A 56,357-nucleotide genomic window follows, 5' to 3' on the forward strand; every position below is an offset into this window, starting at 1 on the left:
CGCGGCCGGGGCGCACCACCCCACGATCAGTGCCCGCCGACAGCGAGTTCGTAGTCGCCGATCAGGTCGCCGAGCAGGGTTCCGGCCATCAGGTCACTGGTGACATGACCGGCCATGTAGAGGCGGGAGTAGAGGACCTGGGACCGCATCCACTCGTAGTCCCCGGCCCGGTGCGGGCAGAGGGCGCTGAGGATGGTGACGGCCGCGGCCGAACGCGCCGCGTGCCGGGAGGGGTAGGAGTACGGGCCCCTGGCGCCGGGCGTGATGTGCTTGTCCGGGCGCAGGGTCGGGTCCAGGACGTACGGGGCCGGCTGCTCGTCCTTGGCCGCCAGTTGGTCACTGATCGTCTTGGCCAGCGTCAGGGCCGCCTTGAGCTCGGCCTTCTCCGCGGTGCCCCGCGCGGCGGGGACGAGTTCGGTCTGGTCGTGGAGGTAGAGCTTCCAGATGTCCTTCTTGCCGTTGAGCTCCAGCCAGGCGGCCGCCTTCCTCCCCGCGGCCGTACGGGCCCTGGCGAGGGCCTGGACCTGGTGGAGTTCGGCGGTGCGCTGCTTCGCCGTGGGCGGCGCGGGGACCTGCCGGGCGGCCCAGGCGGCGAACGCCCTGTCGTCGCGGGTGGTGCCGTGTGCCTTCTTCCACCGGGCGAAGAGGGCGTCGGCCTTCTGGCGCTGCGCGTCGGCCGACTTCCCGATCGGCGCGATCGCGGTGTCGGTGAAGAGCGCCGGGGGCGGGCTCTGCTTGATGCGGTCGGTCGCCGAGAGTTTCAGCCCGGGGAAGCCGATGGCGGCCAGCTGCGGCCGCAGCAGACCGAAGGAGGCGGCGGCCACGGCGATCAGCGCGATGACGGCGTACGGCCATTTGATGCCGCGCAGGACGTTCATGCGGCGGGTGTCCTTTCCAGGAGCGGGGCGGGCCTCGCCTCGGAGGTGAAGTGGGTGCGGGCGAGCCGGCGGACGTCGTTGTCGGGCAGGCCGGGGGTGAGCAGGGACCGGCCGACGATGTACTTGCTCAGGGAGACCGGCCGGGCGCCCAGGCGCAGCAGGAGCCGGTCGGCGGGGGCGGGCCGGGCGGCGCCCTTGGTCTCCACGAGGACGTGCCCCGGGTCGAGGGCGGCGGTGCGGTCGCCGTGCCGGCAGGTGAGGCCGCCGTCGAGGGTGACGCGGGTGCCGTGGTCCAGGTCGGCGAGGGCCGCGCGGACATAGTGGATCTCCGCGGCGGGGGACAGCGCCGCGGTGGTGACCGGGATGTCCGCCTCGCGCAGCACCCGGTCCACGAACTCGGCGGCGCGGGCGTCCAGTCGGCCGTAGTGCTCGGCAGGGGCACGCAGGGCGTGCTTGACGGTGGCCCCGCGGCCGTCCTTCGTCTTCACCTCCACCCGGCACAGCCCGTCCTCCGCGTACAGGCGGGTGCGGACCTTCCAGCGCCGGCGGCGGCGCTGGACATGGGCCCGCCAGGCGCCGAGCTGCTCGGTGTCGAAGTAGGTGCTGAGGTAGCCGGTCGTACGACGGCCGGCCAGGTCGAGGACGTGGTGGCTGTCGGCGAGCCGGGCGACGAGGTCGCGGGCGCGGTCGAGGGGGAGCAGGTACTTGCGGTCGGTGCGGTGCTGGAGCGCGGCCGCCGCGTCGACCTCGGCGAGCGTGGCACCGCGCAGCGCGGTGAGGCCGAGGCCGGCCGCGAGCGAGGAGGTCATACGACGGTCACCTGCTCGCGCGACCCGGCGTCCGGCGCGGGGCCGGGTTCGCCCGGCAGGACGTCCTGGGCGGCGGCGGTCTCGCCCGGTACCGCGGCGTAGCGGGCGGAGACCCGGGTGGTCTCGCGCACGTAGTCGACCTCGTCGACCTCGACCGACAGCGGCGCCTGTCCGAAGCGGAACGCGACGTCGTGGGCGATCAGGGAGGGGTCGTCGTAGATCCGGTCCAGGGTCAGCTTCACCGTGTGGGTCGGCGGCGGGTAGGCGCGGGGGTCGTCCACCAGCAGGACCGCCAGCAGCACCACCGCGTCCAGCGCGATCACCAGCCAGCTGTCGCGCTGCGGGAGTCCGGTGCACAGGGCGACGACCAGGGACACGAAGGTGTAGGCGACGTCGCGCAGGGTGAAGGCGGCGCTGCGCAGCCGGACCAGGGAGAGGATGCCGAACAGCCCGAAGCCGACCCCGGCGGGGAACTTGCCCGCGCTGATCGTGCTCATCGCCGCGAACAGGCCGACGTTCAGCGCGACCAGGACCAGTGGCATCGCCGGGGCGCTGGGGCGGCGCCGGTAGAGCAGGCCGACCAGGACCATCAGGGCGACGACATCGAGGCCGCCGCGCGTGAGGAGGTCCGTGGGGGCGATGTGTGTGGTGATGCCCTTGGCGGCGAGCACCAGTGCGTCCATGACTGTCCCTTCCGTCCCGGCACGTCGGACGGCGGACCGGTCGCGGTCCGCGGAGCGCCGCGACGTGAAGGACGGTAGGGATGTCACATGAACACACCATGAAGCCTCACCGGCGCCCGAGGCCCGGGGTGCGGGCGGTTAGCCTGGCCGGCATGCACTACCTGGTCGTCGACGACGAGACCCGCCTCACCGACCTCGTCGTCCGCTACCTCACCGAGTCCGGACACACCGCCGAGGGCCGTTACGACGGCCCATCCGGCCTGGCCGCCGCCCGTGACCCCCGGCTGGACGCGGTCCTGCTGGACGTGATGCTGCCCGGGATGGACGGGCTCGAGGTGTGCCGGACCCTGCGCGGCGAGGGCGTCGACGTGCCCGTCGTCCTCCTCACCGCGCGGGGCGCGATCAACGAGCGGGTCGCCGGTCTCGACGCCGGCGCAGACGACTACGTGGTCAAGCCGTTCGCCCTGGAGGAGCTGCTGGCGCGGCTGCGGGCGATCTCCCGGCGCCGCCCCGACTGCTCCGGCCGCCTGAAGGTCGGCGACCTGGTCCTCGACCCCGAGCAGCAGCGGGCCTGGCGGGCGGACACCCAACTCGACCTGTCCCGGCGCGAGTTCGACGTGCTGCGGGTGCTGATGGAGAACGCCGGGTGCGTGGTGACCCGGCTGCAGCTGCTCGACGAGATCTGGGACGGCGAGACAGACCTGCGCAGCAACGCCATCGACGTGCACGTCTCCAAGGTGCGCGCGAAGGTCGACCGGGCCTTCGGCCGTACGACGATCACGACCCTGCGCGGGCGCGGCTACCGCCTGGAGACCGCCCCGTGACCCCGCCCGGCCGGCTGCGTGCCCGGTTCGGCCGGCTGCCCGTCGTCACCCGGCTCGTGCTGGCCGTCGCCGTCACCATGTCGCTCGTGCTGACCGGGACGGCCGGGCTGGTCTACTGGCGGGTGCAGAGCGCCCTCGACCGCCAGCTCCACGACGACCTGGCCACCTACCGGCACAGCCTCGACCGGGCCGTCCGCGCCGGCACCGTGCTGCCCCCGGGCCCCAGCGGCAGCCTCTGCCAGGTCCTCGACACCCGCGGCCGGGTCCTCGCCCCCAGTGCCGCGGTGGGCCATCGGTCGCTGCTCACTCCCGCCGAACTCGAGGTCGCCGTACGCGGACACGCGGTACGCCGCGACGTCGGCTCCCTGCTGCCGATCACCCCGGACACGCTACGCCTGCGGGCCGAGCGGGTCCGGGCCTCCGGCGGAGCGACCCGTGTCGTCGTCGCAGCCGTCCGCCGCGGCCATCGCGACGAGGCCCTGCGGGAACTCCTCGCCCAGCTCGCGCTCGCCTCCGGACTGACCCTGATCGCCGCCTCGTACGTCGGCTACCGCACCGCACGCGCCGCCCTGCGCCCCGTCGAGCGCTACCGCACCGCGGCCGCCGCCCTCGCCGACGGAGAGCCGAACCTGCGCCTGGACGTGCCCGCCGACCGCGACGACGAGATCACCCGGCTCGGACACACCCTCAACCGCATGCTCGACCGCCTGGAGGCGTCCGCCGTCCGCGAGCGCCGCTTCGTCGCGGACGCCAGCCACGAGCTGCGCACCCCGCTGTCCCTGCTGCGGGCCGAGGTCGACGTCGCACTGCACCGCCCCCGCTCCGCCGAGGAACTCAACCAGACCCTGCGCTCCGTGGACGCGGAGGTCCAGCGCCTGATCGACCTCTCCAACGCCCTGCTGGACCTGGAGGAACTCGGCAGCACCGGCCACATCACGCGGGCGCCGGTAGGACTGGCCGACCTGGTCGACAACGCCGTGGCCCCGCATCTGCGCACCGCCGGACGGGCCGGGCGGGGCCTGACGGCCGACGCGGCGGACACCAGCGTCGACGTCGACGCCCGCTGGCTGGTGCCCGCCATCGGCAACCTGGTCGACAACGCACTGCGGCACGGCAAAGGGGCCGTCGCGGTCACGGCCGTCGTCCACGAGGGCCGGCTGCGGCTGTCCGTCACCGACGAGGGGCCGGGCTTCCCGCCCGGGTTCCTGCCCCGCGCCTTCGACCGCTTCGCCCGCGCGGAGGCCAGTCGCACGAGCGAGGGCTCGGGTCTGGGGCTCGCGTTCGTGCAGGCGGTGGCCGTGGCTCACGGGGGTACGGTCCGGGCGGAGAACTCGGGGGGCGGGGCGACGGTCACCGTCGACGTGCCGTGCTGAGGAGCGGGCAGCCCGCCCGGCACCGGCAGGGCCGCTCCGGTGTGCGGCGGCAGCCGGCTACAGGCCCACGTCCCGGTTGCGGATGTCCTCCAGGGACTCGCGGCGGACCAGGAGGCGGGCGAGGCCGTCGCGTACGGCGACCACGGGCGGGCGGCCGACCAGGTTGTAGCCGGAGGCCATGGACAGGTGATAGGCACCGGCCACCGGTACGGCGAGCAGGTCACCGGGACGGGTGTCGGCGGGCAGTTCGACGTCGGCGGCCAGGACGTCCCCCGCCTCGCAGTGCCGGCCCACCACGGTGACCCGGGCGCGCTCCGCCGAGCCGGGGCGGCCGATCAGGCGCGGTGCGTACCGGACGCCGTACAGGGCCGGCCGCGGGTTGTCGCCCATGCCGCCGTCGACCGCCACGAAGGCGTGGCCGCCCGTGTGCTCCACGGACAGCACGCGGTACAGCGCGATCCCGGCGGGGCCCGCGATCGCCCGGCCGGGCTCGATGATCAGGCGCGGGACGGGAAGTCCGGCCGTGGCGCAGGAGTCGGCGAGTTCGGTGCGGACCTTGCGGGCCAGTGCGGTGAGGTCGAGAGCCGCCTCGCCGGGGCGGTAGGCGATGCCGTGGCCGCCGCCGAGGTCGAGTTCGGGCAGGACCAGGCCGTGCTGCTCGTACAGACGGGCCATCAGCCCGACCATGCGGCGTACGGCGACGAGGTACGGCTTGACACTGGTGATCTGCGAGCCCAGGTGGCAGTGCAGGCCGGTGAGTTCGAGCTGTGGCTGGTCGAGTATGCGGGCGATGGCGTGCTGGGCGTGGCCGTCGGCGATGGACAGGCCGAACTTCTGGTCGTCGGTGCCGGTGCGGATCTTCTCGTGGCCGCCCGCGCTGATCCCGGGCACGACACGGACCATGACCCTCTGGTGGCCGTCCGGCCCGACGGCGGCGGCGAGCCGCGCGATCTCGGCGGGGCTGTCGATGACGACCCGGCCCACGCCGAGGCGCAGGGCGGTGTCCAGGTCGTGCGGGGACTTGGCGTTGCCGTGCAGCACGATCCGCTCGGGCGGAAAGCCGGTCGTGACGGCGAGTTCGAGCTCACCGGCGGAGCAGACGTCCAGGCCGAGGCCCTCCTCGGCCGTCCAGTGGGCCATGGCCCGGCACAGGAACGCCTTCGCCGCGTACAGGACTTCGGCGTCCGGGAAGGCGTCCCGGTAGGTACGGCAGCGGTCGCGGACCTCGGCCTCGTCCAGGACGTAGACGGGGGTGCCGAAGCGGCCGGCGACCTCGGCGAGCGGTACACCGCCCACGGTGAGGTCGCCGCGGACCGGTTCGGCGGTGGAGGCGGGCCACACCAACAGGTCGGCGGCGGTGGCGGGTTCGTGGACCGTGGTCATCGTCGTCCTCCCCTCTCAGACTGCGAGAACGGTTGCCGGGGCGGACACCGGCCCGGGAGCGGGCGCGGTGAACCGGGGGTCCACCGTGAGGTGGGCGACGCCCAGCGGGGCGGTCAGGGCGCGCAGGGCCGGCTCGGCGAGGCGGATCCAGGCCTGGTCGGCGCCGAGGGTGGCGGCCAGCCGCCGCGCGGAGGTGAAGCCGACGGCCGTACGGTCGCCGAGCGGTGTGCGGAAGAGCCGGGCCGCACACCCGGCGGGACCCGGCCGGACCGGGACGTACAGGGGTCCGGCCGGGAACGGATCGGAGGGCTCGGGGTCTTCGCCGTAGCGGAGTTCTGCCATGGGTGCCTCCCGGAAGGCGGTGAGCGAGGTTCTGGAAGCCCCGGACGCGGGGAGGCGGACCGGGGCGCGGTGTCGACGGTATGCCCGGTGCCGGGGGTCCCGGGACGAGCCCTGACGTGACGCTGACGGCGATCCGGCGGGCCTTGACGGCATGCTGACGCCGCAGGTGAACGAGCGGGGAAGGGCCGTCAGAAGGGTGTCAGGAACAGGCGTACGCCCTGTTCGAGGGCTCCGGCGCGAGGTGTGATGGAGGGGATTTCCAAGGAGGAGCCGATGTCCGAGTACCGCCCGCCTTCGGCCGCCCGGGTCGTGGTGGGAGTCAGCGGCTCACTGGGCGGAGCGACCGCCCTGGGCCGGGCCGCGTACGAGGCCAGGAGCCGGGGAGCCGAGCTCTGGCCGGTGCTGGCGTGGGAGCCGCCGGAGGGGGACGCCCTCGCCCGCGGGTTCCCGTCCTCGACCCCCATGGCCGAGGAGTGGGAACGGCTGGCCTGCGAGCGGCTCGTCACAGCCCTGCGCGAGGTGTTCGGCAGCACGGACACCGGGCTGCCCGGGCAGGCGCTCGTCGTGCGGGGCGCCCCCGGACCGGCGCTGGTGCGGACCGCCGGCCGGCACGACGACCTGCTCGTCGTCGGCGCCGGACAGCGGGGCCGGCTGCGCCGGGCACTGTGGCCGTCGGTCAGCCGCCACTGCCTCGCCCACGCCACGTGTCCCGTCCTCGCGGTCCCGCCGTCACCGCTGCAGGCGGAACTGGCGGCGGTGCATCGGCGCAACGTCTGGGGGCTGCGGCCGGCTGTGCCGACATGCGGCTCCGCCGCGTGGGCGCGACCAGCGCACCCGCAGCCGAACGAACACGGCAAGCCCCCCCGAACCTGAGGTCAGGACATGGCCGCAGGCAGGCGATCCGGCGCCGTCGGCACGGCGAGCACCATGGTGAGGCCCCCACCCGGCGTGTCCTCGGCGGCCAGCGCCCCGCCGACCGCCTCCGCGAAGCCCCGGGCGACGGCGAGGCCGAGCCCGACGCCGACCCCGCGCGGAGCGTCCCCGTACCGCTGGAAGGGTTCGAAGATGCGGTCCTTGGCCTCGTCCGGAACGCCCGGCCCGCGGTCCACGACCCGCACCTCGACCCGGTCGGCGAGGGCGCTCGCGGAGACCAGGACCCGCTCCCTCGGCGGGCTGTACTTGACGGCGTTCTCCACGACGTTCGCGACCGCCCGCTCCAGCAGGCCCCGGTCGACGTACACCATCGGCAGCGACTCGGGGATGTCCAGTTCCACGCTGTCCTCGGGCACCCCGCCGAGCGCCATGGGCACGACCTCGTCGAGGTCGGTCTCGCGGATGATGGGCACCACCGTGCCGGTCTGCAGGCGGGACATGTCGAGCAGGTTGCCGACCAGGTGGTCGAGCCTGTCCGCGCCCTCCTCGATGGCCTGCAGCAGTTCCGCCCGGTCCTGCGCGGACCACTCGACGTCGTCCGACCTGAGCGAGGTCACCGCGGCCTTGATGCCGGCCAGCGGGGTGCGCAGGTCGTGGCTCACGGCGGCCAGCAGGGCGGTGCGGATGCGGTTGCCCTCGGCCAGTTCCTTCGCCCGGTCGGCCTCGCTCTGCAGCCGCTGCCGGTCCAGCACGACGGCGGCCTGCGCGGCGAACGCGGCCAGCACCCGGCGGTCGGCGGCGGGCAGCACCCGGCCGCGCAGGGACAGCGCCATGTGGTCGCCGACGGGGACGTCGACGTCCGCGTCCTCCGGGATCTCGGCCGGCCTCGGTCCCACGCTGCCGGCGCAGGTCCAGGGAGCGGTCTCGCCGGTGCGCTCCAGCAGGGCCACCGACTCCATGCCGAAGGTCTCGCGGACGCGTTCCAGCAGCGCTTCCAGAGTGGTCTCGCCGCGCAGGACGTTGCCCGCGAGGAAGGAGAGGATCTCCGACTCGGCGCGCAGCCGGGCGGCCTGGTGGGTGCGCCGGGCGGCGAGGTCCACCACCGAGGCCACGGACACGGCGACCCCGACGAAGATCGCGATGGCGACGATGTTCTTCGGGTCGGCGATCGTCAGGGTGTGGACGGGCGGGGTGAAGTACCAGTTGAGCAGCAGGGAGCCGACCACCGCGGAGGCCAGCGCCGGGAAGAGCCCGCCGAGCAGGGCCGCCGCCACCGTCAGGGTGAGGAACAGCAGCATGTCGTTGGCGAGGCCGACGTCCGGGGTGGTGCTGGTGAGGAGCCAGGTGAGCAGGGCGGGGCCCAGCACGCCCACGGCCCAGCCCCAGATGACCCGGGAGCGGCCGAGGCGGGCGCCGCGCGCCACCGGCAGTCCGCGGCCCTTGCCCGCCTCGTCGTGCGTGATGAGGTGGACGTCGAGGTCGGGACCGGACTCGCGGGCGACCGTGGCGCCGACGCCCGGCCCGAAGACGTACTGCCAGCTCCTGCGGCGGGAGACGCCCAGGACGATCTGGGTGGCGTTCACGCCCCGCGCGAAGTCCAGCAGGGCGGCCGGTATGTCGTCGCCGACGACGTGATGGAAGGTGCCCCCGAGGTCCTCCACGAGGGTGCGCTGGTCGGCGAGTTCCTTCGGGGAGGCCGAGGTCAGGCCGTCGCTGCGGGAGATGTAGACGGCCAGCACCTCGCCGCCGGCGCCCTTCTCCGCCAGGCGCGCGGCACGCCGTATCAGGGTCCGGCCCTCGGGTCCGCCGGTCAGGCCGACCACGATCCGCTCCCGCGAGCCCCAGATGGCCGACACCCGGTGCTCGCGCCGGTACTCGTTCAGGTACTCGTCGACCCGGTCCGCCACCCACAGCAGCGCCAGCTCGCGCAGGGCGGTCAGGTTGCCGGGGCGGAAGTAGTTGGACAGGGCCGCGTCGACCTTGTCCGGCTTGTAGATGTTGCCGTGCGCCATCCGGCGGCGCAGGGCCTGCGGGGACATGTCGACCAGCTCTATCTGGTCCGCGCGGCGTACGACCTCGTCCGGGACGGTCTCCTGCTGCCGCACGCCCGTGATCGACTCGACCACGTCGCCGAGCGACTCCAGGTGCTGGATGTTCACGGTCGAGATCACGTCGATCCCGGCGGCGAGCAGTTCCTCCACGTCCTGCCAGCGCTTGGCGTTGCGCGAGCCGGGAATGTTGGTGTGGGGCAGTTCGTCCACGAGCGCCACCTGGGGGCGGCGCGCGAGGACGGCGTCCACGTCCATCTCGGTGAAGACGCTGCCCCGGTAGGTGAGTTCCCGGCGCGGCACCTGTTCCAGGCCGTGCAGCATCACCTCGGTACGCGGCCGGTGATGGTGTTCCACGAAGGCGACCACGCAGTCGGTGCCCCGCTCGATACGGCGGTGTGCCTCCGACAGCATCGCGTAGGTCTTGCCGACGCCGGGTGCCGCGCCGAGGTAGATCCGGAGCCTGCCACGTGCCATGTCATCCCTCGAAGCGGTAGCCCATGCCGGGCTCGGTGATCAGATAGCGGGGCTGGGAGGGGTCCGACTCCAGCTTGCGGCGCAGCTGGGCCATGTAGACCCGCAGATAGTTGGTCTTGTTGCTCTGCGAGACGCCCCAGACCTCCTGGAGCAGCTGTTTCTGGGTGATCAGCCGGCCCGGGTTGGTGACCAGGATCTCCAGCAGGTGCCACTCGGTCGGGGTCAACCGTACGTCCCGCCCGTTCCGTACGGCCTTCTTGGCGAGCAGGTCCAGGGTGAAGTGCTCGGTCTCGACCAGTGTGGTCTCGGGGACCAGCGGGGTGTCCCCGGTACGGCGGACGGCGGCCCGCAGCCGGGCGAGCAGCTCGTCCATGCTGAACGGCTTGGTGATGTAGTCGTCGGCGCCGGCGTCGAGCGCGGCCACCTTCTCGTCGGAGGCCTGCCGGGCGGACAGGACCAGGATCGGAACGCGGCTCCAGCCCCGCAGGCCCTTGATGATGTCGACGCCGTCCGTGTCGGGCAGGCCCAGGTCCAGCAGCACCACGTCGGGCTGACGCGAGGCGGCGAGCCGGAGGGCCGTGGCACCGTCGGGGGCGGCGTCCACGCCGTAGTGACGTGCCTGCAAGTTGATGACGAGGGCCCGTACCAGCTGCGGGTCGTCCTCCACCACGAGCACCCTGGTCATGGGTGTGTGTCTCCTGTCATGCCTGCGGGAGCCGGCGCCCTCAGGCGCCGACTCCCGTCGCGAATCGCGTAAGGCGGTCACTTCTTCGCCACGAGGTCCTTGAGCGCGATGTTGAGCTCCAGGACGTTCACCTGCGGCTCGCCGATGAAGCCGAGGGTGCGGCCGGTGGTGTGCTCCTCGACCAGCTTCTCCACCGCGGCGACGGGCAGGCCGTTCTTCGCGGCGACCCGGTGCACCTGGAGTTCGGCGTACTCCGGGGAGATGGCCGGGTCCAGTCCGGAACCGGAGGAGGTGACGGCGTCGGCGGGGACGTCGGACGGCTTCACGGTGTAGCCGGGGACCGAGTTGTCCTTGATCACGGCCGCCTTGGCGTCCCCGATCTGCTTGACCAGCACCTTGCTGTCGGCGGACAGGTTGGTGGCACCCGACAGGATCAGCTTGTACTGCGTGTTGACGCTGTTCGCGCCGAGGCCGTTGGCCGGGCGGCCCTGGAACCACTTCAGGTCCGGATCCGGGGTTTCCTGGCCCTTCTTCAGTGGCAGGTTGTACGACTGCCCGATCAGCGACGAGCCGACCACCTTGCCGTCCGCCTTGATCTCGGAGCCGTTCGCCTTGTCGCCGAACAGCCCCTGGGCGATGCCGGTGACGACCAGCGGGTAGATGACGCCCGTCACCAGGGTCAGCACGAGGAGGGCCCTGAGGCCCGCCCCGAGCAACCGGACGGTGTTGGTCACGGAGTTGTTCATGGCGATCAGCCGATTCCGGGAATGAGGGAGATGAGCATGTCGATGATCTTGATGCCGATGAAGGGCGCGATCAGGCCGCCGATGCCGTAGATCCCGAGGTTCCTGCGGAGCATCTTGTCGGCGCTCATCGGCCGGTAGCGCACGCCCTTCAGGGACAGCGGCACCAGCGCGATGATGATCAGCGCGTTGAAGACGACCGCGGACAGGATCGCGGAGTTCGGCGAGGACAGGTGCATGATGTTCAGCTTGTCCAGGCCCGGGTAGACCGCCGCGAACAGCGCCGGGATGATCGCGAAGTACTTCGCGACGTCGTTGGCGATGGAGAACGTCGTCAGCGCACCCCGGGTGATCAGCAGCTGCTTGCCGATCTCCACGATCTCGATCAGCTTGGTCGGGTTGGAGTCGAGGTCGACCATGTTGCCGGCCTCCTTGGCGGCCGACGTACCGGTGTTCATCGCCACGCCGACGTCCGCCTGGGCCAGCGCCGGGGCGTCGTTGGTGCCGTCGCCGGTCATCGCGACCAGCTTGCCGCCGGCCTGCTCCCGCTTGATGAGGGCCATCTTGTCCTCGGGAGTGGCCTCCGCGAGGAAGTCGTCGACGCCCGCCTCCTCGGCGATCGCCTTCGCGGTCAGCGGGTTGTCACCCGTGATCATGACGGTCTTGATGCCCATGCGGCGCAGTTCCTCGAACCGCTCCCGCATGCCCTCCTTGACGACGTCCTTGAGGTAGATGACGCCCAGGACCCGGGCGCCCTTCTCGTCGTGGACGGCGACCAGCAGCGGGGTGCCGCCGGCCTCGGAGATGCGGTTGGCCATGCCGTCCGCGTCCTCGGCGACCGCGCCGCCCTGCTCCTCGACCCAGGCGATGACCGATGCGGTGGCGCCCTTGCGGATCTTGCGGCCGTCGACGTCCACACCCGACATGCGGGTCTGGGCGGTGAACTCGATCCACTCGGCGCCGACCAGCTCGCCCTGGTGCCGCTCGCGCAGCCCGTACTTCTCCTTGGCGAGGACGACGATCGAGCGGCCCTCGGGGGTCTCGTCGGCCAGCGAGGACAGCTGGGCCGCGTCGGCGACCTCCGCCTCGGTGGTGCCCTTGACCGGCACGAACTCGGCGGCCTGGCGGTTGCCGAGGGTGATGGTGCCGGTCTTGTCCAGCAGCAGGGTGGAGACGTCACCGGCGGCCTCGACCGCACGCCCGGACATGGCGAGCACGTTGCGCTGCACCAACCGGTCCATGCCCGCGATGCCGATCGCGGACAGCAGGGCGCCGATCGTGGTCGGGATCAGGCAGACCAGCAGGGCCACCAGCACCACCATCGTCAGGTGCTCGTGGCTGCCGACGTTCTTGAAGGCGAAGTCGGCGAACGGCGGCAGGGTGGCCACCGCGAGCAGGAAGACGATGGTGAGCGAGGCGAGCAGGATGTTCAGCGCGATCTCGTTGGGCGTCTTCTGCCGGGCGGCGCCCTCGACCAGGTTGATCATCCGGTCGATGAAGGTCTCACCGGGCTTCGTCGTGATCTTGATGACGATCCGGTCGGACAGCACCTTCGTACCGCCCGTGACGGCACTGCGGTCGCCGCCGGACTCGCGGATCACCGGAGCGGACTCACCGGTGATCGCCGACTCGTCCACCGAGGCGACACCCTCGACGACATCACCGTCACCGGGGATGACGTCACCGGCCTCGCAGACCACCAGGTCACCGATGGTCAGCGCGGTGCCGGGGACCTGCTCCTCGGTGTCCCCCACCAGGCGGCGGGCGACGGTGTCGGTCTTGGCCTTGCGCAGGGTGTCGGCCTGCGCCTTGCCGCGGCCCTCGGCCACGGCCTCCGCCAGGTTGGCGAAGATCACCGTCAGCCACAGCCAGGCGCTGATGGTCCAGCCGAACCAGTCGCCCGGGTGCTGGAAGGAGAAGACCGTGGTCAGCACGGAGCCGATCCACACCACGAACATCACGGGGGACTTGACCATCACCCGCGGGTCGAGCTTGCGGCAGGCCTCCGGCAGGGACTTCAGCAGCTGCCTGGGTTCGAAGAGTCCCGCTCCTACACGGCCCTCGTCGGGTTTGTGTCCGGTCGGCGCGTCCTGGTGGGGCGCAAGGGTGGGAGTGGACATGGAGTCCTCTTGCTTCTTGATGTCGGTCGTCATGACGCCAGCCCTTCGGCCAGCGGGCCCAGCGCCAGCGCCGGGAAGTACGTCAGACCGGTGATGATCAGGATCGCGCCCACGAGCAGGCCGGTGAACAGCGGCTTCTCGGTGCGCAGGGTGCCGGCGGTCACCGGTACCGGCTTCTGCTCGGCGAGCGAGCCGGCCAGCGCCAGCACGAACACCATCGGCAGGAAGCGGCCCAGCAGCATCGCGAGCCCGGTCATGGTGTTGTACCAGTCGGTGTTCGCGTTCAGACCGGCGAAGGCCGAACCGTTGTTGTTCGACGCGGAGGTGAACGCGTACAGCACCTCGGAGAACCCGTGCGCACCGGAGTTGAGCATCGAGTGCGGCGGGGTCGACAGGGCCATCGAGGCGGCCGTGAAGACCAGCACCAGGGCGGGGGTGATGAGGATGTAGCAGGCGGCGAGCTTCATCTCGCGGCCGCCGATCTTCTTGCCCAGGTACTCGGGTGTACGGCCGACCATCAGGCCGGCGATGAACACCGCGATGACCGCCATGATCAGCATGCCGTACAGGCCGGAGCCGGTGCCGCCGGGCGCGATCTCGCCCAGCATCATGCCGAGCATGGTGATGCCGCCGCCGAGTCCGGTGAAGGAGGAGTGGAAGGAGTCCACCGCACCGGTGGAGGTGAGCGTCGTCGACACGGCGAAGATCGACGAGGAGCCGACGCCGAAGCGGACCTCCTTGCCCTCCATCGCCCCGCCCGCGGCCTGCAGCGCCGCGCCGTGGTGCGCGAACTCCGTCCACATCATCAGGACGACGAAACCGAACCAGATGGTGACCATCGTGGCGAGGATGGCGTAACCCTGCTTCACGTTCCCGACCATCACACCGAACGTGCGGGTCAGCGAGAACGGGATCACCAGGAGCAGGAAGATCTCGAAGAGGTTGGTGAACGGGGTGGGGTTCTCGAAGGGGTGGGCGGAGTTGGCGTTGAAGTAACCGCCACCGTTGGTGCCGAACTCCTTGATCGCCTCCTGCGAGGCGACCGCGCCGCCGTTCCACTGCTGCGAGCCGCCCATGAACTGACCGACCTCGTGGATGCCGGAGAAGTTCTGGATGGCGCCGCAGGCGACGAGGATCACCGCGGCGATCGCGGCGCCCGGCACCAGGATGCGCAGCGTGCCGCGCACCAGGTCGGACCAGAAGTTGCCCAGCTCACCGGTGCGCGAGCGGGCGAAACCACGCACGAGCGCCACCGCGACCGCGATACCCACCGCGGCGGAGACGAAGTTCTGCACGGTCAGACCGACGGTCTGTACGACGTGACCCATGGTCTGCTCGCCGTAGTACGACTGCCAGTTGGTGTTGGTCACGAAGGACACGGCCGTGTTGAACGACTGCGCCGGGTTGACCGCGGAGAAGTGCAGCGAGCCCGGCAGCACGCCCTGGAGCCGCTGCAGCAGGTAGAGGAAGAGGACGCTGACCGCCGAGAAGGCGAGGACACCGCGCAGATACGCGGGCCAGGTCATCTCGGCATCAGGGTTGGCACCGATGGCCTTGTAGATCCACTTCTCCACCCGCAGGTGCTTGTCGGAGGAATAGACCCGGGCCATGTAGTTGCCGAGCGGGACGTAGACGAGCGCCAGCGCGCCTATCAGGGCGAGCAGCTGGAGCAGGCCGGCGAGTACGGGACTCATGGCGCCCGCTGCGGTAGCAGCTGATGTCACCGTCAGAACCTCTCCGGGAAGATCAGGGCGAGGACGAGATAGCCCAGCAGGGCGACGGCCACGACCAGGCCGACGACGTTTTCGACGGTCACAGCTTCGTCACCCCCTTGGCGACAAGGGCCACCAGCGCGAAACCCGCGAGCACGGTGACGACGAAGGCCAGATCGGCCATCGCGAACTCCTGGAGTGAGGTTCGGTGAATCGGACGATTAGAGGAAAGCGCCTGTCTGGCCGGATCGGGTCGCCCGTTGACGACCCTCTTACGGCCACGCCCACGGCTTTGACGGGTCTCTTACGAACCCTGATCCGTACCTGTGGGTAGCCCGCCGTGACGGTCGGTGACCCGGCTCACAGCCGGAACCGCAGCCGGCAGATCACCGCGTCCGTCTCCCGCCGCACGGCGTGCGCGACAACCGCGCCCCGCTGGTTCTGCAGCAGCCGCTGCCACAGCCGCTCCGGCTCCGCCTCCGGGATCAGCACGGTGACCCGGGTGCCGGGCTCGGCGGCGGCCACCTCACGGACGTACGCGGCGATGGGGCGGCCCAGGCTGCGCCGCGTGCAGGACAGCCGCACCAGGGGCACACCGGGGTCCCACTCGGCCCAGGACCGCTCCAGGGCGTGCAGCTGGGCCCGGTCCTCGGGGTCCGGGTAGCAGACGGTCACCGCACGGACCTCGTCGCCGAGGGAGGCGGCCGCCGTCAGGGCCTCCGAGGTCAGCCGGGACAGGCCGGCCACGGGGACGACCACCAGCGAGCGCTCGCGGTGCGGGGCCTCGGGTATGCGGCCGAGCCCGAGCCGCTCGCCGATCCGGCCGTAGGCGCGGTGCACGTTGGTGAAGCCCAGCACCAGCAACGGCAGAGCGACGACGATCAGCCAGGCGCCCTCGGTGAACTTGCTCGCCGTGACCACGACCGTCGCGACCCCGGTCAGCACCGCCCCGAAGCCGTTCAGCAGCACCTTCCCGCGCCACCCCGGGCCCCGCTCCAGGCGCCAGTGCCGGACCATGCCGATCTGGGCGATCGTGAAGCCGACGAACACACCGATGGCGAACATCGGCACCAGGGTGTTGGTGTCGCCGCCGGAGAAGACCAGCAGCGCGGCCGAGACCACGGCGAGCGCGAGAACGCCGTGCCGGTGCACCTGGCGGTCGGCCTTCAGCGCGAAGACGTGCGGCGCGTAGTTGTCGCGGGCGAGCAGCTTCAGCAGCACCGGCAGCCCGCCGAAGGAGGTGTTCGCGGACAGCGCCAGCAGGATCATCGTCGCGAACTGGATGACGTAGAAAGCCCAGTTGTGGCCGAGGGAGGCGTCCGCGAGCTGGGCGAGGACCGTGACGCCCTCGACCGGCCGGAGGTGGAAGCGGCCGATCAGCACCGACAGGCCGATCAGCATCAGTCCGAGTACGGCGCCCAGGGCGACCTCCGCGCGCTGGGCCCGGCGGGCCCGCGGGACGCGGAAGGAGGGGACGGCGTTGGCGATGGCCTCGACGCCGGTCAGGGCGGAACACCCTGAAGCGAAGGCTTTGAGCAGGAGCAGGACACCGACGCTCGTGGCGTTGTCCGCGACGACCGGGGCGTGCCCGGCCGCGGTGGCCGTACTCGCCGGAGCCGACCGCAGCAGGCCCGCCACGATCAGTACGAAGATCGCGCCCACGAAGACGACCGTCGGCACGATGAACGCCTTCGCCGACTCCACGATCCCCCGCAGGTTCACCGCGGTGATCAGCGCGAGCACGGCCAGGCACAGCCACAGCCGGTCGTCGTACAGGGCGGGGAAGGCGGAGGTCAGGGCCGCCACGCCGGCCGTGACGGCGACGGCGACGTTGAGGACGTAGTCCAGCACCAGCGAGGCGGCGGCCACCAGGCTGGTCCGCGCCCCCAGGTGCGTCTTCGCCACGGCGTAGGAGCCGCCGCCGTCCGGGAAGGCCGCGATCACCTGCCGGTAGGAGGCCACCAGCACCGCCAGCAGGGCCGCGATGGCCAGCGTCACCGGCAGCGTGAAGCCCAGCCCGTGCGCGCCCGCCGCGGCCAGGACCAGCACGATCGCCTCGGGGCCGTACGCCACCGACGCCATCGCGTCCAGGGAGAGCGCCGCGAGCCCCGTGACGGCGGTCAGCCGGTGGCGTTCGCCGGTATCGGGCGGCTCCTCGCCGGCGGGGACGGCATCCGGCTCGGTGGTCAGGACGGACATGGCGCGTGCTCCTGTCGTGCTGCGACCGCGCGCGGGGACTGAAGTGCGCGCGGGTTCACCCAGGTTCTGGCCCTTTCCCACCGCGCCCGACCGGTCCTTGCGGCATCTTCGCGCCCAACCGGCCCGCCTTGACGCGATCTTGACGGGTAGCTCCGTCAGAGCCGTGTCAAGGCCCGCCGTCGCGCCTGCCCGGGTCACTACCGTCGACGCCATGGGACGCCCTGACGCACCGGGTGAGGCTGCGACCGACCGGGACTGGACGCGGGAGCGGTGGAGCGCCGTCCGCTGTGCCGGCGTGCTGCTCACCGTGCTGTTCCTGATCGACTGGGGGTCCGGCCGGATCGCCCTGTGGCGCGCCGCGCTGTGGCTCGCCCTCTCCGGGCTGCTCCTCGTCGTGCTGTATCCCGCCCGGGTGTCCGCGGGCGGGAACTGGCTGGCCTCGCGCCGGCTGCTGCGCGAGCACCGGGTGCGGACGGATCTGCTGGTGTCGGTCCGCTGCCTGGACGGCGTCTCCCCACGGCTCGTGCTGCGGGACGCGATGGGCGGCCGCGTCGAGATCGACCCCCACGTCCTGGTGCGCAACCCGCAGTTGTGGTTCCGCCTGGACGAGGGTGCGCGGAAGGCCGCCGCCGACGGCTCGCTGCTGTGCGGCACGACCGCCCTGGGCAGCCTCGCCCGGCGCGTGGACCGCGAGACCGCCCATGCCGTGTTCCGGGTCTCCGGCCTGGAGTGAGCGGTGCGGGGGCCGGACCGGGCCGGGCAGCCGCCACGTCCGCGCTGCCAGGAACCGGGGGCGGCTCCCGTCACCCGCCTCCCACGCTCTGGCCGGTCGGTTCGGCGCCCGCCGGATGTGCCGCGAAGGGCAGTGACACCACCATGGTGAGGCCGCCGCCGGGGGTGTCCTCGGGGCCGAGGGTGCCGTTCATCGCCTCGGTCAGTCCGCGCGCCAGGGCGAGGCCCAGGCCCAGGCCCGTGGTGTTGTCGGTGTCGCCGAGCCGCTGGAAGGGCTCGAAGAGCCGCTCCCGCCCGTCGGCGGGCAGCCCGGGCCCCCGGTCCACCACCCGCAGCTCCACCCGGCCCGCCAGGGCACTCGCGGTGACCAGCGCCCTCTTCCCGGGCGGGGTGTGCCGGGCGGCGTTGCCGACCAGGTTGGCGATCACCCGCTCCAGCAGCGGCGGGTCGGCCAGCACCGCAGGGATGTCCTCCACGTCCCCCACCTCGACCTCCGGCACGTCCGCCAGCGCCATGGGCAGCACCTCCTCCAAGGAGGTCGCGCGCAGGTTCAGGGTGAGCGCGCCGGCCTCCAGACGGCTGAGGTCGAGCAGGTTCTCCACCAGGCGGTTGAGCTTGGCCATGGACTCGTCGGCGGTGGCGAGGAGCTCGTCGCGGTCCTCGTCGGAGAAGGCGACGTCCCGGCTGCGCAGGGAGGTGACGGCGGCCCACCCGGCGGCCAGCGGCGTGCGCAGGTCGTGGCCGACGGCCCGCAGCAGCGCCGTACGCAGCCGGTCGGCGGCCTTCACCGGCTCCACCTCGGCCGCCGCCTCGGCCAGCCGGGCCCGCTCCACCGCGGAGCCCACGTGCGCGGCGAACGCGGCGAGCACCCGCCGCTCGGAGGAGGAGAGGGTACGGCCGCGCAGCACCAGGAAGGCGCCGGGACCGGCGGGTACGGCCGTCATCCCGGCCGCCGCATCGGGCGGCTCGTCCACCAGGTCCGCCGACTCCATGCCGAAGGTCTCCCGGGTCCGCTCCAGCAGGGCCGGGATGGTCGCTTCGCCGCGCACGATGCTGCCGGCCAGGGACGACATGGTCTCCGCCTCGGCCGTCGCCCGGGCGGAGCGGCGCGACAGGCGCAGGGACCGGTCGACGACGGCGGCGACCGTGGCCGCGACGACCGCGAACACCGCCAGGGCGAGCAGGGCGTTCGGGTCGCCCAGCGTGAAGGCGCCGATGGGCGGGATGAACCAGTAGTTGAGCAGCAGGGACGCCGTCACCGACGCGATCACCGCGGAGGCGACCCCGCCTATGCAGGCCACGCCCACCACGGCGAGCAGGAACAACAGGGCCTCGCTGGTCAGGTTCAGCGTGCCCCGCAGCTGGGCGAGGACGGCGGTGAGGAGGACCGGCAGCACCAGTCCGGCCACCGGGCCCGCGATCAGCCGGGCCGTCGAGAGCGTGCGGCGCCGGGACGGGAGCAGGGTGCCGCGCCCGGCACGCTCATGCGTGACCCGGTGCACGTCGATGTCGCCGGACAGCTCGGTCACGGTCTCCCCCGTGCCGGGCCCGGTCAGGAACCGGGCCAGCCGCCCCCGCCTGCTGGTCCCGAGCACCAGCTGGGTGGCGTTCTCGGCGCGGGCGAACTCCACCAGCGCGGTCGCGACGTCGTCGCCGACGACCGAGTGGTAGCTGCCGCCGAGGTCCTCCACGAGCCGGCGCTGCCGGGCCAGCGAGGCGTGCGAGACGCCGGCGGCGAGGCCGTCGCTGCGGGCCACGTGCACGGCCAGCAGATCGCCGCCGGCGGACCGGTCGGCGATGCGGGCGGCCCGCCGTACCAGCGTGTCGCCCTCCGGGCCGCCGGTCAGCGCGACCACCACCCGCTCCCGGGTCTCCCACACCCGCCCGATCCCGTGCTGCGAGCGGTACTCCTGCAGCGCCTCGTCCACCCGGTCGGCCGTCCACAGCAGCGCCAGCTGCCGCAGGGCCGTCAGGTTGCCGGGCCGGAAGTAGTTGGCCAGCGCGGCGTCGATCTTCTCCGGGGTGTAGATGTTCCCGTGCGCCATGCGCCGGCGCAGCCCCTCGGGCGGCATGTCCACCAGCTCGATCTGCCCGGCCCGCCGTACCACCTCGTCCGGCACCGTCTCGTGCTGCGGCACCCCGGTGATCTTCTCGACCACGTCGTTGAGGGACTCCAGGTGCTGGACGTTCAGCGCACTGATCACGTCGATGCCGGCGTCGAGCAGGGCCTCGATGTCCTGCCAGCGCTTGGCGTTGCGGCCGTCGCCGGGGACGTTGCTGTGGGCGAACTCGTCCACGATCGCCAGCTGCGGGCGGCGCGCCAGCACCGCGGCCAGGTCCATCTCCTCGAAGCCGCCGCCGCGATAAGTGCAGGCCAGGCGCGGGACGGTCTCCAGGCCGTCGAGCATCTCCTCGGTGCGCGGACGCCCGTGGCACTCCGCGAACCCCACCACCACGTCCGCCCCCCGCGCGGCACGGCGCCGCCCCTCGTCGAGCATCCGGTAGGTCTTGCCGACCCCCGGGGCCGCGCCGAGGTAGACCTTCAGTCGTCCGGGCCGTACGTCACTCATCGCCGCCGACGCGCTCCGCTCACCATCCAACTCCCCTTCGCGGGAGGGTTCCTGCTCCCAAGGAAGCCGCTTCGGTGGGCGGCCGGTGCGCGTGTTAGCGGTTCCTTGGCGCCGGTCCGGTGGACCTTGACACTGTCTTGACGTGCCCTGGCCCGATAGGGTGAGGACAGGTGTGCCGGGAAGTCTGGTCGGCCGGGAGCCGGAGCGGCTTCCGCGATTCCAGGGGGACGGCATGCGCAGCGTCGGTACGGTTCTCGCCCTCGTGGTCCTCGCCACGGTGGTCGCCACCTTCGCCCGCCGCTGGCGCATCCCCGCCCCCTCCCTGCTCGTGGTCGCCGGTCTCGCGGTGGCGCTGCTGCCGGGCACCCCGCAGATCCAGATCAGCCCCCAGATCATCGGCCTGGTCGTCCTGCCGCCCCTGCTGTACGCGAGCGCCGAGGACATGCCCTGGCGGGAGCTGCGGGCGGTGTGGAAACCGGTCGGGATCCTCGCCATCGGCCTGGTGCTGGCCTCCGCGGCGGCCGTCGCCGCCGTGGCGGTGCTGGTCACTCCCCTGTCCTGGCAGATGGCGTTCGTGCTGGGCGCGGTGCTGGCCAGCACCGACCCGGTGGCGGTGACCGCGCTCGGCCGGCGGCTCGCCCTGCCGCCCCGGGTCCAGGTGCTCGTCCAGGCGGAGAGCCTGTTCAACGACGCGACCTCCCTGGTGCTCGTCCGGGTGGCGGCGGGCATCGCCGTCGCCGCGGCCGCCGCCGACTGGGGCTCGGCGAGCGGCGAGTTCTTCCTGCTCGCGGGCGGCGGCACGGTGATCGGGGCGGCCGTGGCCGGTGTGGTCACCCTGATCCGGCGCCGCACCGAGGACCCGGTGCTGGAGACGGTGATCGCCCTGGTCACCCCGTACGCCGCCTATCTGCTGGCCGAGGTCGCGCACACCTCCGGGGTGACGTCCTGCGTGGTGGCCGGGGTGGTGCTGGGCGGCCGGGGCGACCGGCTGACCAACGCCCGCATACGGCTCCAGCTGCACGCGGTGTACGGCACGGTGGTGTTCCTTCTGGAGAGCGTCGTCTTCAGCCTGATAGGGCTGGCCCTGCCCTCCCAGGTACGGGCCCTGGCGGACGGCGACCGTGCCTGGCCGCTGTACGCCCTCGCCGTCGCCACCACCCTCGTCGCCGTACGCCTGCTGTGGCTGGCGCCCCTGTCGGCGGTGGTGCAGCGCAAGGGCGGGGCCGGCCGCCTGAACTGGCGGGTGCCGGTGGTGCTGACCTGGGCGGGCACCCGCGGGGTGATGCCGCTGGCCGCCGCGCTGTCCATACCCGAGGTCATGAGGAACGGCGGCCCGCTCACCGACCGGCCGCTGGTCCTGGTCCTGACCACCTCGGTCGTGGTGGTCACCCTGGTCGTCCAGGGTTTCACCCTCGCCCCGGTCGTCCGCGCCTCCGGCATCGCCCTGGAGCCCGCCCACACCGCGCGCGAGGAGGCCGAGGCCCGCTCCCGGCTCGCCCACGCCGGGCTCGCCCGCCTGGAGGAGCTCGCCGAACTGGAGGTCGTACCGGACGTCGTCCTGGACCGGCTGCGCCGCGGCCTGAACGCCCGCCTCGACGACGCCCGCGACCGCCTCGCCCGGACCAACGGCGCCGAGGGCGTGGCCACCGAGTCCGCCGACCGGGTCTACCGCCAGCTGCGGCGCGACCTGATCGCCGTGGAGACCGGCGAACTGCAGCGACTGTACGACGCGCATGCGATCAGCGACACTACGCGGCGGCGGCTGCAGCGGGCGTTGGACCTCGAGGAGGCCCGGCTGACTGATGCGTGAGCGCTCCCGCCTCCGTTGCTCAGCCGAACTCCGCCAGCCTCGGGCGCAGGCCCAGCAGTGTCAGCAGGACGGCCGCCGTCAGGAGTCCGGCTGTCCACGGCAACAGCTCGTTCACCGCCCCACGCCCCCCGTCCACCGAGGACGTGAAGTGCGCCCGGTTGATGCCCGCCACCTTGTCCAGGGCGGTCATCCACGCCCCGAAGTGGGCGTTGGAGGTGCCCGGCGCCCAGTCCATGCAGAACTCGACCGCTTCCCGCTCCTTGCCGGAGGCCGTCAGCGCGCGGATCCTGCGGTCGTCGTGCTGGTAGACGGCGTACGCGTCCACCGTCCGTTCCGCCGCGGCCCGCTCGCCGGGGAAGGTGATGTTGTCCAGCTCGCGGCGGAACTCGCCGGTGAAGCGCAGGTCGTGGTGGTCGGTCCGGTAGGCCTGCCAGGTGGTGGCCAGCTGCGTGTCGTACGTCGACAGGGTCGCGCCCCGGAGGCCGTACAACTGCTGGGACTTCGCCAGGAACGATTCCCCGTACCGGGTGCGGCGCTGCGGGTCGAGCAGGTAGCGGCTCTCGTCGGCGTTGGCGTCGTAGGCGATGGCGCGGGCGCGGGAGAGGGCGACGACGGAGTCGAAGGCGTCGCGCCGGGCCACGTGCAGGCGGCCGGAGGAGGCGGACAGCAGGTGCGCTCCGAGGATCACGGCTGTCAGCGTGCAGACCGTGGCGGCCAGCACGCCGGGGTTGAGTATGCGGTGGAAGCTGCGGGCCAGGTACCACTGCAGGGCGCCGAGCACGGCCAGCAGCAGCACGCCCAGGGCGAGTACGGCGGCGAGCTGCGCGGAGAGGGCGGAGCGGGCCGAGGAGTACTCGGCGTCGAAGGCGGCGTCGTTCGAGGACACCAAGCTGCCGGCGGCGGGCAGGAGTCGGGTGCGCAGCAGGTCGGTGGCGCGCCGGTAGTCGGCGAGGGCGGCCGGCTTGCCGCCGCGGTGGCCGTCGTTCTCCAGGGCGCGGCCGATCAGCTCCTGGTACTCGGCGAAGTCGTCGGTCAGCGTCTCCACGGTCTTCTCGTCGGCCCGGCTGCCCTGCGCCGCGACGGCGAGCGCACGCAGGTCGTGCCCGATCTCGCGCCGGGCGCCGCCGTAGAGGCCGACGGCCTTGGTGTACGGCGTCTGCAGCCGCCCCTTACCCGCGTCGCCGCTCGACAGCAGGACGTTGGCGGCCTGGGCGTCCATGTCGTTCAGGGCCAGGTTGAGGTCGGCGGCGCTGGTGGTGCGGGGCGCGTCGCGGTCCACCACGCTGCTCCAGGTGCCGAGCGCGGCGAGCCCGGCCACCAGGACCAGCACGGCGAGGGCGGCGGTGAGCAGGACCGCGGCCGCGCGCAGAAGGCGCAGCCGTGCGGGCACGGTGGCCCACAAACGACGGCGCAGAGCGGCCCGCGCGGCCACGGCCCGGCGCCCCGGGGGCAGCCCCGGACCCGGTCCGGCCGTCCGCGAACTCCCTCGTCGTCGCGGTCCGGGGCTGCCCCCGGAGGGGGCAGCCTCCCCGTGTCGTGGTGCTGCGGCGGCCCCCTCGGTCCCAGGACCCTGCGCCGTTCCGGCCGTGAGAGTCACGGTCCCTCCAACGTCACGCCACGGACGGTCGCCCGTCCCCCGTTGCCGATCAGTCTGCGACCGGATTCAGCCACACGCGGCCGGCCTTGACGGGTCCCTGACGGCTCCTCAGCTCTGTTTGACGGGACTTTGACGCCGGGCGGGGCCACGCCGTATGGGTGCCGCAAATTCCTTGGCCACCTGGGCGGTTGGGCTGTCGGGCGCCGGCTGGATCCGCAGTCGGACGCCGCCCGGGCCGAGGGCGCCGAGGGCGCCGCGCGGTCGGCGGAGTCCCCACTCCGCAGTGACGCGAAGGCGGCCTCGACCCCGCCGGCCGCCCGCGCCATGGCCGAGGAGGCGGGCGTCGACGACTACCTGGCCGAGGCCACCCCCGAGGACAAGATGGCCCTCATCAAGCGGGAGCAGGCCGGCGGCAAGCTGGTCGCGATGACCGGTGACGGCACCGACGACGCGCCCGCGCTCGCCCAGGCGGACGTCGGCGTGGCGATGAACACCGGTACGTCGGTCGCCAAGGAGGCCGGCAACATGGTCGACCTCGACTCCAACCCGGCCGAGCTGATCGAGTCGATGCAGCCCCCCGCCCTTCAGGGAGAGCCCTCGCCACGGCGTCCGACGGTCCTGGCTCCCCCGTACGGCGTAATCGCTCGCCGCGCAGGGGGACGCCTCGACCCCGGTGTCCGGCCAGCGCTCGCCGCGCCGGTCCTCGCGCCGGCTCGACAGCCCGGCGGCTCGGCCCATGGGCCTGTGCGGCGCCGTCTGCTTACGCTGGTGGCGCCGTCGCGTGATGGCCGGAACCTCACGCTGAGCCGCACGTCGGGAGCACGCCGATGGCCACGTCCGAACACGCTCCGCATACCGGCCGGCTGCGCGCCTGGATGCTGGAGGGCCTGTCCGACATGGGCAAGGCCGGGGGCCACACCGGCCCGCACGCCGAGCCGGAGCCCCCGCACAAGGGCCAGCGCTGGTACCGGGTGATGTGCCTGACGGGTGTCGACTACTTCTCGACCCTCGGCTACCAGCCCGGCATCGCGGCCCTGGCGGCCGGTCTGCTCTCCCCGGTCGCCACCCTGGTCCTCGTCGTCGTCACCCTCGCGGGCGCCCTGCCCGTCTACCGCAGGGTGGCTGAGGAGAGCCCGCACGGCGAGGGGTCCATCGCCATGCTGGAGCGGCTGCTGTCCTTCTGGAAGGGCAAGCTGTTCGTCCTGACACTGCTGGGCTTCGCCGCCACCGACTTCCTGATCACCATCACCCTGTCGGCCGCCGACGCCTCCACCCACCTGATCGAGAACCCGCACCTGACGAGCACCCTGCACGGCCTGCAGATGCTGATCACGCTGTTGCTGGTGGCCCTGCTGGGCGCGGTGTTCCTCAAGGGCTTCCTGGAGGCGATCGGCGTCGCGTTCACCCTGGTGGTGGTCTATCTCGCCCTGAACGCCGTGGTCGTGGCGGTCGGCCTGTGGCACGTGCTCACCGCCGAGCACCTGGTCACCGACTGGACCAGCGCCCTGACCACCCAGCACGGCAACGTCCTGGCCATGATCGGTGTGTCCCTGCTGGTCTTCCCCAAACTCGCCCTCGGCCTGTCCGGCTTCGAGACCGGCGTCGCCGTCATGCCCCACGTCCAGGGCGATCCCGGGGACACCGAGGAGAAGCCGACCGGCCGGATCCGCGACACCAGGAAGCTGCTCACCACGGCCGCGCTGATCATGAGCGTCTTCCTGATCGCCACCAGCTTCATCACCACGGTGCTGATCCCGGCCGACGAGTTCAAGCCCGGCGGCAAGGCCAACGGCCGCGCGCTCGCCTATCTCGCCCACGAGTACCTCGGCGGCGCCTTCGGCACGGTCTACGACCTGTCGACCATCGCCATCCTGTGGTTCGCCGGCGCCTCGGCCATGGCCGGCCTGCTCAACCTCATGCCGCGCTACCTGCCCCGCTACGGCATGGCCCCGCAGTGGGCCCGCGCGGTGCGCCCGATGGTCATCGTCTTCACCCTGGTCGCCTTCCTGGTGACCTGGATCTTCGACGCCAACGTCGACAAGCAGGGCGGCGCCTACGCCACCGGCGTGCTGGTCCTGATGTCCTCCGCGGCGATCGCCGTGACCATCGCCTCCCACCGGGCCGGCCAACGCGGCTGGACCGCCGGCTTCGGCACCGTCTCCGCGGTCCTGCTCTACGTGACCGTGGCGAACGTCGTCGAACGCCCGGACGGCGTCAAGATCGGCGCCTGCTTCATCGTCGGCATCATGCTCGTCTCCTTCCTCTCCCGGCTGGCCCGCGCCTTCGAGCTGCGCGTCACGCACATCGAGCTCGACGACATGGCGGAACGGTTCATCCGGGACATGTCGCACCGCCGCATCCGTTTCATCGCGAACAAGCCCGGCCGGCGCGACAAGGCCGAGTACCGCGACAAGGTCGAGCAGATCAGGGCCGACAACGACATCCCGTCCTCGGAGGACTTCGTCTTCGTCGAGGTCACGGTCACCGACCCCTCCGAGTTCGAGGCCGGCCTGACCGTGCGCGGCGAGGTCCTGCACGACCGCTACCGCGTCCTGACCCTGGACTCCTCCTCCATCCCCAACGCCCTCGCCGCGCTGCTCCTGCACGCCCGCGACGCCACCGGCTGCACCCCGCACATCTACTTCGAGTGGACCGAGGGCAACCCCTTCGCCAACTTCCTGCGCTTCTTCCTCTTCGGCCAGGGCGAGGTCGCCCCGGTCACCCGCGAGGTCCTGCGCGAGGCGGAACCGAACCGGCCCCTGCGCCCCCGCGTGCACACCGGCTGAAGCCGCCGGGGACCGAGGCGTCCGCGTCAGGATTCCGTCAAGATGCACCCGTACGGCGCTAGGACCCCGTATGCAGCAGCGCCCCACCCCGCACAGCCACCTAGCGTCGGCCCCATGCGACGGAGCGGACCGCCAGGCTCGGCCGGCGACCGCCACTGGCGCGGCAGCGCCCGGCTGGCGCTCACCTGCGCCCTGATTTTCTGCGCCCTGTGCCTCCTGGTCGACTGGGACGCGGGCAGCCTGACCCCCCTGCGCGCCCTGCTCTGGGTCACCCTGTCGGCCGCGGTGTGCACCGTCCTGCTCCCCCAGCGGGTCACCGCGGGCCCCGGCTGGCTCGCGGTCCGCACGCCCTGGCGCCGGCACGTGGTCCGTACGGACGCCCTGGTCTCCGTACGGCAGTACGCCGGCGTCTCCTCCCACCTGGTCCTGCGGGACGTCCACGGCCACCGCCTGGAACTCGACCCGCGCATCCTCGCGGCCAACCCCCTGCTCTGGCACGAACTGGACACCGGCGTCCACCGCTCCCTGGAACGCGGAACGCTGCGCCGGGGTGCGGAAGTCCTTCACCGCCTGGGTCACCGCATCGACGACGAGACGGTGCAGGCGGTGCTCAGGGCCTCGGGGCTCTCCTGACTGCTGGCGCGGTTTCAGCCGGTTGCCGTGGGCTGCCCCGGACTGGCCGGGACCCGCGCACGGCGGGGATCTAGGCTTCCTTCTGTACAAGATTCGCTTCGGCTGTGAGGGACGCCGCGTTGAACTTCTGGTCGATCTATCAGCATGGTTTCGCCCGCGTCGCCGCGTGCACGGGCCACACCGTCATCGCCGACCCGCCCGCCAACGCCGAGGCGGTCCTGCGCCACGCCCGCCGGTGCGCCGAGGAGGGCGTCGCCGTCGTCGTGTTCCCCGAGCTGTGCCTGTCCGGGTACGCGATCGACGACCTGCTGCTGCAGGACGCCATGCTCGACGACGTCGAGACGGCTCTCGCCACGATCGTCGCCGGGTCGGCGGACCTGCTGTCGGTGCTGGTCGTCGGCGCCCCGCTGCGCCACCGCGATGTGATCTACAACTGCGCGGTGATCGTGCACCGCGGCCGGATCCTCGGCGTCGTACCGAAGTCGTACCCGCCGAACTACCGGGAGTTCTACGAGCGCCGGCAGATCGCCGCGGGCGACGGCGAGCGCGGCGGAACGATCCGGCTGGGCGGTGCCGACGCGCCGTTCGGGGTGGACCTGCTCTTCGCGGCGGCGGACGTGCCCGGGCTCGTGCTGCACGCGGAGATCTGCGAGGACATGTGGGTGCCGGTGCCGCCGAGCGCGGAGGCGGCGCTGGCCGGGGCGACCGTCCTGGTCAACCTCTCGGGCAGTCCGATCACGGTCGGCCGGGCCGAGGACCGCAAGCTGCTGTGCCGCTCGGCGTCCTCCCGCTGCCTCGCCGCGTACGTCTACGCGGCGGCCGGCCTCGGCGAGTCGACCACCGACCTGTCCTGGGACGGCCAGACCCTGATCTACGAGAACGGAGCGCTGCTGGCCGAGACCCAACGCTTCCCGCTGGGCGAGCAGTACGCGGTGGCCGACGTGGACCTCGACCTGCTGCGGCAGGAGCGGCAGCGGACGGGCACGTTCGGCGAGAACCGCCGCACCCATGCCGCGCGCACCGGCGACTTCCGGACCGTGTCCTTCGAACTCGCCCCGCCCACCACCACCGACCTGGGCCTGCGCCGCCGCGTGGAGCGCTTCCCCTTCGTCCCGGCCGACGCCGAACGGCTCGCCACGGACTGCTACGAGGCGTACAACATCCAGGTCGCGGGGTTGCAGCAGCGGCTCGCGTCGATCGGCGGCCCCAAGGTCGTCATCGGCGTCTCCGGCGGCCTGGACTCCACGCACGCGCTGATCGTCGCCGCCCGGGCGATGGACCGCGCCGGGCGCCCGCGCAGCGACATCCTGGCCTTCACCCTGCCCGGCTTCGCCACCAGCGACCACACCAAGGACAACGCCCACCGGCTGATGCGAGCCCTGGGCGTCACCGCGGCCGAGCTGGACATCACGCCGACCGCACGGCTGATGCTGAAGGAGATCGGCCACCCCTTCGCCTCCGGCGAGCCGGTGTACGACGTCACCTTCGAGAACGTCCAGGCAGGCCTGCGCACCGACTACCTGTTCCGCCTCGCCAACCAGCGCGGCGGCATCGTGCTCGGCACCGGCGACCTCTCCGAGCTGGCGCTCGGCTGGTCGACGTACGGCGTCGGCGACCAGATGAGCCACTACAACGTCAACTCCGGTGTGCCGAAGACGCTGATCCAGCACCTCATCCGCTGGGTCGTCGGCAGCGAGCAGTTCGACGAGGAGACCGGCGAGATCCTCACCGCGATCCTCGACACCGAGATCAGCCCCGAGCTGGTGCCCGGCGAGGAGATGCAGTCCACCGAGTCGAAGATCGGCCCGTACGCGCTGCACGACTTCACCCTCTTCCACGTGCTGCGCTACGGATTCCGCCCCTCGAAGATCGCCTTCCTCGCCTGGCACGCCTGGCACGACCGGGAGAACGGCGCCTGGCCCCCCGGCTTCCCGGAGGCCGAGCGCGGCACCTACGACCTGGCGCAGATCCGGCACTGGCTGGAGGTCTTCATCCGCCGCTTCTTCGCCTTCTCCCAGTTCAAACGCTCGGCCATGCCGAACGGCCCGAAGGTCTCGGCGGGCGGGTCCCTGTCACCGCGCGGCGACTGGCGGGCTCCGTCGGACGGGACGGCGCAGGCGTGGTTGCGGGATCTGGAACGCTTCAACTCGACGGAGACGGAGGCATAGCCGTCCGAGAGGGGCGCGGGGGGGCTCAGACCCGCACCGCTGAAAGCGCACGCAGGATGCGTGCGAGGTCGTCCGGTGCGGCAGCGAGTCGTACGGGCGTGCCCGCGTCGTCGAGCTCGGCGATGTGCCAGCTGCGCGGAACGAGGTCACCCTCCTCCCCCCGCGGCCGCCGCACGGCCTGAACGGTGAGCCGTCCCACCGGGATCCGCTTCGCGGCGAACCGCCCCGGCCCCGCCTGGGGCGTCACCGCGGGCTCGCCGGCGCCGAGCACGATGTGGGTACCGAAGCCGTGCGGGTTGTAGTCGGTGTGCTCCAGAAAACACGCCGACAGGAACACCTCGCCGTCCGCGGGGAGTTCGGGCGCCGTGGACCGACCGGGTGTGCGGATCCGCGTCGCCCGCCACGCCCAGCCGGACAGCGCCACGCTGACCAGCGCGCCCACCGCCCACCAGGCGATCGTGGCCGTCGAGCCGAACAGGGACACGGGGTGCCGGTAGCACAGCGGCAAGAGCCACACCGCCGTGCCGAGGAGCGGGACGAGGAACGGCAGCGCGGACGGCGGGGCCTCGCCCTCGGGCAGCCGGTGCCCGCGCGCCCGCAGCAGCAGCCGGGCTCCCGGCCAGCCCGCGGCCAGCGCGCACAGGGCCGCGACCACTGCCTGGCTGCCGCCGGTGGCCACATGCTCGTGCCAGACGTACCGAGCCCCGGCGACCTTCATCACCTGGCCCCGCCACACGGTCAGCCGGACCCGGTCACCGGCCTCGAAGGCCTCGGCGGCGTCGTACGACACCCACATCCGGGGCGTCGGGCGGCCCCCGGCGAAGTACAGGCGGCCACCCTGCTTGGGCGAGTGCGGATCGGTGCGCTCGATCACGGCCGGGAGGGTGCGCAGGCAGTCGTTCCCGCGCGCACCGGAGGCGCAGGGCCGGGCCGCGTGCCAGGCCCGCTCCTCCGCGGTGACCGCCGGCACGAACCAGGCGGCCACCCCCGCGCACACCAGCAGCAGCGCGCAGACCGCCAGTTGACCAACCCTGCTCTTCATGCCCGGGATTGTCGCAACGCCTGGCCGGCCGGTCTTGTACCGGCTCCGGCAACGAAGGGAGGACCGGCACTGCCGTGATCGGACGTCAGTTGTTCCAGCTCTCGTCGTACGGGTCGTGCGGCACCGGTACCGGTCTCGCCGCGGTGACCTTCAGATACGGGATGGGGCCGTTGTTGACCGGGTCGTGGGTCATGCGGGGGGTGTAGGTGCCGGTCACCTCCAGCCAGGCGTCCGGGCGCAGGACCGGGGGCAGTTCGCCGGTGAGGGCGATCTTGACCGGCTGGGCGTCCGCGGCACAGCAGTTGAGGGCCATCCGGACCAGGTACGGCGCGCCCGAGTGGTCCAGGGCCAGGAATCCGGTGACGCGGACGGAGCGGCCGTGCAGGGAGCGGCCGTGGCCGTAGGCCGCGCGGGAGGCGTAGTCGATCACGGAGAGCGGGGCCGGGTCGGCGGCGGGCAGCGCGCCGTAGACGTACGGCTTCTGCAGAGCCGTACCGGAGCGCAGGGCGCTGTAGGAGCCGAGGGCGGGAGGAGCGACGAGGATGAGGGCGAGGAGGGGGAGCAACAGGAGCCAGGAGATGCGGGGTTCGGGGTGTGCGTGCGCCTCGGTGGCGGCGGCCCCGGCACGCCGGCGCTCGTACCAGACCGTCGCCAGCGCCGCCGCGATCAGGACCACGCCCGAGGCGAGCAGCAGCGGGCGCAGGCCCTCCTTGACGTAGCGGAGATAGAGGTCGGTGCTGCCCGCGTGGAGCAGGGCGGCGCCGAGCAGGAACATGACGGCGGACTGGGAGTGGCGGTTCACAGCAGGACCGTCCCGGTGACGACAGCCCCTGTGATCGCCAGCGCGAAGGTGGCCGGGGCGAAGCGGAGGGCGAAGGTACGGCCGAAGGTGCCGGCCTGCATCGCGAACAGCTTGAGGTCGATCATGGGGCCCACCACCAGGAACACCAGCTTGGCCGTCAGGGAGAACTGGGTGAGGGAGGCCGCGACGAACGCGTCCGCCTCCGAGCAGATGGACAGCAGGACGGCGAGGACGGCCAGGGCCAGCACAGAGAAGACCGGGTTTCCGGCCGCCGTGCGCAGCCAGTCCGCGGGCGTCGCCGCCTTCAGCGTGGCCGCGGCCATCGCCCCGAGCACCAGGAAGCCGCCCGCGTGCACGGTGTCGTGCCGTACCGAGTTCCAGAACGCCTCCCCCTTCGTCGCGCCCTCGTGCGCGCCGTGGGCCGGCGGGCGCAGCCAGTCGGTGCGGCCCAGCCGCTGCCACAGCCAGCCCATCGCGCACGCCACCAGCAGGCTCGCCAGGAAGCGGGCCAGGACCATCTCGGGCCGGCCCGGGAAGGCGACGGCGGTGGCGGTCAGCACGATCGGGTTGATCGCGGGGGCGGAGAGGAGGAAGGCGAGGGCGGCGGCCGGGGTGACCCCTCTGCGCACCAGGGCGCCCGCCACCGGGACCGAGGCGCACTCACAGCCGGGCAGCACCGCGCCCGCGATCCCGGCGACCGGGACGGCCAGGGCGGGGCGGCGCGGGAGGGCGCGCGCGAAGAAGGCCGGCGGTACGAACACCGCGATCGCCGCCGACAGCAGCACGCCGAGGACGAGGAAGGGCAGCGCCTGGACCGTCACCGCGACGAACACCGTCATCCAGCTCTGCATCAGCGGCGTGCCGAGGAGCCCGCGGATCGGGGACTGGGCGAGCACCGCGAGGAGCAGGATCAGCGTCAGCACGAGGGGGGAGCTGAGCCTGCGGCTGTCCGGGCCGCCCGGCTCGCCGGCGGGGCCGGCCTCCGCGCCGGGCGGGGCGTCTTCCGTGATGGCCACGTGCGGTTACCTCCGGCTGGCTGTCCTCGTTCGCTCCCTCCCCCTCGGTACGCGAGTCGTCCCCCGGGTGTTCACACCGTTGCTGGAACCACTCCTCTCCTTGGGGCAGTCTTTTCCCTCGTGGGGAGCGTTCCGTATCAAGGTGGGCCCAGGGCCCCGCACATGGTGGTGTGTGGTGACGACGGGCTCGCGCACCGGCTGGCCGCCGAGCTGCGCGGAGTCTACGGCGAGCAGGTCACCCTCGTGGTACCGCCGAACGAGCGCACCGCCAGACCTCCGGTGGTCGGACGGGCCCGGTCCGCTTCGGCCGCGCTGTTCGACCGTATGGTCAACGCCGCGGTCGGCCGCGGCGGCACCGGCTCCGGATCTGGCTCCGGCTCCAGCTCCGGGTCCGGCTCCGGGTCCAGCTCCGGATCGGCAGCGACGGCCACGAGCACCGGCGGTACGGGCGGCGCCGCCGGTGGTGGCAACGGCGGTGAGGCCCACGGGGTGCTGGAGGCCGCCGAGATCACCGAGTCCGTGCTCGCCCGGGCCGGAGTGGAACGGGCCGCCGCGCTCGCCCTCGTCTTCGACGACGACGAGACCAACATCCGGGCCGCGCTGACCGCCCGCCGGCTCAACCCGCGGCTGCGGCTCGTCCTGAGGCTCTACAACCGGCGGTTGGGCCAGCACATCGAGGAACTTCTCGACCAGGCCGCCGCGTTGGCCACGGGCAACGGCGAGGGCGGCACCGACGCGTCCACCACCGTGCTGTCCGACGCCGACACCGCCGCGCCCGCACTGGCCGCCACCGCCGTCGCCGGCACCAGCAAGGTCGTCCAGACCGAGGGGCTGCTGCTGCGGGCGGTCGAACGGCCGACGGCCGGCACCGGCCTGTGCACGCTCGCCCTGCTCTCCCCGCCGGGCGCGGATCCCGAGGCCGGCGGCGACCAGGATCCCCGGCTGCTGCCGGGCGACGACGAGGTACGGCAGGCCGCCGGCCGGTCGGCCGTGGTGCTGGAGCAGGTGTCCTCGGCGGGCGGCGGCGAGTCGGCCGCGCCCGGCCGTGGCGGGGTGCCGCCGTTCGCCTCGCTGTTCTCCCGGCGGCTGCGGTGGTCGCTGGCGGGCATGGTGGCGTGCGTGCTCGCGCTCGCCGTCGCGCTGTGGGTGGTCACCGGGATCCATCCGCTGCGGGCCTTCTATCTGACGCTGCTGGACATGTTCGCGATCGACGACCCCGCCCTCGGGGCGCCGCTCGGCCGGCAGATCCTCCAACTCCTCTCCGGACTGGTCGGGTTGCTGCTGCTCCCGGTGCTGCTGGCGGCCGTACTGGAGGCGCTGGGCACCTTCCGCACCGCCTCCGCCCTGCGCAAACCACCGCGCGGTCTCGGCGGTCATGTGGTGCTGCTCGGGCTCGGCAAGATCGGCACCCGGGTGCTGACCCGGCTGCGCGAGCTCAACATCCCCGTCGTGTGCGTCGAGTCCGACCCGGACGCGCGAGGCCTCGCGACCGCGCGACGGCTGCGGGTGCCGGTGGTGCTCGGGGACGTCACCCAGGAAGGGGTGCTGGAGTCCGCGAAGATCCACCGGGCGTACGCGCTGCTCGCGGTGACCAGCGCGGACACCACCAACCTGGAGGCCGTGCTGTACGCGCGGAGCGTACGGCCCGATCTGCGGGTGGTACTGCGGCTGTACGACGACGACTTCGCCACCGCGGTGTACCGCACCCTGCGGGCCGCCTACCCGCACGCCCTCACCCGGAGCCGGAGCGTCACCCATCTTGCCGCGCCCGCGTTCGCCGGGGCGATGCTGGGACGGCAGGTGCTGGGCGCCATCGCGGTGGAGCGGCGGGTGCTGCTGTTCGCCGCGGTCGATGTCGCCGGGCACCCCCAGCTGGAGGGACGGACGGTACGGGACGCCTTCCGGGCCGGGTCCTGGCGGGTGCTGGCACTGGAGGGGCGCACCGACACGGCACCGGACCATGTGCTGGAGAAGGGGGACCGGGTCGTCGTCGCCGTTACCCGCAGGGGCCTGGCGGAGCTCCGGTGACGCTCACTCCGCCCCGGGTGCCGGCACTCAGGAAGCGCCCAGGTGCCGGGCCGCGAAGTCGATCTCCAGTCCCACCTGCTTGATCCGCTCGTCCACCACCAGGGAGCCGTGCCCGGCGTCGTAGCGGTACACCTCGTGGATCGCGCCTCTCGTCTCCAGGCGCTTGACGTAGTTGTCGATCTGCCGGATCGGGCAGCGGGGGTCGTTGACACCCGCCGAGATGTAGACCGGGGCCTTGACCGCGTCGACGTACGTGAGCGGGGACGAGGCCTCGAAACGCTCGGGGACCTCCTCGGGGGTGCCGCCCAGCAGGGTGCGGTCCATGGCCTTCAGGGCCTCCATCTCGTCGTGGTACGCGGTGACGTAGTCCGCGACGGGCACGACCGCGATGCCCACCGTCCACGCGTCGGGCTGGGTGCCGAGGCCGAGCAGGGTGAGGTAGCCGCCCCAGGAGGCGCCGGTGAGGACCAGCCGGGCGGGGTCGGCGAGGCCGGAGGAGACCGCCCAGTCGCGGACCGCGGCCACGTCCTCCAGCTCGATCAGGCCGACCCGGTGCTTCAGAGCGTCGGTCCAGGCGCGGCCGTAGCCGGTGGAGCCGCGGTAGTTGATGCGGATCACCGCATACCCCTGGTCGACCCAGGCGGCCGGGCCGGCGGCGAAGGAGTCGCTGTCGTGCCAGGTCGGGCCGCCGTGCAGATCGAAGACCGTGGGCAGCGGGCCGCTCGCGCCCGCCGGCTTCTGGATCAGGGCGTGGATGCGGCCGCCGGGGCCCTCCACCCACGCGTCCTCCACGGCCACCGACGGCGGGCAGGCCATGCCGGGCGGGTCCAGGACGATGCCGCCGGACGTCGAGCGGACCGCGGGCGGTTCGGCGGCCGAGGACCACAGGTACTCCACGCTGCCGTCGGGGCGGGCGGTGGCGCCGGAGACCGTGCCGGGCGGGGTGGGGATGCGGGCCAGCTCACGGCTCGCCAGGTCGTAGCGGAACAGCTCGCTGCGGGCCTCGAAGCCGTGGGCGACGAGGAGGCCCGAGCCGTCCGGATACCACTCCGCGCTGACGTCGCCCGGCAGGTCCAGGGCGAGGTCGGTCTCCTCGCCCGTCGCCACGTCCCAGACCAGCGGCTCCCAGCGGCCCCGGCGCTGATGGCCGATGAGCAGCCGGGTGTCGCCGTCGACCGGCGCGAAGCCCAGCACCTCCAGGCCCAGTTCCTCGGTGCCGCCCTTGGTGTCGTCCAGCTCGGCGACCGGCGTGCCGTCCGGGCGGAGCACGCGCAGCGCCGCGTGCATGGCGTCGCCGTGCTCGGTGTGCTCGACGGCGATCAGGGAGCCGTCGTGCGAGAGGTCGCCGACGCCCGCCGACTCGCGGTGCCGGTAGATCTCGACCGGGTCCCCGCCCTCGCGGGCCAGGTGGATCGTCGTACCGTCCTCGTCGGTGGAGCGGCCGACCACCGCCGTGCGCCCGTCCCGGGACAGGGCGAGCCCCGCCGGGTAGGACGGGTCGAGGCCCGGGACGGCCGGCTCGTCCTGACCTCCCTCGAAGGGCTGGCGGCGCCAGATGCCGAACTCGTCGCCGTCCTTGTCGTCGAACCACCAGATCCAGGCGCCGTCCGGAGAGAGTTCGCCGTCCGTCGTGCCGTTCGGCCGGTGCGTCGCCTGCCGCTGCCCGCCCGTCGCGCGGTCCCATGCGTACAGCTCGTACGTGCCCGTCGCGTTCGACACGAACAGGGAGCGGTCCGGCGCGTCCTCCGCCCAGTCGGGCAGCGACACCCGTGGCGCCCGGAAGCGCTTCTCCCAGTCCGGCATGCCGGCCGCGTCCCGCACGCCCGGCCCGTTGCTCTCACTCATCGCCCCAGTCATGCGCCCATACTGCCTGGCCGCGCCGACAATTGGGTGGCGGGTGTGCGCAGCCTGTGGATAACTTCCCGACCATGAGCACCCAGGTCGACCATCACTCCGCCCCCGACGGCTGGCGCGAGGACAACCGCGCCATGTGGGACGAGCGCGTTCCCGTGCACGTGGCCGGTGAGTACTACGACCTCGACGGCTTCCGGGCCCACCCGGACGTCCTGCGCGACTTCGAGACCGCCGAGGTCGGCGACGTCACCGGCAAGACGCTCCTCCACCTCCAGTGCCACATCGGGACCGACACCCTGTCCTGGGTCCACCGGGGCGCCGCCCGCGTCGTCGGCCTGGACTTCTCCGCCCCGGCCGTCGAGGCCGCCCGCTCCCTCGCCGCCGGCCTCGGCCACGGTCCCGAGCGCGCCGCCTTCGTCACCGGCGACGTGTACGACACGGCCGACGCCGTGCCCGAGTCCTCGTACGACATCGTCTACACCGGCCTGGGCGCGCTGTGCTGGCTGCCCGACATCGGCCGCTGGGCGCGGACGGCCGCCTCCCTCGTCGCCCCCGGCGGCTTCCTCTACCTCGCCGAGTTCCACCCGATCACCGAGGCCCTGGACGACGCGACCGGCTCACTGATCGTGCGCGACTACTTCCGCCGCGGCGCCCAGGTGTGGGACGAGCCCGGCACCTACGCCGACCCGGACGCCGTCACCGTCCACAACCGCAGCGTGGAGTGGCAGCACACCCTCGGCGACGTGGTCTCCGCGCTCGCCGCGGCCGGGCTGCGCATCGAGTTCCTGCACGAGCACGACGTGTCACTGTTCCCGCGCTTTCAGAACTTCGAGGTCCGCGACGGCTACCACCGCTTCCCGCCGGACCACCCGCGCATCCCGCTGATCTACTCCCTCAAGGCGAGCAAGGGCTGACCCGCGGGCGGGCGCCCGGCGGCGGCGCCGTACCGTGGGAGGCGTGTACCGGTTTCTGCTGACACCCCGCTGGTGGGGCATCAACGTCTTCGTGCTGCTCGCCATCCCCTTCTGCGTCTTCATGGGGTCCTGGCAGCTGAGCCGGTTCGAGGGCCGGGTGCAGGAGCACCGCAGCGCGACCGAGCAGGCCGCGTCCGACCGGCACGAGGCCGCGCGCCCGCTGGAGTCGATGCTGCCCGTCGACAAGGCCACCTCGGGCCGCCGGGTCACCGCGAGCGGGCACTACGGCGCACAGCTGCTGGTGCCCGGCCGGCAGCTCGACGGCAGGGACGGCTTCTACGTCCTCACCCTGCTGCGCACCGGTTCCGGCAAGGCGCTGCCGGTGGTGCGGGGCTGGCTGCCGGGCAAGGCGGAGGCGGCGAAGGCGCCCGCGGCGCCGAGCGGTGAGGTCACCGTCACCGGCGCGCTGCAGGCCTCCGAGACGCCGGGGGACAACGGGGTCAGCGCGGCCGGCGGGCTGCCGGCCGGGCAGACGGCGGCGATCAGCACGGCCTCGCTGGTGAACCTGGTGCCGGACAGGCTGTACGACGCCTGGGTGACCCTGGACAGGGCCGACGCCGGGATGAAGGCCGTGCCCGCGACGGCGCCGGACGGCACCGGGCTGGACCTGAAGGCCTTCCAGAACCTCGGCTACACCGGGGAGTGGTTCGTCTTCGCCGGGTTCGTGGTGTTCATGTGGTTCCGCCTGGTACGACGGGAGGCCGAGGCGGCGCGGGACGCCGCGCTGGGCTTGGTACCGGAGGAGCCGGCCCGGGAGCCGGTGGCCGGCGGCTGAGCACGAGCGGCCCGAAGGGCTACGCGCCCGCCAGCACCCCGGTGTAGACGACCGTCCCCGCACACTCCCCCGTCACCGTCGCCGTGGCCGCAGGGGACCCCCCCTGCGCGGTGTGGGTGATCTGCACGCTGCCGTCGGCCGTGCCGTCCTCGGTCATCAGCTGGGTGGTGGTCCCCGCCGAGGTCCCGCCGTCGGCCGAACCGCCGGTGGCACTCGCGTCCTGGGTCGGCGACGGATCCGGTGTGGGGCCACCGGTCTGCGAGCCGCCGGTGGTGCTGGTGCCGCCGCCGGTGGTGGGACAGGTCTCGGAGGGTACGAAGGCGAACTTCTCCTCGTACGCCGCGCTCGGCTGCAGGACCAGCCCGGTGACCTCCAGGGAGGGGTCGGGCAGTCCGGTCGCCGCGTCCCCGGCCACATGCCGGGCGGTGCCGATCTTGGCCGGGTCGGCCGCGCCCGTCGCGGTCGGGGTGATGGTGCCCGCGCCGGCGACGGTGCAGGCGGTGGAGGAGACGTTGACGACGCGGAAGGTGCCGTAGACCACGCCCGCGGTGTCGGGGGCGACGGCGGTGCCGGTGGCCGAGCCCAGCTGGGCCGTCGTGCACAGCGGGACGCCGCTCGAGGCGAGGGTGGAGGACGGGTTGGCGCCGCCGCTGGAGCCGCCGGTGCCGCTGCCGCCGCCCTTGCCCTTCGTCCCGGACCTGCCGGGCTCCTTGCCGGGCTTGGCGGTCGTACCGCCGTCGTCCTTCCTGCCGCCCGTGTCGCCGCCCTTGTCCTTGCCCTGCCCGGTGCCGCCCTGGGCCTGGGAGGACTGGCCGGCCATGGCGGTGTTGGGGTCGGTGCCGCCGGACTCGGAGACGTGCACGAGAGCGGGGATCGCGGTGCCGATGAACAGGGCCGCGGCGGCCATGCCGACGGCGGCCTGCCGCTTGCGGGCCCGCCGCGCGGGCACGGCCCGGCGCAGATGCTCCAGCGTGCCGGTGCGCGGCTCGATGTCGTCGACGGCGGAGCGCAGCATCCGGCGCAGGGCCGACTCGTCGCCACCGAGGCCGTCGAGATCCTTGCCGAGGCCGTCGAGCTCGAAGCCGTCCGCGTCGGCGCCGGGGCCGCCCTGACGCCTGCCGCGCCCGTCCGGGCCCTGGCCGAGGCCCTCCGGGCCCTTCTCGTCGGGGCCGTGGTTCACAGTTCCGTTCCCAGCGTGCGATTGCGTGTGCTCTTGCTCATCCCGCCTCGTCGGCTCGTGCCAGGCGAAGGGCTCGTGACGTTCGTGGGAATGGCGTTCATCGGAATCGCCCCCTTCGGCGCGCTCGCTCATGCCGGTGCCTCCATGGCCACCCGCAGCGCGGCGATGCCCCGCGAGCCGTACGCCTTCACCGAGCCCAGGGAGATCCCGAGGGTCTCGGCGACCTGCGCCTCGGTCATGTCCGCGAAGTAGCGCAGGACCAGGACCTCGCGCTGGCGGCGCTGCAGGCCCTTCATCGCCTTGATGAGGTCGCGGCGCTCCAGCTGGTCGTAGGCGCCCTCCTCCGCGCTCGCCATGTCCGGCATCGGCTTGGAGAGCAGCTTCAGGCCGAGTATGCGGCGGCGCAGGGTCGAGCGGGAGAGGTTGACGACGGTCTGCCTGAGGTAGGCGAGGGTCTTCTCGGGGTCGCGGACGCGCTTGCGGGCCGAGTGCACGCGGATGAAGGCCTCCTGGACCACGTCCTCGCAGGAGGCGGTGTCGTCCAGGAGCAGCGCGGCGAGGCCGAGCAGCGAGCGGTAGTGCGCCCGGTAGGTCTCGGTGAGGTGGTCGACGGTCGTGCCGGCGACCTCGGTCGCCGCGGTGGTCGCGGCGTCCTCGGCACCGTCACGCTGACTGGGTATGCGGGCGGGCCGCGCTGCGGGCATGGGCGCGATCACCGGCATGCCGCCGGGCGTGCGGGGCCGGACCGCCGCACGGGGCGGCCGAAGAGCCGCCGCGCCGCGGGCCACGCTGAGTTCGAGTACCTCTGCCACGCCAGTTGGACACGTCTCCCCCCGCCAGGGTTGTACGTGCCGGGCGTCACATGTGCGACAACCGGCCGAGCCTCAAGTGACGTCATGCGTCCCGCTCTTCCCCTATGTCTGATATGGGCGGGTGTCCCCACACCCGGCCCGATCACGGCGTCCCCACGCCCGAAGAGTGACGGCAAAGACGCTCCCCGCCCTCCGCACGGTTGCGGGGACGGGGAGAGAAATCCTCTGTTGCCTTGAGCAATGGTTCAAGTGGTTTGGACCATGTCTCGAGCCACACTTCTTACACAGATCCTACAAAGTTCTTGTAAGACCGGGATCAGCGGTCGGCCCACTCCGCCGCGACCAGCTCCGCGATCTGGGCGGTGTTCAGCGCGGCCCCCTTGCGGAGGTTGTCGCCGCACACGAACAGCTCGAGCGCGGTCGGGTCGTCCAGGGCCCGCCGCAGCCGGCCCACCCAGGTCGGGTCGGTGCCCACGACGTCCGCGGGGGTGGGGTACTCACCGGCGGCCGGATCGTCGCACAGCACCACTCCGGGCGCGGTCGCGAGGATCTCCCGGGCGCGGTCGACCGTGACCTCGCCCTGGAAGCGGGCGTGCACGGTCAGGGAGTGGGTGGTGATCACCGGGACGCGCACACAGGTCACGGCGACCGGCAGCCGCGGCAGCCCGAGGATCTTGCGGGACTCGTCGCGGACCTTCATCTCCTCCGAGGACCAGCCGTCCTCCCTCAGCGATCCGGCCCACGGTACGACGTTCAGCGCGACCGGCTCCGGGAACGGCCCGGTGTCCTCCCCGACGGCCCGCCGCACGTCGCCGGGCTTGGTGCCCAGCTCGGTGCCGGCCACCAGGGACAGCTGGGCCCGCAGGGCGTCCACACCGGCCCGCCCGGCCCCGCTCACCGCCTGGTACGACGACACCACCAGCTCGCGCAGCCCGAACTCGGCGTGCAGCGCGCCCAGGGCGACGATCATCGTCAGGGTCGTGCAGTTGGGGTTGGCGACGATCCCGCGCGGGCGGACCCGTACGGCGTGCGGGTTGACCTCGGGCACCACGAGCGGCACCTCGGGGTCCAGCCGGAAGGCGGCGGAGTTGTCGACGACCACCGCGCCGCGCGCGGCGGCGATCGGCGCCCACTGCGCGGCGACCTCGTCGGGGACGTCGAACATGGCGATGTCGACGCCGTCGAAGGCCTCCTCGCTCAGGGCCACCACCTCGACCTCCTCGCCGCGCACGGCCAGCTTGCGGCCGGCCGAGCGCGGGGAGGCGATCAGGCGGATCTCGCCCCAGACGTCCGCGCGCTGGGACAGGATCTGGAGCATGACCGCGCCGACGGCTCCAGTCGCTCCCACGACCGCGAGCGTCGGCTTGCCGGTCATCGTCGTACGCCTCCGTACGTCGTGGAGACGGTCATCGGCCGGTGCCGCCGTAGACGACGGCCTCGTCGGTGTCGGAGTCGAGCCCGAAGGCGGTGTGCACGGCGCGCACGGCCTCCGGCACGTCGTCCTTGCGGGTGACGACCGAGATGCGGATCTCGGAGGTCGAGATCAGCTCGATGTTCACACCCGCGTCGCTCAGCGCCTCGAAGAAGGAGGCGGTGACGCCCGGGTTGGTCTTCATGCCGGCGCCGACCAGCGAGATCTTGCCGATCTGGTCGTCGTAGCGCAGCGAGTCGAAGCCGATGCCCGACCGGCTCCTCTCCAGCGCGTCGATGGCCTTGCGGCCCTCGGTCTTCGGCAGCGTGAAGGAGATGTCCGTCAGGCCCGTGGAGGCGGCGGACACGTTCTGCACGACCATGTCGATGTTGATCGCGGCGTCGGCGATGGCCCGGAAGATCGCGGCCGCCTCACCCGGCTTGTCCGGCACGCCGACGACCGTGATCTTGGCCTCGGAGGTGTCGTGCGCGACACCGGAGATGATGGCCTGCTCCACCTTCTTGTCCCCAATCGGCTCACTGCTGACCCAGGTGCCCTGCAGCCCGCTGAAGCTGGACCGGACATGGATCGGGATGTTGTAGCGGCGGGCGTACTCCACACAGCGGTGGAGCAGCACCTTGGAGCCGGAGGCCGCGAGCTCCAGCATGTCCTCGAAGGCGATCCAGTCGATCTTCTTCGCCTTCTTCACCACACGCGGGTCGGCGGTGAACACGCCGTCGACGTCGGTGTAGATCTCGCAGACCTCGGCGTCGAGCGCGGCGGCGAGCGCCACGGCCGTGGTGTCGGACCCGCCACGGCCCAGCGTGGTGATGTCCTTCTTGTCGGCGCTGACGCCCTGGAACCCGGCGACGATCGCGATGTTGCCCTTGTCCAGCGAATCCCGGATCCGGCCCGGCGTGACGTCGATGATCCGGGCTTTGTTGTGGACCGAGTCGGTGATGACGCCTGCCTGACTGCCGGTGAAGGACTGGGCCTCGTGACCCAGGTTTTTGATCGCCATCGCCAGCAGTGCCATGGAGATCCGCTCTCCGGCGGTCAGCAGCATGTCGAACTCACGCCCGGCAGGCATCGGAGAAACCTGCTCGGCGAGATCGATCAGCTCGTCCGTCGTGTCGCCCATCGCGGAAACGACGACGACAACCTGGTTGCCGTTCTTCTTCGCTTCCACGATCCGCTTGGCGACGCGCTTGATGCCCTCGGCATCGGCTACGGAGGAGCCTCCGTACTTCTGCACGACAAGGCCCACGTGCGCTCCTCGCTCGGTTCGTTTGTGTCGGCTCAGTCTAACGAGCGCCCGAATTCCACCACCCTGCTCCCGCATGGTGAGACATCGTGCGTCCCGTGTCCGGCACCTGCCCAGCCTCCGCCGGGCCACGCGGGAAAGTGCCCCGGGTCACACTGGTGGCACCTGGTTGCCACATGAACTTTCAACCAACGGGGGGCGAGATGACGGAGACGCTGCTCGCGGCCATCGTCCTGCTCGGCGGATGCGTGCAGTGGCTGACCGGAATGGGCTTCGCCCTGGTCGCCGTACCGGCGCTGGTACTGCTGCTCGGCCCCGCCGACGGGGTGGTGCTCGCCAACTGTGCCGCCGGCGCGATCAGCGTCGTGGGCCTCGCGGGCGGCTGGCGCCGCGTCCGTCCGGCGGCGATGGTGCCACTGTGCGCGGCGGCGGCCTGCACGGTACCGGCGGGCGCCTGGACGACCCGCCAACTCCCCCGTCCCGCCCTGCTGTTGGTGATGGGCGCCCTGGTGACGACGGCCGTCCTGCTGGTGATGCGCGGCGCCCGGGTACCGGCCCTGCGGGGCGGCAAGGGAGCGGTGACGGCCGGCGCCCTCGGCGGCTTCATGAACGCGGCGGCGGGCGTGGGCGGCCCGCCGGTGTCCCTGTACGCCCTCAACGCGGGCTGGACGGTACGGGAGTTCGTGCCGAACGCGCAGTTCTACGGCGTCGCCGTCAACGCCTTCTCGATCGCCGCGAACGGCACACCGCGCCTGACGGCCACTCAAGTCGCCGTGGTCGTCGCGGCGATGACACTCGGCGCCCTGATCGGCCACGCCGTCGCCGCCCGCGTCCCCGAGCACCGGGCCCGCCACCTTGTCCTCCTCCTGGCCCTGGCGGGCGGCGGCACGGCGATGGGGAAGGGGCTGTGGGGGCTTTCAGGGCTGTGAGGGCTGCGAGGGCCGTGCGGGACTCAAGGTGATGCGGCCGGGCCGACGCACACCGCGCCGTACGCCGACGCGGAGGCGCCGCTCGTGGTCACTTCCCCTGCCGCATCCCCAGCGGTCCGCCGATCTCCTGGGCCATGACCCGTCCCGCCTCGAACTCCAGGGTCTCGTCGCCCATGTCGGACTGGTCGGTGTCGAGGCCGTCCAGTTCCTCCAGGGGCTGGTTGAGGCGGACGTGGATGAGGACCGACTGCAGGGCGCGCAGGACGGCGGAGGCCGTGGGGCCCCAGTTGGAGAAGTAGGAGAACTGCCACCACCACAGGGCCTCCGTGGTGCGGCCCGCGCGGTAGTGGGCCATGCCGTGGCGGAGGTCGGTGATGACGTCGGCGAGGTCGTCGGAGATCCGGGCCGGCACGGGGGCCTTGCGGGGCTCGTACGGGTCGAAGACCTCGGAGTAGACGTCGACCGGCTCCAGGAGGCGGGCCAGGTTCTCGCGGAGTTCGTCCACGTCCGGCTCGGGGCCCAGGTCGGGCTCGTAGCGCTCCTCGGGGACGAGGTCCTCGTGGGCGCCCAGCCGACCGCCGGCCAGCAGCAGCTGGGAGACCTCCAGGAGGAGGAAGGGAACGGTCGAGCCGGGCTCGTCGCCCCTCGCCACCTCCGTGACGGCCACCAGGAAGCTCTCGATCTGGTCCGCGATCTGGACCGCGAAATCGTCCGGGTTCCGACCGGTCGCGTGCAGTGTGGCGTCAGACATCTAGGAGTCGTCTCCCCTCGAAGGCGCGGCCGAGGGTGACCTCGTCCGCGTATTCCAGGTCGCCACCCACCGGGAGGCCGCTGGCCAGGCGGGTGACCTTCAGGCCCATGGGTTTGATCATGCGGGCGAGGTAGGTGGCCGTGGCCTCGCCCTCAAGATTGGGGTCCGTCGCAAGGATCAGCTCCGTGACCGTACCGTCGGCCAACCGCGCGAGAAGTTCTCGTATACGCAGGTCGTCGGGACCGACACCCTCGATCGGGCTGATGGCGCCGCCCAGGACGTGGTACCGGCCGCGGAACTCCCTGGTCCGCTCGATGGCCACGACGTCCTTCGGCTCCTCCACCACACAGATGACGGAGGGATCCCGCCGCGGGTCACGGCAGATGTTGCACAGCTCCTCCTGCGCCACGTTGCCGCAGGTCGCGCAGAAGCGGACCTTCGCCTTGACCTCCAGGAGCGCCTGCGCGAGCCGCTTCACGTCCGCCGGCTCGGCCTGCAGGATGTGGAAGGCGATCCGCTGCGCACTCTTGGGACCGACGCCGGGCAGCCGCCCCAACTCGTCGATGAGGTCCTGGACCACGCCTTCGTACACCGGACTGCCCTTCCTCAAGACCTTTCGGTACGTACCGTAGTTGGCCCGGCCTCAGAACGGCAGACCGGGGATGCCCGTGCCGCCGCCGAGCCCCTGGGCCAGCGGGCCGAGCTTCTGCTGCTGCAGCGTCTGCGCGTTCTCGTTCGCCGCGTGCACGGCCGCCACGATCAGGTCGGCGAGGGTCTCGGTGTCCTCCGGGTCGACAGCCTTCGGGTCGATCTTCAGCGCGCGCAGCTCGCCGGCACCGGTCACGGTGGCCCTCACCAGCCCGCCGCCCGCCTGCCCGTCGACCTCCGTGTTCGCCAGTTCCTCCTGCGCCCGCTGCAGGTCCTGCTGCATCTTCTGGGCCTGCTGGAGCAACTGCTGCATGTTGGGCTGGCCACCACCGGGGATCACGATCAGCTCCTCTACGTTCTTCTCCTTGGGCACGAGCCTACGTGGTCCACGCGCGCGTCGCCCCGCCACTCTTTCGAGTGAGAAGCGCGGCAGCCCTATACCTGATCAAGGCCCTCATCCGAGCGGAAAAGCCGGCAAAGGTCCTTCTTCGCCACCCATTGGGCGGTAGGAAGGGTGCCGCGCGTCGGCATGGAATCGGCAGTGAGCGGCATGGAATCGGCATGGGATGTCACACAGCGTGACCGGTCGTGCGTCAGGGATCAGCAGGGATCAGTAGGGAGTGCCGGGTGGGTCAGCCGGAGATGCAGCCCGAGGGTCCGCCTCAGGACGGGCGGGGCGAGGGTGCGGCCGGGCTGCGGCCGGGCGATCTGACCGGGCGGGCCTTTCCGCTCGGGGACTGGGGCGAGCCCGCCGAACGGCTCGACGAGCTGTACCGGTGGGTGGAGCGCGGGGCACTGCAGACGGCGTCCTGGTATCTGCGGGACCGGACGTGGAAGCGGCGCGGCGCCTGGATCCTGCGCTCGGGCGCGGCGGCGGGCGCGGTGGCCGGGGCGGCGCTCCCCCTGCTGGACCTCGCCGGGGCGGCCCACGGGGTCGCGCCCTGGGGCTGCCTGGCGCTGCTGCTCGCCGTCGCCTGCGTCGGCATCGACCGGTTCTTCGGCGTGACGTCCGGCTGGATAAGGGACGTGGCCACCGCGCAGGCAGTACAGCGGCGGCTGCAGGCGTTGCAGTTCGACTGGGCCTCCGAGAGCATCCGGGAGGTGCTGGGCCCGGCGGAGGGCACGGCGAGCGAGGCGGCCGAGCGGTGCCTGGCGGTGCTGCGGCGCTTCGCGGAGGACGTCACGGAACTGGTGCGCACGGAGACGACCGACTGGATGGTCGAGTTCCGCACCGGCTCCGCGCCGCTGGGCATGCAGTCGGCGGTGGCCTGCGTGCCCCGGCAGGAGGCCGCGGGCCCGGCGGGCCGCTCTCCGCTGCCGCCCGCGAACGGGACCCGGCCGAACATGCCACGGCAGCGGCCGCCGGAGCCGCGGTAAGCAGCCCGGTAACGGGTCCGCCGACCTCACTGCCCGGTGTGCGTCACTGCCCGGTGTGCGTCACTGCTTGGTGTACGTCAGGCTCTCCCCGCCGCCCGCCTTCGCCCGCTTCAGGCTGCCGTCCGGCAGCAGGGTGACCTCGGTGGCCTCGCCCGGAGTGCAGGAGGAGGCGGGCTCGCCACTGGTGACGGTGGACGGCCCGATCTCCAACGGCCCGTCCGTGCCGGGCTGTTGGGCGAGCTTGGCGTCGAAGACACAGTGGTAGGTGCCACCGCCGTCCGTCGGCCCGTCCGCGACCAGCGTCAGCACGCTGTCGCCCACCCGGCCCTGACGGATGGTCAGTTGACGGGTGTTGATCCCGTTGGCGTTGTCGATGGTCGTCTCCCAGGTACCCAGGTAGGCGGCCGGAACCGCCCCGTCCGAGGAGGCGGAGGCGGACGCGGAGTCGGACGGCGTCGGCCCGGCCGTGCTGGGCGCCCCCGAGGTACCGGAGGTGCTGACGGTGGGCGCGGGGGTGACGGTCCCGCCACCCTTGTCGTCGTCCCCGCCGCCGTTCCTCATCAGCGCATACACCGAGCCGCCCGCGCCCAGCGCCACCACCAGGGCGATCACGACGAGCAGCGCGGTGGACCGCCCACTGCGCCGCTCCGGCTCCCGCACCTCACCGAAGGGCGGCGGCCCGTACGGCGGCGTGGACCCGAGCCCGCCGCCATAGGGGGTGTACGGCTGCTGGGCCCCGCCCCACGCCCCGGCGCCCGGCTGGGGATACCCGTAGGCAGCGCCCGACTGCGCATACGGCTGGGGCTGCGGATGCTGCTGCGGATACCCGTACGCCCCCGGCGCGGCCCCGAACCCCGGTACCGCCGGCGGCGTCCCCGGCGGCGGAGTCTGCCCCGCCACGACGGTCGGCAGATGATTCACCCCGCCCGCGCCCCCCGGCTGTCCCACCGCCCCCGGCGCACTCCCGTCATCGGCAACGGCAGCATGCTCGGGCGACACGACGCCGTCACCACTGCCCGGGCCAGAGCCCACGGCGCCCGCCGACGGCGCTCCGCCCCCACCGGCACCACCCGCGCCCGCCGACGGCGAATCCGCCCCACCAGGGCCATCCACACCCGACGACGATGCCTGCACGGGTGGTGCGGGTGGTGCCGGTGGTGCGGGTGGTGCCGGTGGGAACCCGGATTCGGCCGAAGGCCGGGTTCCCCCCGATGCACCCGCACCCCACGACACACCTGCACCCGAAGACCCACTCGTAGACCCACTCGTACCCGAAGACGAACCCGCCCCCGCCGGCGCAGACCCGTCCCCCTCCGGATCCTCGACCTCCAGCAACTGCACGGCATGTCGGCCGAGTTGCGCGACCAGCGCCCCCGGCAGCCAGGGATCCCGGGACCGCCCCCCGGCCACGGTGTCCTCCGCCCCCGTCCGCTCCAGAACGGCATCCAGCGAGGGCCGGGCCCCGGGATCCTTGCGCAGGCAGTCCCGCACCAGGTCGCCGATCCCCTCCGGCACCCCCTCCAGATCCGGCTCCTCCTGAGCAATCCGGAACATCAGCGCGTGCACCCCGCTGTTGGCGCTCCCGAACGGCAGCGACCCGGTCGCCGCGTACGCCAGCACCGACCCGAGGCAGAAGACGTCGCAGGCCGACGTGATCCGGTCCCCCCGCACCTGCTCGGGCGCCATGAACCCCGGCGACCCCACCAGCGACCCGGTCCGGGTCAGCCCCTCCCCGCCCAGCGAGGTCGTCTCCAGCGCCCGGGCGATCCCGAAGTCGATGACACGCGGCCCGTCGATCGTCACGAGCACGTTCGACGGCTTCAGATCCCGGTGCACGATCCCCGCCGCGTGGATGTCCTTCAGCGCGTGCGCGAGCCCCGCCGCGAGGATCCGCACCGACCGCTCGGGCAGCGCCCCGTGGTCGTGCCCGACCACCTGCTGCAGGCTCGGCCCGGCCACATACCCCGTGGCCACCCACGGCACCGGCGCCTCGGTGTCCGCGTCCAGCACGGGCGCGGTCCAGTACCCACCGACCCGCCGCGCGGCCTGCACCTCCTGCCGGAACCGCGCCCGGAACTCCTCCTGCTCGGCGAGCTCCTGGCGGACCAGTTTCACCGCGACGGTACGGCCCCGGTCCGACCGGGCCAGATACACGTGCCCCATGCCGCCCGCGCCGAGCCGCGCCAGCAGCCGGTAACCCCCGATGCGCTGCGGATCCCCCGCCCCGAGCTTCTCCATGGCCGCCCGCCTCCCCCCGATCCGCCCCGTGCACCCCATACGCCCCATACACGCAACGCATACGACTACGACGCATACGTGTGCGACGGACCGAGAATAATGCGGCCCTACCGGGGAGTCGCGCGGCCTGCCGCCTACGGTTCCGTAACAGGTTTGCCCAGTTCGTCCAGGACCGCCGGCAGCCGCTCCGGCAGCCGTACCGCCTGGCGGGTTCACGCTGCCCCATCGCCTCGGCCGGCCGGTCGGCGAAGGCCGCGTGAGGGGCAGCTCCGGGCCACTGCGGCCCGCCCTCCTCGGTGGGCGCGAGGAGTCCGGCGCGCCGGTGCGCCGGGTTCGGCCGGTACTCGGGCGAGTCCCTGCTCGACCAGCAGATCGGCGATGCGCTGCACGCGCTGCCGGGTGATGCCCGTGGCCCGGGTGACGCCATGGCCGGGGCGACACCGGCCACCGGCAGCGGCTCGGCCCCACGCTCAGGACCTCGTGGCCGGCGCGGGTGTCGACAACCTGTCGCGGAAAGCCCTCGTCCAGGGAACAAGACGCCGATGTCGCTTCCGCATCGCGGACATTTACCCTCGGCCGCATGACCCCTCAGCCCAACCCCGACGCCGGAGCCGCAGTCAAGGCGGCGGACCGCGCGCACGTCTTCCACTCCTGGTCCGCCCAGGACCTCATCGACCCCCTCGCCGTCGCCGGCGCCGAGGGGTCGTACTTCTGGGACTACGACGGCAAGCGGTACCTGGACCTCACCAGCGGGCTCGTCTACACGAACATCGGCTACCAGCACCCGAAGGTCGTCGCGGCCGTCCAGGAGCAGGCGGCGAAGATGACGACCTTCGCGCCCGCCTTCGCGATCGAGGCGCGCTCGGAGGCGGCCCGGCTGATCGCCGAACGGACCCCCGGCGACCTGGACAAGATCTTCTTCACCAACGGCGGCGCCGACGCCGTCGAGCACGCGGTGCGCATGGCCCGGCTGCACACGGGCCGCCCCAAGGTGCTCTCGGCCTACCGGTCGTACCACGGCGGCACCCAGCAGGCGGTCAACATCACCGGCGACCCGCGCCGCTGGGCCAGCGACAGCGGCACGAACGGCGTCGTCCACTTCTGGGCGCCGTTCCTCTACCGCTCCCGCTTCTACGCCGAGAACGAGGAGCAGGAGACCGCGCGCGCCCTGGAGCACCTGGAGACCACGATCGCCTTCGAGGGGCCGGGCACGGTCGCGGCGATCATCCTGGAGACCATCCCCGGCACGGCCGGCATCATGGTCCCGCCCCCCGGCTACCTGGCCGGGGTCCGCGAGATCTGCGACCGCCACGGCATCGTCTTCGTCCTGGACGAGGTCATGGCCGGCTTCGGGCGCACGGGTGAGTGGTTCGCGGCCGATCTCTTCGGTGTCGTACCCGACCTGGTGACCTTCGCCAAGGGTGTGAACTCGGGTTACGTGCCGCTCGGCGGTGTCGCGATTTCACAGGAGATCGCCGAGACCTTCGGCAAGCGGCCCTACCCGGGCGGTCTGACGTACTCCGGGCACCCGCTGGCCTGCGCCGCCGCCGTCGCCACGATCAACGTGATGGCGCAGGAGGGCGTCGTCGAGAACGCGGCGCGCCTCGGCGAGACCGTCCTCGCCCCCGCCCTCGCCGGGCTGGCCGAGCGCCACCCGAGCGTCGGCGAGGTGCGCGGCGTCGGCATGTTCTGGGCGCTGGAGCTCGTGAAGAACCGCGAGACCCGCGAGCCGCTGGTGCCGTACAACGCGGCCGGTGAGGCGAACGCCCCGATGGCCGCGTTCGCGGCCGCCGCCAAGCAGCACGGCGTGTGGCCCTTCGTGAACATGAACCGCACCCATGTGGTCCCGCCGTGCAATGTCACGGAGGCCGAGCTGAAGGAGGGCCTCGCCGCCCTCGACGCCGCGCTGAGCGTGGCGGACGAGTACACGGCGTAACCGAACCACGCCTGCCGCCGGGGAGACCCGAACGCGTAAGGTGACGTGCTCGTAAGAAAATCTCGTGAGAGATGCGCGAGCACGTCGTCCACGCGTGAGGAGTGACCCCGACCATGCCCGGCAACGGCGCCGTGACACGCAGCACCCTGCGCCAGCAGATCGCGGACGCGCTCCGTGACGAGGTGCTCGCGGGGCGGCTGCGGCCGGGCCGGGCGTTCACGGTCAAGGAGATCGCCGAGCAGTACGGCGTCTCCGCCACCCCCGTCCGCGAGGCGCTGGTCGACCTGTCCGCGCAGGGCATCCTCGAGGCCGACCAGCACCGCGGCTTCCGGGTGCCGGAGTACTCCGTCACCGACTACCGGAACATGATCGAGGCCCGCAGCCTGGTCACCGACGGCATGTTCCAGGCCCTCAGCACCGGCCACCCCGCCTTCCGCACACCGCCCGAGGACCCCCGTACGACGGCCGCGCTGACCACGGTGCGCCGCCGCGGCGAGGAGGCCGCGCGGGCCGCCGCGGCCGGCGACCTGACGATCCTGATCGGCTACGACCTGCGCTTCTGGCGCGAGCTCAGCGCGCTGTTCGGCAATCCCTACCTCGGCGACTTCCTCAACCGGCTGCGCGTACAGTCCTGGGTCTGCGCGGTGCAGCACCTGCTCCGCCTCCCCGACCTGCGCGGCCGCCTGTGGGCCGGGCACACGGACCTGGTCGACGCGCTGGCCCGCCGCGAGGCCGACACCGCCCGCGGCATCGTCGCCGCCTCCAACGCCCATTCGCTGGAGCTGCTGGAACACCTGACCAACGGGTAGATGACCAGTACCCTGCCCAGACCACCTTCTGCGGACCTACTGGCGGACCCATCTGTGCGAGGAGCTCTCTTTGGCCTGTGACCTGTGGCTGGTACCGCTCGTGGACGTGTTGTGCCACACCCCGGACAACCCGTTCGCCGAGGAACTCGCGCAGTACAACGACGCACTGGCGGCGGCCGGCCTCCCGCCGGTGCCTGTGTACCAGTACATGCCGGGCCTGTCCGGCGAGGTCGCCCCCGTGGCGGGCTTCGACTACGACGCCCTGCACTTCCTCCGCCGCGCGTACCTGCTCCAGGTCTGCGGCCTGCCGGTGACGCCCGTGGACGACCTGGGCGGCGACTACGAGCAGCTCCTGGAGATGTTCGAGTCCACGGCCCAGCAGTCCCACCTGGTCTGGCACTACGACCACGCGGGCGCCTACGTCCCGGTCGACTTCCCGCACCCGCTGTCCAACGACGAACTGCTGGCGGGCGGCGGCCCGTTGGGCTCGTCCCAGTCCCTGCTGCGCGAACTGGAGTACGTCGCCGGGTCGATCGGCATCGACCCGGCCAACCCCCCGGCCGCCCCGGCCCCGCCCACGGCCCCCACGGAACTGGAGGAACCGGCCGTTCCGGCGCCGTACGACCCCAGCCCCTTCGCCCGCGAACGGCACGTGTGGCTGGGGCTGCACGCGGCGGCGACGCGCTCCCTGGCACAGGGTTCGATGATCGTCTTCAGCTGAGTGTCACGTCGGCCGGGGATGTGCGAGCTGGTGTGATTTCACCCACCTCTTCTTGCCGTGGGGGAAATGCGTGCCTACGTTCGGTGGCATGTCCCCCCACGACCCCGCCTTCGACTTCAGTGTCGACCTGAGCTCGCACGAGATGCTCCGGCGCACCCACGTCATGGCCGCCCTCGGCCCCGGCTGGGACCCCGCGGCGGCGCTGCGCGGCGAGGAGGAGGCGCGTGCGCTGCTGTACTCCGGGCTGGACGCCGAGCAGCAGCGCATCTACGACGAGCTCGTGGCGGCCGGTGTGCTCCCGGCGGGGCCCGGCGATGCTGCCGCTTGATCCGCAGGCCGACATAGGACGGCGCGCCTGGGTGGCGTGCCCGAACTGTGACGACCGGGCCGGCTGCGAGACCTGCCGGCAGGGCGGCACCTGCACCGCGCACTGGCGCTACCTGCTCTCCAACACCGGCAGCCTGCTGCACCTGCAGTGCCCCTCGTGCACCCATGTATGGACCCACGAGACAAACTTCGGCGCCACACGCTCGTCCGACGGGTGAGCGGTGCGGACCTGGTCGTCCGCACCGCTCATCGCTCCGCCTCCGTCGAGGACGCCGCTCCTAGAAGACCGGCGTGCCGGCCTGGGTCAGCTTCCAGTTGGTGGCGGCGAAGTCGGCCGGGTCGAGGGTCTTCTTCGCGGTCACGTAGTCGATCATCAGCTGACGGATCTCGTTGGTCGAGCTGTAGGCGATCGGCGCTGAGGCGATGTGCGGATAGCCCGAGCCGCCGTTCGCGCGGTAGTTGTTGACCGCGACGACGAAGACCTGGTCGTCGGCGATCGCCGCGCCGTTGTAGGTGAGGTTCTTGATCCTCGAACCCTCCGGCTGCGCGATGTCGATCTCGTAGTCGACGCCCGCAGCCGTGTCGTACATGTAGTCCCAGAAGTTGTTGGCGTTGGTGAGGGTCGCGGTGTCGACCTTCGTCCCGGCCGGGACCTGGTGGTAGTACTTCGCCGCGTACTCCAGGTAGTCCTTGAGCTGGGCGCCCGTCAGCTTCTTGCCGTACAGGGTGTTGTCGTAGATGTAGAGGCCGGCGATGTCCTTGATGGTGACGCTGCCCTGGGGGATGTCGGCCGTGCGGGAGAAGGGGGCCGCGACCGAGATCAGCGGGAGCGCGGCGTCCGACGCCGACAGGCCGGCCTTCACGCTCTCCGTCTGGACCTTGTGGATGAAGTCCATGATCGGCACGTCCTTCCAGCAGGAATCCGCCGCCGAGAGGTCCGCCGTACACGTGCCGACCGCCGTGTTGACGTACTTGACCACCAGCTCGTGGTCGGCCTCCAGGAGCTTCTTGATCTCCGGGTCCTCGTCCACGGTGTTGGGGTTGAGGGTCTGCGCCGTCTTGCTCGTCACCTTCCACTGGCCGTGGTGGAGTTCGAGTTCGAAGTCGAAGACGCTGAGGCGGTAGCCCCAGCAGTACGGCTCCGACAGGAGCACTTCCTCGCCGGTCTCCGCGTTCTTCACCGTGTAGGACGGGACCTCGACGTGCGTGTGGCCCACCAGGATCGCGTCGATGCCCGGCACCTGCTCGGCCACCAGGTTCGACGCGTTCTCGACGTACGGGAGCGAGTCGCCGTAGGAGGACGAGCCGTCCATGCCCGAGTGGTCCGTCAGGAAGACGACGTCACAGCCCAGCGCGCGCAGGCGCGGCACGTACTTCTTCGCCTGCTCGACCAGGCCCGGGAACACCATCTTGCCGCTGACGTTGTCCTTGTCCCACAGCGCGATACCGGGGTTGGTCAGGCCCAGGATGCCGACCTTGATGTCCGGGGCGCCCGGCACACAGATGCGCTTGACGGTGTACGGCTTGAAGGCCGGGCGCAGGGTCTTCGCGTCGAGGGCGTTGGCGCCCAGCAGCGGGAAGCGGCACTGGCTCTCGAACTTGCGCAGCACCTCGATGCCGTAGTTGAACTCGTGGTTGCCGAGGGCGGCGGCGTCGTAGCGCATGTGGTTCATGGCCACGGCCATCGGGTGCCTGGGGCCCCTCTTGCCGTCGGTGCCCGTGATCGGGTCGATCCGCGCGAAGTAGTAGGCGAGCGAGGTGCCCTGGATGATGTCACCGGCGTCGACGAGGAGGACGTGGTCCTCGCCCTTGGCCGCACGCTGCTGGTTGATGAGGGTGGCGACGCGCGCCACGCCCACGGAGTTGCCCGCCTTGTCGGTGTAGGGGGCGTCCTTGTAGTAGTCCCAGTCGAAGACGTGGCTGTGCAGGTCGGTCGTGCCGAGGATGGAGAACGACCAGGTGCGCGGCTTGTGTTCGCGCTTCTGCTCGGCCGCCTGCGCGGGGGCCGCCGCGACGGTCCCGGCAGCGGCGACGGCCGCCCCGGTGACGGCCGACTTCTTCACGAACTCCCGGCGGTTCATGGGACTGAGGGGCATTCAAGGCTCCTGGTTTGGCTGGAGTTGGCGACGAGCAGTGGCGGTGCAGTGCGGAGGCTACCCGCGTAGATGCTGCTCGCGTCCGGGATTGCCAGAAAACCAGGAAAAGGTCATGTCCAGGTCAAGTATGGGTCAGCGTGCGCCCTGTGCGAACCCTGGGGAAACAGCCGGTGTCGGATACGGCCGATGACCCTGATGTTCAGACACGGCCGATGAGCCTGACCTCCGGCGGCCACAGCACCCCGCTCGCCATCAGCAGAGAAGGGCCGAGATGCACCGGGCACACCCGCAGCGGAGGCAGCTGGTACCGGGCGACCTCGAAGATCGCGGGGTCGGAGCAGTCCGTGAGCTCGGCGTCGGCGCCTTCGCCGCCGTACGGTCCCCGGCACAGTGTCTGCCAGTGGGTACCCATACCCCCATTGCACCGCGCATGACGCGGCAGTGCCCGACGATCACACCCGCCGGACGCCGGGGCAGCGCCCGTACGACGCCCCCGCCGGCCGGAGGCCGACAGGGGCGTACGGGACGGTGTCAGCCGGGATCAACGCGGGTCGACGTCCCCGAAGTTCCAGACGAGGACGTCGGTGCCGGCCGGCTGCTGAATGTGCAGGGTGAGGTTGTGGAAGGTCGCCGAGAGCAGAACCACCCTCCAGTTGCCGTTGGGGCAGACCTGGCTGGACGAGGGGTTGGGCGGCGACTGAAGCGAGGCGTTGAAGGTGATCTGGCCCGCGCGCGGGGTGATGTTCTGGGTCGGACCGGTCACCAACTGGAAGAAGGCCGGATGCCCCGGGGCCGTGTTGCCACCCCTGTTGACGCAGACGTAGTTCGCGATCACCTGGTCGGCCGTCAGGAACACCTTGGCGGGCCCCGTGCCGAGACCGGCAGCCTTGCCGCTGCACGTGACGGTCGCGCGGTTGCCGCTGATCGACTTGGAACAGGTTGGTTCACCGATGAAGTGCGGGTTGGCGGCCAGCGCGGGGGTCACCCCGATACCGAGAGCCAGCAATGTCATTGCCAGCAGCCTGAGAACTCGGCGCACGTGTTTCTCCACTTCCTTGCTCGGAATCTCGCGCCGACCGCCCACCGCCCCGAGCGGAGGGTCGTATGCGGCACACCGTGAGAAATACCGCGTGGCTGAACATATGCCACCTGCAATAACTCGGATGACATGATTAATGGCCCCCGTCGGAAGCAGTCCGACGGGGGCCGATCGCACACCGCGCAGTGCCCGGCAGCGGCCTACAGGAACGAGTTGATCTCGATCGTCTCGTCCCGGCCCGGGCCCACGCCGATCGCGGAGATCGGGGCGCCGGACATCTCCTCCAGCGCCTTGACGTAGTTCTGGGCGTTCTTCGGCAGGTCGGCGAAGGACTTCGCCTTGGTGATGTCCTCGGACCAGCCGGGCAGCGTCTCGTAGACCGGCTTGGCGTGGTGGAAGTCGGTCTGCGAGTACGGCAGTTCCTCGACGCGCTTGCCGTCGATCTCGTACGCCACACAGACCGGGATCTGCTCCCAGCCGGTCAGCACGTCCAGCTTGGTGAGGAAGAAGTCGGTCAGGCCGTTGACGCGGGTCGCGTACCGGGCGATGACGGCGTCGAACCAGCCGCAGCGCCGGTCACGGCCCGTCGTCACGCCCCGCTCGCCGCCGATCCGGCGCAGCGCCTCGCCGTCCTCGTCGAACAGCTCGGTCGGGAAGGGACCGGCGCCGACGCGGGTCGTGTAGGCCTTGAGGATGCCGATGACACGGCTGATCTTCGTCGGGCCCACGCCGGCGCCGGTGCAGGCACCGCCGGCGGTCGGGTTCGAGGAGGTCACGAAGGGGTACGTGCCGTGGTCGATGTCGAGCAGCGTGCCCTGGCCGCCCTCGAACAGGACGACCTTGTCGTCCTCCAGGGCCTGGTTCAGGATCAGCACCGTGTCGG

At 72.2% G+C, this 56,357-nt stretch carries 48 protein-coding genes and 2 pseudogenes (1 of these 50 running past the window's edge); 19 read left to right on the plus strand and 31 right to left on the minus strand.

Annotation, left to right across the window (positions count from 1 at the left end; translation table 11 throughout):
* Nucleotides 1-26 precede the first annotated feature (26 nt).
* Genes ACWGJ5_RS06950 through ACWGJ5_RS06960 form a run of 3 tightly spaced genes read right to left on the minus strand, consistent with a single transcriptional unit; the run spans nucleotide 27 to nucleotide 2,370 of the window.
* Nucleotides 27-878 (minus strand): phosphatase PAP2 family protein, encoded by an 852-nt coding sequence (locus ACWGJ5_RS06950; RefSeq protein WP_453308730.1) that lies wholly within the window; start codon nucleotides 876-878, stop codon nucleotides 27-29.
* Nucleotides 875-1,687, minus strand: a complete 813-nt coding sequence (locus ACWGJ5_RS06955) for a polyphosphate polymerase domain-containing protein (RefSeq protein WP_453308731.1) — start codon at nucleotides 1,685-1,687, stop codon at nucleotides 875-877. The genes ACWGJ5_RS06950 and ACWGJ5_RS06955 overlap by 4 nt, the downstream gene beginning before the upstream one ends.
* A complete protein-coding gene (locus ACWGJ5_RS06960) occupies nucleotides 1,684-2,370 on the minus strand; it encodes a DUF4956 domain-containing protein (protein ID WP_453308732.1) in 687 nt (228 codons plus the stop codon). Before ACWGJ5_RS06960 ends, ACWGJ5_RS06955 begins: the two co-directional genes overlap by 4 nt.
* 152 nt (nucleotides 2,371-2,522) lie before the next feature.
* Between ACWGJ5_RS06960 and ACWGJ5_RS06965 the strand changes: the two genes are divergently transcribed.
* Both ACWGJ5_RS06965 and ACWGJ5_RS06970 read left to right on the plus strand, forming a co-directional pair.
* Complete coding sequence (locus ACWGJ5_RS06965) at nucleotides 2,523-3,194, plus strand: response regulator transcription factor (RefSeq protein WP_453308733.1); 672 nt, start codon at nucleotides 2,523-2,525, stop codon at nucleotides 3,192-3,194.
* Nucleotides 3,191-4,567: an ATP-binding protein gene (locus tag ACWGJ5_RS06970; RefSeq protein WP_453308734.1), complete on the plus strand. Its 1,377-nt coding sequence runs from the start codon at nucleotides 3,191-3,193 to the stop codon at nucleotides 4,565-4,567. The genes ACWGJ5_RS06965 and ACWGJ5_RS06970 overlap by 4 nt, the downstream gene beginning before the upstream one ends.
* Nucleotides 4,568-4,624: 57 nt before the next feature.
* Here the strand turns inward: ACWGJ5_RS06970 and lysA are convergent, their stop codons facing one another.
* Together lysA and ACWGJ5_RS06980 are read right to left on the minus strand one after the other, a co-directional pair.
* Nucleotides 4,625-5,950, minus strand: a complete 1,326-nt coding sequence (gene lysA, locus ACWGJ5_RS06975; protein ID WP_453308735.1) for a diaminopimelate decarboxylase — start codon at nucleotides 5,948-5,950, stop codon at nucleotides 4,625-4,627.
* 15 nt (nucleotides 5,951-5,965) lie between these two features.
* Nucleotides 5,966-6,292 (minus strand): SAV_915 family protein, encoded by a 327-nt coding sequence (locus ACWGJ5_RS06980; protein WP_453308736.1) that lies wholly within the window; start codon nucleotides 6,290-6,292, stop codon nucleotides 5,966-5,968.
* A 273-nt stretch (nucleotides 6,293-6,565) separates the two neighbouring features.
* Here ACWGJ5_RS06980 and ACWGJ5_RS06985 point away from each other — a divergent pair, with 273 nt between their 5' ends.
* Nucleotides 6,566-7,165, plus strand: coding sequence for a universal stress protein (locus ACWGJ5_RS06985; RefSeq protein ID WP_453308737.1), 600 nt, complete (start codon nucleotides 6,566-6,568; stop codon nucleotides 7,163-7,165).
* A 2-nt stretch (nucleotides 7,166-7,167) separates the two neighbouring features.
* Here the strand turns inward: ACWGJ5_RS06985 and ACWGJ5_RS06990 are convergent, their stop codons facing one another.
* The 7 genes from ACWGJ5_RS06990 to ACWGJ5_RS07020 all read right to left on the minus strand — a co-directional run bounded on the left by ACWGJ5_RS06990 (nucleotide 7,168) and on the right by ACWGJ5_RS07020 (nucleotide 17,149).
* Entirely contained in the window at nucleotides 7,168-9,690 is a 2,523-nt protein-coding gene (locus tag ACWGJ5_RS06990; RefSeq protein WP_453308738.1) for a DUF4118 domain-containing protein, read from the minus strand.
* Nucleotide 9,691: 1 nt separating this feature from the next.
* A complete protein-coding gene (locus ACWGJ5_RS06995; RefSeq protein WP_453308739.1) occupies nucleotides 9,692-10,375 on the minus strand; it encodes a response regulator in 684 nt (227 codons plus the stop codon).
* Between the two features lie 77 nt (nucleotides 10,376-10,452).
* Nucleotides 10,453-11,121 carry a potassium-transporting ATPase subunit C gene (locus tag ACWGJ5_RS07000; RefSeq protein WP_453308740.1) on the minus strand — a complete coding sequence of 223 codons (669 nt, stop codon included), beginning with the start codon at nucleotides 11,119-11,121 and terminating at the stop codon, nucleotides 10,453-10,455.
* A 5-nt stretch (nucleotides 11,122-11,126) separates the two neighbouring features.
* Nucleotides 11,127-13,271 carry a potassium-transporting ATPase subunit KdpB gene (gene kdpB, locus ACWGJ5_RS07005; RefSeq protein WP_453308741.1) on the minus strand — a complete coding sequence of 715 codons (2,145 nt, stop codon included), beginning with the start codon at nucleotides 13,269-13,271 and terminating at the stop codon, nucleotides 11,127-11,129.
* Nucleotides 13,268-14,932: a potassium-transporting ATPase subunit KdpA gene (kdpA, locus tag ACWGJ5_RS07010; RefSeq protein WP_453308742.1), complete on the minus strand. Its 1,665-nt coding sequence runs from the start codon at nucleotides 14,930-14,932 to the stop codon at nucleotides 13,268-13,270. The genes kdpB and kdpA overlap by 4 nt, the downstream gene beginning before the upstream one ends.
* A 32-nt stretch (nucleotides 14,933-14,964) precedes the next feature.
* Complete coding sequence (kdpF, locus tag ACWGJ5_RS07015; RefSeq protein WP_037770757.1) at nucleotides 14,965-15,054, minus strand: K(+)-transporting ATPase subunit F; 90 nt, start codon at nucleotides 15,052-15,054, stop codon at nucleotides 14,965-14,967.
* A 256-nt stretch (nucleotides 15,055-15,310) separates the two neighbouring features.
* On the minus strand, nucleotides 15,311-17,149 hold the full coding sequence (locus ACWGJ5_RS07020; protein ID WP_453308743.1) for an APC family permease: 1,839 nt from the start codon (nucleotides 17,147-17,149) through the stop codon (nucleotides 15,311-15,313).
* A gap of 211 nt (nucleotides 17,150-17,360) precedes the next feature.
* On the opposite strand from ACWGJ5_RS07020, the gene ACWGJ5_RS07025 reads away from it, so the two are divergent.
* On the plus strand, nucleotides 17,361-17,882 hold the full coding sequence (locus ACWGJ5_RS07025) for a hypothetical protein (protein ID WP_453308744.1): 522 nt from the start codon (nucleotides 17,361-17,363) through the stop codon (nucleotides 17,880-17,882).
* Nucleotides 17,883-17,952: 70 nt separating this feature from the next.
* Here ACWGJ5_RS07025 and ACWGJ5_RS07030 read toward each other — a convergent pair whose 3' ends face one another.
* Nucleotides 17,953-20,451 carry an ATP-binding protein gene (locus ACWGJ5_RS07030; RefSeq protein WP_453308745.1) on the minus strand — a complete coding sequence of 833 codons (2,499 nt, stop codon included), beginning with the start codon at nucleotides 20,449-20,451 and terminating at the stop codon, nucleotides 17,953-17,955.
* 232 nt (nucleotides 20,452-20,683) lie between these two features.
* Between ACWGJ5_RS07030 and ACWGJ5_RS07035 the strand changes: the two genes are divergently transcribed.
* Entirely contained in the window at nucleotides 20,684-22,261 is a 1,578-nt protein-coding gene (locus tag ACWGJ5_RS07035; RefSeq protein ID WP_453308746.1) for a Na+/H+ antiporter, read from the plus strand.
* A 19-nt stretch (nucleotides 22,262-22,280) separates the two neighbouring features.
* On the opposite strand, the gene ACWGJ5_RS07040 is transcribed toward ACWGJ5_RS07035, so the two are convergent.
* Nucleotides 22,281-23,693 (minus strand): hypothetical protein, encoded by a 1,413-nt coding sequence (locus tag ACWGJ5_RS07040; RefSeq protein WP_453308747.1) that lies wholly within the window; start codon nucleotides 23,691-23,693, stop codon nucleotides 22,281-22,283.
* Between the two features lie 471 nt (nucleotides 23,694-24,164).
* On the opposite strand from ACWGJ5_RS07040, the pseudogene ACWGJ5_RS07045 reads away from it, so the two are divergent.
* From ACWGJ5_RS07045 to ACWGJ5_RS07060, 4 genes and pseudogenes are all read left to right on the plus strand, one after another.
* A pseudogene (locus ACWGJ5_RS07045) lies at nucleotides 24,165-24,431 on the plus strand (HAD family hydrolase); the annotation flags it as partial.
* 254 nt (nucleotides 24,432-24,685) lie between these two features.
* Nucleotides 24,686-26,644 (plus strand): amino acid transporter, encoded by a 1,959-nt coding sequence (locus ACWGJ5_RS07050; RefSeq protein WP_453308748.1) that lies wholly within the window; start codon nucleotides 24,686-24,688, stop codon nucleotides 26,642-26,644.
* A 114-nt stretch (nucleotides 26,645-26,758) separates the two neighbouring features.
* Nucleotides 26,759-27,277: a hypothetical protein gene (locus tag ACWGJ5_RS07055; RefSeq protein ID WP_453308749.1), complete on the plus strand. Its 519-nt coding sequence runs from the start codon at nucleotides 26,759-26,761 to the stop codon at nucleotides 27,275-27,277.
* A 119-nt stretch (nucleotides 27,278-27,396) separates the two neighbouring features.
* Nucleotides 27,397-29,445: an NAD(+) synthase gene (locus ACWGJ5_RS07060; RefSeq protein ID WP_453308750.1), complete on the plus strand. Its 2,049-nt coding sequence runs from the start codon at nucleotides 27,397-27,399 to the stop codon at nucleotides 29,443-29,445.
* 25 nt (nucleotides 29,446-29,470) lie between these two features.
* Here the strand turns inward: ACWGJ5_RS07060 and ACWGJ5_RS07065 are convergent, their stop codons facing one another.
* From ACWGJ5_RS07065 to ACWGJ5_RS07075, 3 genes are all read right to left on the minus strand, one after another.
* Nucleotides 29,471-30,487 carry a hypothetical protein gene (locus tag ACWGJ5_RS07065; RefSeq protein WP_453308751.1) on the minus strand — a complete coding sequence of 339 codons (1,017 nt, stop codon included), beginning with the start codon at nucleotides 30,485-30,487 and terminating at the stop codon, nucleotides 29,471-29,473.
* Nucleotides 30,488-30,572: 85 nt separating this feature from the next.
* A complete protein-coding gene (locus ACWGJ5_RS07070; protein ID WP_453308752.1) occupies nucleotides 30,573-31,289 on the minus strand; it encodes a TIGR03943 family putative permease subunit in 717 nt (238 codons plus the stop codon).
* Nucleotides 31,286-32,305 carry a permease gene (locus ACWGJ5_RS07075; RefSeq protein ID WP_453308753.1) on the minus strand — a complete coding sequence of 340 codons (1,020 nt, stop codon included), beginning with the start codon at nucleotides 32,303-32,305 and terminating at the stop codon, nucleotides 31,286-31,288. The genes ACWGJ5_RS07070 and ACWGJ5_RS07075 overlap by 4 nt, the downstream gene beginning before the upstream one ends.
* Nucleotides 32,306-32,467: 162 nt before the next feature.
* Between ACWGJ5_RS07075 and ACWGJ5_RS07080 the strand changes: the two genes are divergently transcribed.
* Nucleotides 32,468-34,333, plus strand: a complete 1,866-nt coding sequence (locus ACWGJ5_RS07080; RefSeq protein WP_453308754.1) for an NAD-binding protein — start codon at nucleotides 32,468-32,470, stop codon at nucleotides 34,331-34,333.
* 27 nt (nucleotides 34,334-34,360) lie between these two features.
* Here ACWGJ5_RS07080 and ACWGJ5_RS07085 read toward each other — a convergent pair whose 3' ends face one another.
* Nucleotides 34,361-36,178 carry a prolyl oligopeptidase family serine peptidase gene (locus ACWGJ5_RS07085; RefSeq protein WP_453308755.1) on the minus strand — a complete coding sequence of 606 codons (1,818 nt, stop codon included), beginning with the start codon at nucleotides 36,176-36,178 and terminating at the stop codon, nucleotides 34,361-34,363.
* Nucleotides 36,179-36,261: 83 nt separating this feature from the next.
* Between ACWGJ5_RS07085 and ACWGJ5_RS07090 the strand changes: the two genes are divergently transcribed.
* Nucleotides 36,262-37,101, plus strand: a complete 840-nt coding sequence (locus tag ACWGJ5_RS07090; RefSeq protein WP_453308756.1) for a class I SAM-dependent methyltransferase — start codon at nucleotides 36,262-36,264, stop codon at nucleotides 37,099-37,101.
* 43 nt (nucleotides 37,102-37,144) lie between these two features.
* A complete protein-coding gene (locus ACWGJ5_RS07095) occupies nucleotides 37,145-37,936 on the plus strand; it encodes an SURF1 family protein (protein ID WP_453308757.1) in 792 nt (263 codons plus the stop codon).
* A 19-nt stretch (nucleotides 37,937-37,955) separates the two neighbouring features.
* Here the strand turns inward: ACWGJ5_RS07095 and ACWGJ5_RS07100 are convergent, their stop codons facing one another.
* From ACWGJ5_RS07100 to ACWGJ5_RS07115, 4 genes are all read right to left on the minus strand, one after another.
* Entirely contained in the window at nucleotides 37,956-39,116 is a 1,161-nt protein-coding gene (locus ACWGJ5_RS07100) for a hypothetical protein (RefSeq protein WP_453308758.1), read from the minus strand.
* Nucleotides 39,117-39,244: 128 nt separating this feature from the next.
* A complete protein-coding gene (locus ACWGJ5_RS07105; RefSeq protein WP_453308759.1) occupies nucleotides 39,245-39,928 on the minus strand; it encodes a SigE family RNA polymerase sigma factor in 684 nt (227 codons plus the stop codon).
* A 316-nt stretch (nucleotides 39,929-40,244) separates the two neighbouring features.
* Entirely contained in the window at nucleotides 40,245-41,303 is a 1,059-nt protein-coding gene (locus ACWGJ5_RS07110) for an aspartate-semialdehyde dehydrogenase (protein ID WP_453308760.1), read from the minus strand.
* A 31-nt stretch (nucleotides 41,304-41,334) separates the two neighbouring features.
* Nucleotides 41,335-42,606, minus strand: a complete 1,272-nt coding sequence (locus ACWGJ5_RS07115; protein WP_228621348.1) for an aspartate kinase — start codon at nucleotides 42,604-42,606, stop codon at nucleotides 41,335-41,337.
* A 200-nt stretch (nucleotides 42,607-42,806) separates the two neighbouring features.
* On the opposite strand from ACWGJ5_RS07115, the gene ACWGJ5_RS07120 reads away from it, so the two are divergent.
* Nucleotides 42,807-43,532 (plus strand): sulfite exporter TauE/SafE family protein, encoded by a 726-nt coding sequence (locus ACWGJ5_RS07120; RefSeq protein WP_453308761.1) that lies wholly within the window; start codon nucleotides 42,807-42,809, stop codon nucleotides 43,530-43,532.
* An 88-nt stretch (nucleotides 43,533-43,620) separates the two neighbouring features.
* Here the strand turns inward: ACWGJ5_RS07120 and ACWGJ5_RS07125 are convergent, their stop codons facing one another.
* The 3 genes from ACWGJ5_RS07125 to ACWGJ5_RS07135 are packed head-to-tail and all read right to left on the minus strand — an operon-like array spanning nucleotide 43,621 to nucleotide 45,271.
* Complete coding sequence (locus tag ACWGJ5_RS07125) at nucleotides 43,621-44,283, minus strand: DUF5063 domain-containing protein (protein WP_453308762.1); 663 nt, start codon at nucleotides 44,281-44,283, stop codon at nucleotides 43,621-43,623.
* Nucleotides 44,276-44,875: a recombination mediator RecR gene (gene recR / locus ACWGJ5_RS07130; RefSeq protein ID WP_199211360.1), complete on the minus strand. Its 600-nt coding sequence runs from the start codon at nucleotides 44,873-44,875 to the stop codon at nucleotides 44,276-44,278. The genes ACWGJ5_RS07125 and recR overlap by 8 nt, the downstream gene beginning before the upstream one ends.
* 51 nt (nucleotides 44,876-44,926) lie before the next feature.
* Nucleotides 44,927-45,271 (minus strand): YbaB/EbfC family nucleoid-associated protein, encoded by a 345-nt coding sequence (locus tag ACWGJ5_RS07135; RefSeq protein ID WP_228621694.1) that lies wholly within the window; start codon nucleotides 45,269-45,271, stop codon nucleotides 44,927-44,929.
* 287 nt (nucleotides 45,272-45,558) lie between these two features.
* Here ACWGJ5_RS07135 and ACWGJ5_RS07140 point away from each other — a divergent pair, with 287 nt between their 5' ends.
* Complete coding sequence (locus ACWGJ5_RS07140) at nucleotides 45,559-46,308, plus strand: SLATT domain-containing protein (RefSeq protein WP_453308763.1); 750 nt, start codon at nucleotides 45,559-45,561, stop codon at nucleotides 46,306-46,308.
* A 60-nt stretch (nucleotides 46,309-46,368) separates the two neighbouring features.
* Here the strand turns inward: ACWGJ5_RS07140 and ACWGJ5_RS07145 are convergent, their stop codons facing one another.
* Complete coding sequence (locus ACWGJ5_RS07145; protein ID WP_453308764.1) at nucleotides 46,369-48,546, minus strand: serine/threonine-protein kinase; 2,178 nt, start codon at nucleotides 48,544-48,546, stop codon at nucleotides 46,369-46,371.
* A 134-nt stretch (nucleotides 48,547-48,680) separates the two neighbouring features.
* Nucleotides 48,681-48,980 (minus strand): annotated as a pseudogene (locus tag ACWGJ5_RS07150) (MarR family transcriptional regulator); the annotation flags it as partial.
* A gap of 146 nt (nucleotides 48,981-49,126) precedes the next feature.
* On the opposite strand from ACWGJ5_RS07150, the gene ACWGJ5_RS07155 reads away from it, so the two are divergent.
* From ACWGJ5_RS07155 to ACWGJ5_RS07175, 5 genes are all read left to right on the plus strand, one after another.
* Nucleotides 49,127-50,482, plus strand: coding sequence for an aminotransferase class III-fold pyridoxal phosphate-dependent enzyme (locus ACWGJ5_RS07155; RefSeq protein WP_453308765.1), 1,356 nt, complete (start codon nucleotides 49,127-49,129; stop codon nucleotides 50,480-50,482).
* Nucleotides 50,483-50,595: 113 nt separating this feature from the next.
* The gene (locus tag ACWGJ5_RS07160; RefSeq protein WP_351602505.1) at nucleotides 50,596-51,291 is read left to right on the plus strand and encodes a GntR family transcriptional regulator; all 696 of its coding nucleotides are present in this window, start codon (nucleotides 50,596-50,598) and stop codon (nucleotides 51,289-51,291) included.
* 70 nt (nucleotides 51,292-51,361) lie between these two features.
* Nucleotides 51,362-52,012 carry a hypothetical protein gene (locus tag ACWGJ5_RS07165; protein ID WP_453308766.1) on the plus strand — a complete coding sequence of 217 codons (651 nt, stop codon included), beginning with the start codon at nucleotides 51,362-51,364 and terminating at the stop codon, nucleotides 52,010-52,012.
* An 88-nt stretch (nucleotides 52,013-52,100) separates the two neighbouring features.
* Nucleotides 52,101-52,340, plus strand: a complete 240-nt coding sequence (locus ACWGJ5_RS07170) for a DUF6400 family protein (protein WP_453308767.1) — start codon at nucleotides 52,101-52,103, stop codon at nucleotides 52,338-52,340.
* The gene (locus ACWGJ5_RS07175) at nucleotides 52,327-52,557 is read left to right on the plus strand and encodes a hypothetical protein (protein WP_453308768.1); all 231 of its coding nucleotides are present in this window, start codon (nucleotides 52,327-52,329) and stop codon (nucleotides 52,555-52,557) included. The genes ACWGJ5_RS07170 and ACWGJ5_RS07175 overlap by 14 nt, the downstream gene beginning before the upstream one ends.
* A gap of 60 nt (nucleotides 52,558-52,617) precedes the next feature.
* On the opposite strand, the gene ACWGJ5_RS07180 is transcribed toward ACWGJ5_RS07175, so the two are convergent.
* From ACWGJ5_RS07180 to ACWGJ5_RS07195, 4 genes are all read right to left on the minus strand, one after another.
* Complete coding sequence (locus ACWGJ5_RS07180; protein ID WP_453308769.1) at nucleotides 52,618-54,435, minus strand: bifunctional metallophosphatase/5'-nucleotidase; 1,818 nt, start codon at nucleotides 54,433-54,435, stop codon at nucleotides 52,618-52,620.
* A gap of 199 nt (nucleotides 54,436-54,634) precedes the next feature.
* The gene (locus ACWGJ5_RS07185; protein WP_453308770.1) at nucleotides 54,635-54,847 is read right to left on the minus strand and encodes a hypothetical protein; all 213 of its coding nucleotides are present in this window, start codon (nucleotides 54,845-54,847) and stop codon (nucleotides 54,635-54,637) included.
* Nucleotides 54,848-54,976: 129 nt separating this feature from the next.
* Nucleotides 54,977-55,447: a hypothetical protein gene (locus ACWGJ5_RS07190; protein WP_453308771.1), complete on the minus strand. Its 471-nt coding sequence runs from the start codon at nucleotides 55,445-55,447 to the stop codon at nucleotides 54,977-54,979.
* A gap of 227 nt (nucleotides 55,448-55,674) precedes the next feature.
* A protein-coding gene (locus ACWGJ5_RS07195; RefSeq protein ID WP_453308772.1) for an adenylosuccinate synthase crosses the window boundary here: on the minus strand, nucleotides 55,675-56,357 show its 3' portion. It continues 601 nt past the right edge of the window; 683 of the gene's 1,284 nt are visible here — the last part of the coding sequence; the start codon falls outside the window, past its right edge; it ends in the stop codon at nucleotides 55,675-55,677.

Source organism: Streptomyces sp. NPDC054783 (genome assembly GCF_053611725.1).

Coding starts and splice junctions, on each gene's coding strand:
- ACWGJ5_RS06950 (WP_453308730.1), bottom strand. CDS start 878: ATGAACGTCCTGCGCGGCATCAAATGGCCGTACGCCGTCATCGCGCTG.
- ACWGJ5_RS06955 (WP_453308731.1), bottom strand. CDS start 1,687: ATGACCTCCTCGCTCGCGGCCGGCCTCGGCCTCACCGCGCTGCGCGGT.
- ACWGJ5_RS06960 (WP_453308732.1), bottom strand. CDS start 2,370: ATGGACGCACTGGTGCTCGCCGCCAAGGGCATCACCACACACATCGCC.
- ACWGJ5_RS06965 (WP_453308733.1), top strand. CDS start 2,523: ATGCACTACCTGGTCGTCGACGACGAGACCCGCCTCACCGACCTCGTC.
- lysA (WP_453308735.1), bottom strand. CDS start 5,950: ATGACCACGGTCCACGAACCCGCCACCGCCGCCGACCTGTTGGTGTGG.
- ACWGJ5_RS06980 (WP_453308736.1), bottom strand. CDS start 6,292: ATGGCAGAACTCCGCTACGGCGAAGACCCCGAGCCCTCCGATCCGTTC.
- ACWGJ5_RS06985 (WP_453308737.1), top strand. CDS start 6,566: ATGTCCGAGTACCGCCCGCCTTCGGCCGCCCGGGTCGTGGTGGGAGTC.
- ACWGJ5_RS06990 (WP_453308738.1), bottom strand. CDS start 9,690: ATGGCACGTGGCAGGCTCCGGATCTACCTCGGCGCGGCACCCGGCGTC.
- ACWGJ5_RS06995 (WP_453308739.1), bottom strand. CDS start 10,375: ATGACCAGGGTGCTCGTGGTGGAGGACGACCCGCAGCTGGTACGGGCC.
- ACWGJ5_RS07000 (WP_453308740.1), bottom strand. CDS start 11,121: ATGAACAACTCCGTGACCAACACCGTCCGGTTGCTCGGGGCGGGCCTC.
- kdpB (WP_453308741.1), bottom strand. CDS start 13,271: ATGACGACCGACATCAAGAAGCAAGAGGACTCCATGTCCACTCCCACC.
- kdpA (WP_453308742.1), bottom strand. CDS start 14,932: ATGAGTCCCGTACTCGCCGGCCTGCTCCAGCTGCTCGCCCTGATAGGC.
- ACWGJ5_RS07020 (WP_453308743.1), bottom strand. CDS start 17,149: ATGTCCGTCCTGACCACCGAGCCGGATGCCGTCCCCGCCGGCGAGGAG.
- ACWGJ5_RS07025 (WP_453308744.1), top strand. CDS start 17,361: ATGGGACGCCCTGACGCACCGGGTGAGGCTGCGACCGACCGGGACTGG.
- ACWGJ5_RS07030 (WP_453308745.1), bottom strand. CDS start 20,451: ATGAGTGACGTACGGCCCGGACGACTGAAGGTCTACCTCGGCGCGGCC.
- ACWGJ5_RS07035 (WP_453308746.1), top strand. CDS start 20,684: ATGCGCAGCGTCGGTACGGTTCTCGCCCTCGTGGTCCTCGCCACGGTG.
- ACWGJ5_RS07050 (WP_453308748.1), top strand. CDS start 24,686: ATGGCCACGTCCGAACACGCTCCGCATACCGGCCGGCTGCGCGCCTGG.
- ACWGJ5_RS07055 (WP_453308749.1), top strand. CDS start 26,759: ATGCGACGGAGCGGACCGCCAGGCTCGGCCGGCGACCGCCACTGGCGC.
- ACWGJ5_RS07065 (WP_453308751.1), bottom strand. CDS start 30,487: ATGAAGAGCAGGGTTGGTCAACTGGCGGTCTGCGCGCTGCTGCTGGTG.
- ACWGJ5_RS07080 (WP_453308754.1), top strand. CDS start 32,468: ATGGTGGTGTGTGGTGACGACGGGCTCGCGCACCGGCTGGCCGCCGAG.
- ACWGJ5_RS07085 (WP_453308755.1), bottom strand. CDS start 36,178: ATGAGTGAGAGCAACGGGCCGGGCGTGCGGGACGCGGCCGGCATGCCG.
- ACWGJ5_RS07090 (WP_453308756.1), top strand. CDS start 36,262: ATGAGCACCCAGGTCGACCATCACTCCGCCCCCGACGGCTGGCGCGAG.
- ACWGJ5_RS07110 (WP_453308760.1), bottom strand. CDS start 41,303: ATGACCGGCAAGCCGACGCTCGCGGTCGTGGGAGCGACTGGAGCCGTC.
- ACWGJ5_RS07120 (WP_453308761.1), top strand. CDS start 42,807: ATGACGGAGACGCTGCTCGCGGCCATCGTCCTGCTCGGCGGATGCGTG.
- ACWGJ5_RS07125 (WP_453308762.1), bottom strand. CDS start 44,283: ATGTCTGACGCCACACTGCACGCGACCGGTCGGAACCCGGACGATTTC.
- ACWGJ5_RS07145 (WP_453308764.1), bottom strand. CDS start 48,546: ATGGAGAAGCTCGGGGCGGGGGATCCGCAGCGCATCGGGGGTTACCGG.
- ACWGJ5_RS07155 (WP_453308765.1), top strand. CDS start 49,127: ATGACCCCTCAGCCCAACCCCGACGCCGGAGCCGCAGTCAAGGCGGCG.
- ACWGJ5_RS07160 (WP_351602505.1), top strand. CDS start 50,596: ATGCCCGGCAACGGCGCCGTGACACGCAGCACCCTGCGCCAGCAGATC.
- ACWGJ5_RS07170 (WP_453308767.1), top strand. CDS start 52,101: ATGTCCCCCCACGACCCCGCCTTCGACTTCAGTGTCGACCTGAGCTCG.
- ACWGJ5_RS07175 (WP_453308768.1), top strand. CDS start 52,327: ATGCTGCCGCTTGATCCGCAGGCCGACATAGGACGGCGCGCCTGGGTG.
- ACWGJ5_RS07180 (WP_453308769.1), bottom strand. CDS start 54,435: ATGCCCCTCAGTCCCATGAACCGCCGGGAGTTCGTGAAGAAGTCGGCC.
- ACWGJ5_RS07185 (WP_453308770.1), bottom strand. CDS start 54,847: ATGGGTACCCACTGGCAGACACTGTGCCGGGGACCGTACGGCGGCGAA.
- ACWGJ5_RS07190 (WP_453308771.1), bottom strand. CDS start 55,447: ATGACATTGCTGGCTCTCGGTATCGGGGTGACCCCCGCGCTGGCCGCC.